Genomic DNA, 56494 nt, shown 5'->3' with positions numbered 1-56494 from the left:
GCCGCGGCGTACACCACCGACCTGATCGAGTCGGCCGCCGGCTACATCGCGGCGCGGGCACCCGGCCCCGACGTCACGCCCGCCCAGCTGCGCCAACGGTCGTGGTGGTCCGGGCCGGAGCTGTTCGTGCTGGTCGACGACTACGACCTGGTCGCCAGCGGGCCGTCCAACCCGCTGCGCGCCCTGGAGGAGCATCTGCCGCACGCCCGGGACGTCGGCCTGCACCTGGTGCTCGTCCGCCGCTCGGGCGGTGCCGCACGGGCCCAGTACGAGCCGCTGGCGCAGCGCCTGCGTGAGCTCTCCACCGCGGGGCTGGTGATGGCGGGCAGCCCGGACGAGGGTGCGCTGGTCGGCCCGGTCAAGCCCGGCCCGCTGCCCCCGGGACGCGGCCGGCTGGTCACCCGGCGCGAGGGCGTACGCCTGGTCCAGCTGGCCTATCTGCCTGCGCCGTGACCGGTGTCCCGAGAACGCCCCGCGCGGCCACGAGGAACCGGTAATCTCCGATCGTCATGTTTGCGTCGCGATGCCTGAGGATGTGACGACCGTGCGGCACAGCTGTCCGCCAGCGGTTCGGCGGATCGCCGGACGCACGTTGCTCGGTGTGGCGGCCGTCGTCGTGTCGGTCGCGGGTCCGGTCACGCCTGCCGACGCCGCCCCTCGGCAGCCCGCCGCCCGGCCGGTCCTCCAGCAGACGGACGCCGTCGTCCCGGTGGCGCTCGCGGCCCCCGACAGCAGGAACCGCCCCGACCAGGTCCGCGACGAGCAGTGGCAGCTCGACATGTTGCAGGCGAAGACCGCGTGGCGCAGCTCGACCGGGCGGGGAGTCACCGTCGCGGTGATCGACTCCGGTGTGGACGCCGCCCATCCCGACCTGGCCGGCCAGGTGCTGCCCGGCCTCGACCTGGTCGCTCCCGGGGGCTCGGCCGGGAATCCCGATCCGGTCGGCCACGGCACCACCGTGGCCGGGCTGATCGCCGGCCGCAACGACGACAGCCGGGGGGCCGTCGGCCTGGCGCCGGACGCCCGGATCCTCCCGGTCCGGGTTCTCGACGCCGAGAACCGCTACGACGACGCGCTGATCGTCGCCAAGGGCGTGCGCTGGGCGGTCGACAACGGCGCCCGCGTGATCAACCTGTCCCTCGGCGGCAGCGGCGACAGCCCCGCCCTGGCGGCGGCGCTCGACTACGCCTTCGTCCGGGACGTCGTCGTGGTCGCCTGCACCGGAAACCTGGGCACCTCGTCCACGGAGAAGGTCTGGTACCCGGCCCGCGAGCCGGGCGTCGTCGCCGTCGCCGGGTCGGAACGCGACAGCGACAACCTCTGGTCGGGTTCGATAACCGGCCGGGCCACCGTGCTCACCGCCCCCGCCACCGGCCTGGTCGGGGCCCGGCCGGGGGGCTACTGGCGGGTGCAGGGCACCAGCTTCGCGGCGCCGCTGGTCGCGGCCACCGCCGCGCTGGTGCGGGCCCGCTACCCGCAGATGTCCGCCGGCGACGTGGTCAACCGGCTGCTCAACACCGCCCGCGACATCGGCTCGGACGGCCGGGACGACCGTTTCGGGTACGGCATGGTCGACCCGGTCGCCGCGCTGAACGCCGAGGTGAGCCCGGTCGGCCGCAACCCGCTGGACGACCAGTCCTCGCCGGGCGTGGTCGGGTTCGGCCCGGCGCCGGGATCGACGCAGCCCGACGTCGCGGGGGTCGGCGGTGACCCGCTCGGCTTCACCGCCCCGCGCCAGCAGTCCCGGTGGGCGGCGCAGCCGGCGGGCGCGCACGAGGAGAGCACGCCGGAGCAGTTGTGGACCGGGGCGGCGTTCTTCGTCGCCCTGCTGGCCGGGGCGGCGCTGATGGTGCGCCGGTTCCGCCGGTGGACCCAGCTGGCCTCGTCCCGGCACGCCGCCGGGACGTGGCGTCGCCCGCCGGCGCACTGAACGGCCGGCCCGGCCGCCGTGCGACCTCCGGGAGGAACGGCGTCGCCCTGGACGACGGTGGTCGGCCTGTCGAGGGAAACCAGCCCGGCTGGACGGCCGGTACCGGGTCTGACCGGGCCGTGGCCCGGGTAGGACAGGTGTCATGAGCCCGCCCGGCCCGCGTGCCCTCGCCGCCCCACCGCGATCCTCGTGGCATGGCCGCCGCCTGCACCCGGACGACGCCCGGGGCCTCCGGCTGACCCTCGCCGCGGTGGCCGCGTTCCTGGTGGCGGTGCCGTTCACGCTGCTGGCGGTCCTGGTCCTGGGAGACTGGCCCCCGCTGCGCCGGCTGGACACGACGGTCACCGACGCGCTGGCCGGCTACGCCGCCGACCATCCGGCATGGGTACGCCTGATGGCCCTCTGGACCGACGTGTTCGCCCCGATGCCGCTGCGCGTCGGGGCCCTGGTCCTGGTCCTCTGGCTGGTCCGCCGGGGGGCCCGGCAACTGGCGGTCTGGGTGGCCGTCACCATGGCGGTCGGTGGCCTGCTCAGCCCGCTGCTCAAGCTGCTCTTCGGTCGACCCCGGCCGGACCTGCCCGACCCGGTGGCCGAGGCACCCGGCCTGGCGTTCCCGTCCGGGCACGCGCTCAACGCCGCCCTCGCCGCCGGGGTGCTGCTGGTGGTCTTCCTCCCGTACGTGCGACCGGTCGCGCGCCGGGTGGTGTGGCCGGCCGCCCTGCTGCTCGCCCTGGTGACCGGGTTCAGCCGGGTGGCCCTCGGCGTGCACTGGACCAGCGACGTGCTGGCCGGCTGGCTGCTCGGCGCGGCCGTGGTGGCCGCGACGGCCGCCGCCCTCACCGTCTGGCGGGCCGCCCCGCCCGGCCGGCCGGCGGCCGAGCAGGCCCACGGGCCGGCGGCGGGGGTGGGGAGCTGACCAGGGGTCAGGTGCACTTGCCGGTGCCGACGGCGCGGGTGCGCTCGGCGCCGGCCAGGGCGACCGGACGGGCTTCGGCCGCGGTGACCGCGAAACCGGTGTTCGGGTCGTCGGCCGCCGCCGCGAAGATCACCCCGAGCACCAGCCCGTTCGAGGAGACCAGCGGGCCGCCGGAGTTGCCGCTCTGCACGAGCGCCCGGATCGTGTAGACCTCCCGGGTCACGTTGCCGGCGGAGTAGATGTCCGGCCCGGTGATCCGGTCGACGTCCCGGATCCGCGCCGACTGGGCGTTGTACGGACCGTCGAGCGGGAAGCCCAGCACGATCGCGTCCGCGCCGCTGCCCGCGTTGCCGGCGGCGAAACGCATCGACGGGCCGGGCAGCCTGGGCACGTGCAGCACGGCCAGGTCCCGGTCGGGGTCGTAGACGACCACCTTGCTGTCGTACCGTTCGCCGTTCAGCTCGACGACGGTCGAGCGGGTTCCGGCGACGACGTGGGCGTTGGTCATGACCCGGTCGTCGGCGTATACGAAGCCGGAGCCCTCGATCCGGCGCGAACAGCTCGGGGCGGAGCCGAGGACCTTGACCACCGAACGCTGGCTGTTGACCACCACCTGGGAGCCGGCGAGCGCCGGGTCGGGCGGGGACACCTGCCGGGCCCGGGTGGGTGCCAGGTCGCCGAAGACGTCGGGGAAGCCGTTGGTGTCGACGGTGTCCCGCAGGGCCGTGGAGAGCTGCTGCGCCTGGTGGGGCAGGACCCGGTCGACCACGGTGAGCAGCGCGCTGTTGCGCACCGAGGAGGCCAGCCAGGGCAGCGACGACGAGCCGAGCGGCACCGCGACGAGCCAGGCGACCAGGAGCACGGCGACGAGCGAGACGAACGCCCCGCCGACGTCGTCGACCCGCTTGCCGACGTCGCTGGTGATGGTCTTGCGCAGGTGGGAGCCGATCCAGCCGGCGAGCGCCTGGCCGACCACCGCCAGGCCGAAGATCGCCACCAGGGAGATCAGCACGCGGGTGCCGCTGTCGACGAACTGCTGGGCCAGCAGCGGCCCCAGTTGGAGGCCCACCAGCGCGCCCAGGAAGAAGCCGGAGAACGACAGCACCCCGATGACGAAGCCCTGACGGTATCCGCTGATCGCGAACACGAGCATGAGCAGCAGCAGTACGAGATCCACGGCGGACACCCGTCAAGCGTACGGGCACCGCGCCCGCGAGATGACCATCGGTTGCGGAAGGTGACCGTCCGGTCAGCGCACCGGGGTCTCGTCGACCGCGTCGGTGCCGGCCGAGGGCGCCGGGGTGGCGCCGGGCGGCGGCAGCTCCACGACCCGGTCGTGCGGCCACGGCCGGGCCCAGCCGCCCATCTCCAGCAGGGCGGACAGCACCCCGGCGGTGAATCCCCAGACCAGCATCCCGCGCGCCGAGAAGGCCGGACCGATCCAGCCGCTCGGGTGGCGTACCCGCATCCGGTTCGCCGGGTCGATCAGCTCGGTGACGGGCAGCCGGGCCACGTGCGCCACCTCGGCCGGCTCCCGGGGATGCACCGGGTGCGGGTCGTGCCACCAGGCGAGCACGGGGGTGACCACGAAGTCGCTGACCGGGATCCAGAGCTTCGGCAGCTCGGCCAGGACGGTGACGCTGGTCGGGTCGAGGCCGACCTCCTCGTTCGCCTCACGCAACGCGGTCGCCCGGACGTCGGCGTCCTCCGGGTCGGCCGCGCCGCCGGGAAAGGCCGGCTGGCCGGCGTGGTTGCGCAGGGTGGCCGCCCGCTGGAGGATCAGCACGTCCGGGCCGGTGTCGGGCTGCTCGCCGAGCAGCACCAGCACCGCGCTCTCCCGCCCTCCGCTCTCCGGGGTGACCAGCCGGGTGAAGTCCTCGCTGCGTGCGCTGCCGAGCCGGGTCACCAGCGGGTCGAGCCAGCCCGGCGGCCGGCGACTCATGCCGGCACCCCCGCGCCCCGCCGCGCCCGTCGACGGCTCACGCCGGCACCGTCAGGCCGAGGTGCTGGCGGACGAGCTCCGTCAGGCGGGCGTCGTCCAGGGCGCCGGAGGAGTCGACGTGCCGGACGCCGCCCTGTCCGTCGACGAAGACGGTCAGGGGGATGGCCTTGCGGTTCAGCTCCCGTTTCAGGCGCTCGCCCTGATCGACCAGCACCGGGAAGCGGATGCCGAAGTCCTCGCCGATGGCCTGGGCCGCCTCCCGGCCGTCCTGGTTGTTGACCCCGATCACCTGGAGCTGGCCGGCGGCCCGCTCGCTGAGCCGCTGGAAGGCGGGCAGCTCCTTGCGGCAGGGCGGGCACCAGGAGGCCCAGATGTTGATCACCGCCGGGCCGCGCAGGTCCCGCAGGGCGACCGGGGCGCCGCCGGTGAAGCAGTTCAGGGTCAGCTCGGGCAGCGCCTGCCCTCCGCCACCGGACGGGGCGGCCGGCGCGGCGGACGCGGGAGGGGTGCCGAGCGCGGAGCAGTCCTGGAAGGGCGACGGCCGGTTGGCGGCGGCCTGCTGCCGGCCGGACGGGCCCGGATCCTTCTCCTCGGTGCCGGCGGTGCACCCGGCGGCGGCCAGCAGCACGGGCACCAGCAGGGCGGCGAGTCGGCGGCTCATCGTGGTTCGCGACTGCGGGGCTCGCAACACCGGCTCATTCCTCGCGCTCACGGCGCCTCCGCCACGACTGCCTGGACCGGCACCAGCTCCGGATCGACCCCGGCCGCCATCGCCAGGTCCCGGGCCCGGGGGCCCTTGAGCAGCTTCGCCGCCGCTGCCGGCTCGGTCGGGCCGGTGCCGTACGAGGGGCAGAGCTTCGCCAGCGTGCACGCCCCGCAGGCCGGCTTGCGGGCGTGGCAGACCCGCCGGCCGTGGAAGATGATCCGGTGCGACAGCATGGTCCAGTCGCGCCGGGGGAAGCGCGCCCCGATCGCGTGCTCGATCTTGACCGGGTCGGTCTCGGCGGTCAGCCGCCAGCGCTGGACCAGCCGCTGGAAGTGGGTGTCGACGGTGATCCCGGGCACGTCGAAGGCGTTGCCGAGGATGACGTTGGCGGTCTTGCGGCCGATGCCGGGCAGCGTCACCAGGTCCGTGAGCCTGCCGGGGACCCGGCTGTCGTACCGCTCCACGAGGGCCTGGCCGAGCTTGATCAGCGAGTCGGTCTTGTTCCGGTAGAAGCCGGTGGGCCGGATCAGCTCCTCCAGCTCCGCCCGATCCGCCCCCGCGTAGTCGGCGGCGGTCGGGTAGCGGGCGAAGAGCTTCGGGGTGACCTCGTTGACCTTCTTGTCCGTGCACTGCGCGGAGAGGATCGTCGCGACGGCCAGCTCCAGGGGATTGGAGTGGTCCAGTTCACAATGCGCGTCGGGGTGGGTGTCGGCCAGTGTCCGGCCGATCCGCCGGGCGCGACGGGTGCGCCCGAGGTCGGTCTCGGTGAAGCCGGAGGAACTCGTGGTCACGCCGGCCAGCCTACGTCGCCCGGCCGACGGTCGGCCGGGTCCACACGGCGTGCGGCCCGGGTCAGCCGCCCTGCGGTGCGCTGATCTCGCCGGAGTCGTCGAAACTGGCGCCGGTCTCCGGGAAGTCGCTCTTGGTCAACTGCTTCAGCAGGCCGAGCCCGCGGTCGTCGCCGTCCATGGTCGGCTTGCCGATGGAGTTCATGTACGTCGAGGCGAACGAGCCGCCGGCCCAGCTGCCGTCCGGCTTCAGCGACACCTTGAGCACCCCGCCCCAGCCGAGCCGGCCGGCGTTGCTCAGCGAGTTGCCTCCACCGGCGAAGTTGCCCAGGCTGTACGCGATCAGCCGGCCCTTGTAGAACTCCATGCCGCGCAGCACGTGCGGACCGTGCCCGACGATCAGGTCCGCCCCGGCGTCGATCATCGCCTTGGAGAACTTGATCGGATCGCCCCGGTTCTCGCCGAGGAACATCTCGGTCCCTGGCCGGACCCGCGTCTTCTCGGAGCCCTCGCCGCCCATGTGCACCTGCACCACGACCACGTCGGCCATGCCGGCCGCCTTGGTGATCACCTTCTTCGCCGCGGCGATGTTGGTGAGGCTGTTGGACCAGACGTACGACGAGAAGCCGGCCACGGCGACCTTGACCCCCTTGACGTCGACCACGGTGATCTGGTCGGGCGCCCCGGTGTGCGCGAGGTCGTACTTCTCCAGCGCCTTCTGGGTGTTCTCGTAGCCCTTCGGGCCGAAGTCGTAGCCGTGGTTGTTGGCCTGGTTGAGCAGGTCGAAGCCGGCGTCGCGCAGGTGTGCGGCGTACTCGGGCGGGGCCCGGAACTGGAAGCAGCGGGTCGAGTTCGGGCCGCACTTGCCGGTGCCGGTGTCGACCGTCAGCGGCTCCTCCAGGTTGCCCATCACCAGGTCGGCGGCGAGCGCCTTCTTGACCGAGTCGAAGAAGCCCTTCCCGCCGTTGGGGGGCAGCCGGTTCGGCGCGTTGCCGATGATGATGTCGCCGGTCGCCGACAGCGAGATCGTCTGTTCGGCGGGCTGTGTGGGCTCGCCGGAGCGGACCGGGGCGCCGGTGTCGCCGCCACCCGCGCCGGGCTGCCAGACCGCGTCGGCCCGGGAACCGGGACCCCCGCAGCCGGCGGTGAGCAGGACAGCGAGCAGCGCGCCGAGGGCGAGCGCGGCCCGGCGGCGCGGAGGGGAGGCGGCAGCGTACATCGAGCGCGACCCTATCGGGTACGCAACGCCGAAACGAGAGCCGATCGGGTGGAGTATCAGCCCGCCGGTCGATCCGACCACGGGACCACGGTGCCCGCGCCGCCGGCCGCCACCGCGGCATGCACGGCCCGGGCCAGCGGGGCGCCCCAGGTGGAGCGCGGTCCGCCGTACGCCGATTCCGGGCCGTCGACCGGGCAGAGGACGGTGACCGCGTCGGTCGGGGTGCCGGTGCCCGGCACACCCAGCTCCGCGATCGCCTGTGCCTTCGCCTCGGTGGCCGTGGCCACCGCGTTGACCAGGGCGGCGTCGCCGAGCCGGGCGGGGACGTACACGACGATGTTGACAGTGCCGACCCGCTGGGCCAGCGCCGCCGGGGCGGGCTCCGCCGCCCGGACCGGCGTGCCCAGGCCGACTGTCGCCCAGACCCGCACGCCGGTGTCCGTACGGGCGACCACCTCGGCGACGTCCACCCCGGTCAGCAGGCCGACCCCGGGCCCGTCGAGGTCGAGCCGGTCGGCGAGTTCGGCCAGGTGGTCGGCGGGGTCGTCCCGGTCGTACGACATGTGCACGGTCGCGTTGACGACCCAGTGCCGGACACCGAGCCCGCCGCCCAGCGGCGCGGAGCTGACCGTACGCAGCGGGCGGTCGGCTCGCCAGACCAGCAGCGGGACGTCCCGACCGTCCTCGTGACGGGCGGTCAACACGGGTTCGCTCAGCACGTGGTGACCCTACGACCCGACGCCGACCGGTCCGTCGGCGCCCGGACGGCGTTCGATACTACTGCTTGATCAGGTCGGGCGGGTTACGCCCAACGATCAAGATTCCAGGGGTGCACCTCTGATTGCTGCTCACGTGCGCCTAGACTGGCGACGCGCGAGGGATCAGCGGACGGCGGACCCGGCCGACGGACGGCACGCGCAGGCGGAGGTGCGCGATGGATGAGGTACTGGCTCGCAGCGGGATCTTCCAGGGCGTCGACCCGGAGGCGGCCGAGGCACTCGCCAAGGAGATGGAGACGCTCGAGGTCCGCAAGGGCGAAATCGTCTTCAACGAGGGCGAACCCGGCGACAGTCTCTACATCCTGCTGTCCGGCAAGATCAAGGTGGGCCGGCGGGCCGCCGACGGCCGGCAGAACCTGATCGCGGTCATGGGCCCGTCGGACATGGTCGGTGAGCTGTCGCTCTTCGACCCCGGCCCGCGCACGGCGACCGCCACCGCGGTCACCGACACCCGACTGGTGCGGCTGCGCAAGCAGGCCCTGCGTCCCTGGTTGAACAACCGGCCGGAGATCGCCGAGCAACTGCTCCGGGTGCTCGCCCGCCGGCTGCGGCGGACGAACGACTCGCTGGCCGACCTGATCTTCACCGACGTGCCCGGCCGCGTCGCCAAGAACCTGCTCCAGATGGCCGGCCGCTTCGGCACCCGCGACGGCGGCGTGCTGCGCGTGACCCACGACCTCACCCAGGAGGAGATCGCCCAGCTCGTCGGCGCCTCCCGGGAGACCGTCAACAAGGCGCTGGCCGACTTCGCCTCGCGCGGCTGGCTGCGTCTGGACGGCAAGAGCATCATCATCCTCGACCCGGAGCGTCTGGCCCGCCGCGCCCGCGTCTGACGTCTTCCCGGCGGGTCCGCCCCGGGCTCCGTCTGCCCGGGGCAGAATCGCTGGACACCGGCGCGGCCCCGCGGGCACGGTGGGGCGATGCTGGACAAGGTCGCCGTTCTTTCCGACATCCACGGGGCGCTGCCGGCGCTGGAGGCCGTACTGGCCGAGCCGGACGTCGCCGCCGCCGACCTGATCGTGCTCACCGGCGACATCGCGGCCGGTCCGCAGCCGGTCGAGGTGCTGGACCTGCTCGCCGGCCTCGGCGACCGGGTCTGCTGGGTGCGGGGCAACGCCGACCGCGAGCTGGTGGAGGCCCGGGCCGGCCGCCCTTCCCCGATCGACGTCTCCAACTGGGCCGCCGCGCAACTCCGCGACGACCAGGTGGCCCGGTTGGCGGCGCTGCCGCTGACGGTCACGCTGGAGGTCGCTGGCCTCGGCCCGGTGCTGTTCTGCCACGCCACCCCTCGTGACGACGAGGAGGTCGTGCTCGTCGACTCCCGGATGCAACGCTGGGCGGAGGTGCTCGCCGACGTACCGGCCGAGGTCGGAACGGTGGTCTGCGGGCACACCCACATGCCGTTCACCCGGCTGGCCGACCGCCGGCTGATCGTCAACCCGGGCAGCATCGGCATGCCCTACGGCGGCCCCGGCGCCTTCTGGGCGCTGCTCGGGCCCGGGGTGCACCTGCGGCGCACCTCCTTCGACGTGGACACCGCCTGCGCCCGGGTTGCCGCCGAGTCGGGCTTTCCCGACGCCGCCGGGTGGGCCGACGAGTACCTCCGCTCCCGGCACAGCGACGCCGATGCCCTGGCGGTGTTCGCCCCGCGCGACGGCCGCTGAGCCGAGCCGCAGCAACGACTGGGGCCGGGGGCCTGGGCTGGGGCTGAGGGCCTGGGCTGGGCTGGCCACGCTGCAACGGGCCCGGCCTCCGATGTCCTCGTCGCACGCTGTCGAGCTGCCCCATCAATGCGCCCAGCGGCGCCTCCGGCTCGAGGCGCATACGTTTCCGGCCACCGACTACGCGGCGGCCCGGCCGGTCGCCTATCCGGGCGAGCCGGCCCCGCCCACACAAAGGTCAAGCCGGCTTCGCCCATATGAGAGCCGAGCGAGCCCCACCCGCACGAAAGCCAAGCCGGCCCCGCCCGCGCAAAGGTCGAGCCGGCCCCGCCCACACGAGAGCCGAGCGAGCCCTCACCCGCACAAGGTCGAGCCGGCCCCGCCCGACGAGAGTCAGGGCCACGGTTCCGCCCCGCAGCCACGGGTCCCGGCAGCCCAGCAAACCCTGCCCCGTGTATGGGGCAGCTCGACAGCGTGTCAGGGACTGGCCCGTCAAGGCTGACCTAGGCACACCCGAGCAGGCCGGTCCCGTCGAGGGCTAGGCCGCCACGTCCGCAAGACCGGGCCCGTCAAAGGCTGACCTCGACACACCCGAGCAGGCCGGTCCTGCCGAAGACCCGATCCGACACATCCGAATGACCGATCAAGTCGAGGTCGGCCGTCTGGACCGGAGCGGGGCTGGTCACGCTCACCGTCGGTGACCACCTGAAAAAGTCAGTCTTGACTGTTTGTTTCTGCGGCGGCACGCTGTCCCCGTGCCCGCATCGACCCGCGTCCCCCAGCAGGAGCGCAGCCGCGCCACCCAGGCCCGGCTGCTGGAGGCGACCGTCGAGTGCCTGGTCGAGCACGGCTGGTCCGGCACCACCACCACCGTCGTCGCGGCCCGGGCCGGCGTCTCGCGCGGTGCCCAGCTGCACCACTACCCCACCAAGGCCGCGCTGGTCACGGCCGCCGTCGCCCACCTCGCCGAACGGCGGGCGGAGGAGCTGCGCACCGAGGCCGAGGCGCTGCCGCCCGGCCCGCAACGGCTCGACCGGGTGATCGACCTGCTCGGCGCGGCCTTCACCGGCCCGCTCTTCGTCGCCGCCCTCGAGCTCTGGGTCGCCGCGCGCACCGACCGGGAGCTGCGCGAGGCCCTGGTGCCGCTGGAGGCCCGGGTCGGCCGCGAGATGCACCGGCTCACCGTCGCGCTGCTCGACGTGGACGAACGCCGCCCTGGCGTACGCGAGGCCGTGCAGGCCACCCTCGATCTGCTCCGCGGGCTCGGCGTGGCCAACCTGCTCAACGACGACTCGGCCCGCCGCACCGCGCTGCTGCGCACCTGGAAGCGACAACTCGCCACCCTGCTCACTCCCTGACCGCCCGCCCTGACCAGCCCGCCCAGCCCCCGGAGGCACCATGGTCGACCTCAAGGCCCTGCTCGCGGACCTGGCCGACGAGTCCGAGGAGCTCGACGCCCTGGTGGCCGGCCCGCCGCCGGCCGACTGGGGGCGGGTCACGCCGTCGCCGGGCTGGAGTGTCGGGCACCAGATCGCCCACCTCGCCTGGACCGACCACGTGGCGCTGCTCGCCGCCACCGACGCCGACGCGTTCCTCGCCCTCGTGGTCACCGCCCCCGACCCCGCCCGACTCGTCGACGCCGGCGCGGAGGACTTCCTCGCCCCGTCGGCCGAGCTGCTCCCCCGCTGGCGGGCCGGCCGGGCGGCGCTCGCCGACGCGCTGTCGCACGTGCCGGAGGGCGGGAAGCTGCCGTGGTTCGGCACCCGGATGTCGGCCGCCTCGATGGCCACCGCCCGGATCATGGAGACCTGGGCGCACGGCACCGACGTGGCCGACGCGCTCGGCGTGACCCGCCCCGGCACCGCCCGGCTCCGGCACGTCGCGCACCTCGGCTTCCGTACTTTCGGCCACAGCTTCACCGCCCACGGCCGGCCGGCGCCGACGGTGCCGGTGCGGGTCGAGCTGGCCGCGCCGGACGGCGACACCTGGACGTACGGCCCGGCCGACGCCGCAGACCGGGTCACCGGCCCGGCACTCGACTTCTGCCTGCTGGTCACCCAGCGGCGGCACCGCGCCGACCTGGCGCTGGCGGCGACCGGCCCGGTCGCCGACGCGTGGCTGGACGTCGCGCAGGTCTTCGCCGGCCCACCCGGCCCCGGCCGCCCACCGCTGGCCGCCGGCAAGGTGCCGGCGTGAGCGGCGTGCTGCGGGTGGGCAACGCCTCCGGCTTCTACGGCGACCGGTCCAGCGCCTGGCGGGAGATGCTCGACGGCGGCCAACTGGACGTGCTGACCGGCGACTACCTGGCCGAGCTGACCATGCTGATCCTCGGCCGGGACCGGCTACGCGACCCCACCCTCGGCTACGCGAAGACCTTCCTGCGCCAGTTGGAGGGCTGCCTCGGCACCGCGCTGGACCGTGGCGTGCGGATCGTGACCAACGCGGGCGGCCTGAACCCGGCGGGGCTGGCCGCCGCGATCGGGTCCCTCGCCGACCGGCTCGGCCTGACCGTACGGGTCGGGTACGTCGAGGGCGACGCCCTCGCCCGCCCGGACGCGCTGACGGCGAACGCCTACCTGGGGGCGTACGGCATCGCCGCCTGCCTGGACGGCGGGGCGGACGTGGTGGTCACCGGCCGGGTGACCGACGCGTCCCTGGTGGTCGGGCCGGCGATCGCCCGGTTCGGCTGGGGCCGCGACGACCTCGACGCGCTCGCCGGGGCAACCGTCGCCGGTCACCTCCTCGAATGCGGGGCGCAGGTGACCGGGGGCAACTTCAGCTTCTTCACCGAGCTGCCCGACGGCGGGCGCCACCCCGGCTTCCCGGTCGCCGAACTGCACCCCGACGGCTCCTGCGTGATCACCAAACACCCGGGCACGGGCGGCGCGGTCACCGTGGAGACGGTCACCGCCCAGCTGCTCTACGAGGTCGGCGACCCGGCCTACCTCGGCCCGGACGTGGTGACCCGGCTGGACACGGTCGAGCTGGACGCCGACGGGCCGGACCGGGTGCGGGTGAGCGGCGTCCGGGGCACGCCCCCGCCGGGCACCCTGAAGGTCGGCGTCAACAACCTCGGCGGCTTCCGCAACTCGATGACCTTCGTCCTGTGCGGGCTCGACATCCCCGCCAAGGCGGCCCTGCTCCGGAGTCAGGTCGAGGCGGCAGTCGGCCCGGAGGGGCTGGAGTTCGTCCTGGCCCGCACCGACCACCCGGACGCGGCCGACACCGAGGCGGCGAGCGCGCTGCTGCACGTACACCTGCGGGACGGTGACCGGGCGCGGGCCGGGCGGGCCTTCTCGGCCGCCGCGGTGGAACTGGCCCTGGCCTCCTATCCCGGTTGCACGCTGACCACGCCGCCCGGCGACGCGACGCCCTACGGGGTGTTCACCGCCGACGCCGTGCCGCAGGACGCGGTGCCGCACGTCGCGGTGCTCCCCTCCGGCGAGCGGGTGCCGATCGCGCCACCGGCCCCTACCGCCGACCCGGCCGGCGGACCGGCGCCTACCGCCGAGACGGCTGGCGGACCGGCGCCCGCCGACCCGCCGCCGGCCGTGCCCGACCGCCGTACCCGGCGCGCGCCGCTCGGCGAGCTGGTCGGGGCCCGATCCGGCGACAAGGGCGGCGACGCCAATCTGGGCGTCTGGGCCCGCACCGACGCGACCTGGTCGTGGCTGCGCGGCTGGCTCACCACCGCCCGGCTGCGCGAGCTGCTGCCGGAGACCGCGCCGCTGACCGTCGAGCGGTACGAGCTGCCGAACCTGCGGGCGGTCAACTTCGTCGTCCGGGGCCTGCTCGGGCAGGGCGTGGCCGCCTCCACCCGGTTCGACCCACAGGCCAAGGCGCTCGGCGAGCTGCTCCGCTCCCGGCTCGTCGACCTGCCGGCGGAGCTGACGGCCGGCCCGGCACTCCCGCCCGGTCCGAACAGACCGATCGGCCCGGAGGCACCGGCCGGCGGATCCACGTCCCGGGAGGGCCGATGACCATCGTGGACACGCCGGAACGGCGGCAGCTGCGGGAGCTGACCCGTGCCTTCGTCACCCGGGAGGTGCTGCCGCACCTGGACGACTGGGAGCGGGCCGGCGAGATCCCCCGCGAGCTGCACGCCACGGCCGCCAAGCTCGGCCTGCTCGGCATCGGCTTCCCGGAGGCCGTCGGCGGCAGCGGCGGGGACCTGCTCGACTCGATCATCGTCACCGAGGAGGTGATCCGCTCCGGCGGCTCGTCCGGGCTGATCGCCGCGCTCTTCACCCACGGCATCGCGCTGCCGCACATCGTCGCCTCCGGCGACGCGAACCTGATCGACCGGTACGTCCGGCCGACGCTGGCCGGCACCATGATCGGCGCGCTGGCGATCACCGAACCCGACGGCGGTTCGGACGTGGCGAGCATCCGCACCCACGCGCAGCGGGACGGCGACCACTACGTGGTCAACGGGTCGAAGACCTACATCACCAGCGGCGTCCGGGCCGACTTCGTGACCACCGCGGTCTGCACCCTGCCGCCCGGCACCGGCGCCCTGACCCTGCTGGTGGTGGACAAGGGAACGCCCGGCTTCACCGTCGGCCGCCGGCTGGAGAAGCTCGGCTGGCACTGCTCGGACACCGCCGAGCTGTCGTTCGCCGACGTACGGGTGCCGGTGTCCCACCGGGTCGGCGAGGAGAACACGGCCTTCCTGGCGATCATGCAGAACTTCGCCGCGGAACGGCTCTCCCTCGCCACCCAGGCGTACGCCATCGCGCAGCGTTCCGTGGAGCTGGCGGTGCGCTGGTGCCGCGACCGGTCCACGTTCGGCCGTCCCCTGGCGAGCCGGCAGCTCGTCCGGCACCGGCTGGCCGAGATGCACACCCGCGCCGAGGCGGCCCGGGCGTACGTGCACCAGGTGGCGGCGCGGGTGGCGGCGGGCGAGCCGGTGGTGACCGAGGTGGCGATGGCGAAGAACGTCGCGGTGGCCGCCTGCGCCGAGGTCGTCGACCAGTCGCTCCAGTTGCACGGCGGCTACGGCTACCTGCGCGACGCCGAGGTGGAGCGGCACTACCGGGACGCCCGGATCCTCGGCATCGGCGGCGGCACCACCGAGATCATGAACGAGATCATCGCGAAGGGCATGGGCCTGTGAGTGCGAGGAGTGAGCCGGGTCTGCGAGCCCCGCAGTCACGAACGAAGGAGGCCCTGTGAGTACTCTGCGCAGCGCGGTCGATCCGGCCTCGCCGGGGCACCTGGCCAACCGGGAGGCCCTGCTGGAGCGCCTCGCCGAGCTGGACGTCGCCCTCGACCAGGCCCGCTCCGGCGGCGGCGAGAAGTACGTGACCCGGCACCACGGGCGGGGCAAGCTGCTCCCCCGGGAGCGGATCGAGCTGCTCCTCGACCCGGACAGCCCGTTCCTGGAGCTGTCACCGGTGGCGGCGTACGGCACCGACTTTCCCGTGGGCGCCAGCGTGGTGACCGGCATCGGCGTGGTCGAGGGCGTCGAGTGCCTCGTCGTCGCGAACGACCCGACGGTACGCGGCGGCGCGGTGAACCCGTGGTCGCTCGCCAAGACGCGCCGGGCCGGTGAGATCGCCCTGGCCAACCGGCTGCCGATGGTGAACCTGGTCGAGTCGGCCGGCGCGGACCTGCCCACCCAGGCGGAGATCTTCATCCCGGGTGGACGGGTGTTCCGCGACCTGACCCGGCTCTCGGCCGCCAGGATCCCCACGGTCAGCGTGGTCTTCGGCAACGCCACCGCCGGGGGCGCGTACGTGCCGGGCATGTCCGACCACGTGATCATGATCCGGGACCGGTCGCAGGTCTACCTGGCCGGGCCACCGCTGGTGAAGATGGCCACCGGCGAGATCACCGACGACGAGTCTCTCGGCGGGGCCGCCATGCACGCCACGACGTCGGGGCTCGCGGACCATCTGGCCTCCGACGAGCGGGACGGCATCCGGCTGGCCCGGCAGTGCGTACGCCGGCTGAACTGGCGCAAGCACGGCCCGCCGCCGCGCAACCCGTCCCCGCAGCCGCCGAGGTACGACGCGGGGGAACTGCTCGGCATCGCCAGCGCCGACCTGAAGGTGCCGTTCGACCCGCGCGAGGTGCTGGCCCGGGTGCTCGACGGCAGCGAGTTCGACGAGTTCAAGCCCAACTACGGCACCGCCCTGGTGACCGGCTGGGGCGAGCTGCACGGCTACCCGGTCGGGGTGCTGGCCAACGCGCGGGGCGTGCTGTTCAGCGAGGAGGCGCAGAAGGCGGCCCAGTTCATCCAGCTCGCCAACGCCGCCGACACCCCGCTGGTCTTCCTCCAGAACACCACCGGCTACATGGTCGGCACCGAGTACGAGCAGCGCGGCATCATCAAGCACGGCGCCCTGATGATCAACGCGGTGTCGAACTCGACCGTGCCGCACCTGACGGTCAACCTGGGCGCCTCCTACGGCGCCGGCAACTACGGCATGTGCGGCCGGGCGTACGAGCCGAGGTTCCTGTTCACCTGGCCGAACGCCAAATCGGCGGTGATGGGGCCGGCGCAGCTCGCCGGCGTGCTCTCCATCGTGGCCCGGCAGGCCGCCGCCGCCCGGGGCCGCGACTACGACGAGGACTCCGACACCGCGATGCGGATGATGGTCGAGCAGCAGATCGAGTCCCAGTCCGGCGCGCTCTTCCTCTCCGGCCGGCTCTACGACGACGGGGTGATCGACCCCCGGGACACCCGTACCGTGCTCGGGCTCTGCCTGTCGGCGATCCACAACGCACCGGTCAGGGGCGCCGACGGCTTCGGCGTCTTCCGGATGTGATCCGTGCGCAGGAATCCCGCAGCCGCGAACGAAAGGCAGGACCCGTGATCACCCGACTCCTCGTGGCGAACCGGGGCGAGATCGCCCGCCGGGTCTTCGCCACCTGCCGGGCGCTGGGCGTCGAGACGGTGGCCGTGCACTCCGACGCCGACGCCGCCGCCCCGTTCGTAGCCGAGGCCGACCACGCCGTCCGGCTGCCCGGGAACACTCCCGCCGAGACGTACCTGCGGATCGATCTCGTCCTGGACGCGGCCCGCAAGGCCGGCGCGGACACGGTCCACCCCGGCTACGGCTTCCTCGCCGAGAACGCCGCGTTCGCCGCGGCGGTGACCGACGCGGGGCTGACCTGGGTCGGCCCACCCGCGAAGGCGATCGCCGCGATGGGCGACAAGGTGGCGGCGAAGGCGCTGCTCGCCGAGGCGGGCGTGCCGATGCTGCCCACCTGGACCGACGCCGACGAGATCACCGACTTCCCGGTGCTGGTCAAGGCGTCCGCTGGCGGGGGCGGGCGCGGAATGCGGATCGTCCGGGACGCCGCCGCGCTGGCCGAGGCCGTCGCCTCCGCCCGCCGCGAGGCGGCTGCGGCGTTCGGCGACGGCACGGTCTTCGTCGAGCGGTACGTCGAGCGCGGCCGGCACGTCGAGGTGCAGATCTTCGGCGACGCGCACGGGACGGTGGTCGCCCTGGGCGAACGGGAGTGCTCGATCCAGCGCCGGCATCAGAAGATCGTCGAGGAGGCCCCGGCTGTCGTCCCGGCCCGGTTGCGCGAACGGCTGCACGAGGCGGCCGTCGCCGCCGGCCGGGCGGTCGACTACGTCGGCGCGGGCACGGTGGAGTTCCTGCTCGCCCCGACCGGCGAGTTCTTCTTCCTGGAGATGAACACCCGGCTCCAGGTCGAGCATCCGGTCACCGAGGCGGTCACCGGCCTGGACCTGGTCCGGCTGCAACTGCTGGTCGCCGAGGGCGAGCCGCTGCCGCTGGCGGCGGCCCCGCCGGCCCGGGGCCACGCCGTCGAGGTACGCCTCTGCGCCGAGGACCCGGCCGGGGGCTGGCGGCCGGCGGCGGGGACGCTGCACCGGTTCACGGTGCCGGGGGTGGCGACGGAGTTCGGCCCGCTCGCCGGGCCGGGCCTGCGGCTCGACTCGGGCGTGGTCGACGGCTCGGCGGTCGGCGTGCACTACGACTCGATGCTGGCCAAGCTGATCGCCTGGGGCGAGACCCGCGCGGAGGCGACCCGGGCGCTGGCCGGCGCGCTCGCCCGCGCCGAACTGCACGGCGTGGCCACCAACCGGGACCTGCTGGTCCGGGTGCTGCGCAGCCCGGAGTTCGGCGCCGTGGATATCGACACCGGCTTCCTCGACCGGCACGAGGAGGTCTTCGCCCCGCTGCTGCCCGCTGACCAACTCCCCCTGGTGGCCCTGGCCGCCGCGCTGGCCACCGCCGCCACCCGGCGGACCGACGCGCCGGTGCTCGCCGGGCTCCCGTCGGGCTGGCGCAACGTGCCCGCCTTCCCGCAGGTCACCCGCTATGCGGGGCCGGACGGCGACATCGAGGTCCGCTACCGGCTGGACCGCGTCGGCGCGCTCGCCCACTGGTCCACCGCCCCGCCAACCCGCCACGACGGCGCCGCCCCCGCCGAGCCAGCAGACAACGCGCCGACGGTCTCGCTGGTGCAGGCCGCCCCCGACCGGGTGGTGCTCGACGTCGACGGGGTGCGGCGGGCGTACCGCGTACACCGGGCGGGGTCGGAGGTCTTCGTGGACGGCCCGGACGGGGCGACGAGCCTGGTCGAGCTGCCGCGCTTCCCGGAGCCCACCGCGGAACTGGCGGCCGGGTCGCTGGTCGCGCCGCTGCCCGGCGCGGTGACCCGGGTGCACGTCGAGGTCGGCCAGCGGGTGGCGGCCGGCGACCTGCTGCTGACGCTGGAAGCGATGAAGCTGGAACATCCCGTGCTCGCCCCGGCCGACGGGGTGGTGGCCGAGCTGCCGGTGCCGGCCGGCGGGCAGGTCGACACGGGCGCCGTGCTGGCCGTGGTCGACCCCGAGTGATCCTGGAGGCCCCCCGATGAACTTCGACCTGACCCCCGAGCAGGACCAGCTCCGCGACGCCGTACGCGCCCTGGGCCGCCGCTACGGCCACGACTACTTCGTCACGAAGGCGAAGGCCGGCGAGCACACCACGGAACTGTGGGACGAGGCCGGCCGGCTGGGCTACCTCGGGGTCAACGTCCCCACCGAGTACGGCGGTGGCGGGGGCGGGATCACCGAGCTGGCCATCGTCTGCGAGGAGCTGGCGGCGGCCGGCTGTCCACTGCTGCTGCTGGTGGTCTCCCCGGCCATCGCGGCCACGGTGATCGCCCGGCACGGCACCGGGGAGCAGCGCAAGCGCTTCCTGCCCGGCTTCGCCGACGGCTCGTTGAAGGTGGTCTTCGCGATCACCGAGCCGGAGGCCGGCTCGAACTTCCACCGGCTCGGCACGGTGGCCCGCCGCGACGGCGACGACTGGCTGCTCTCCGGCCGCAAGTGCTACATCTCGGGCGTCGACGAGGCGCAGTACGTGCTGGTGGTGGCCCGCACCGAGGACGCCTCCACCGGCAGGCTCAAGCCGGCGCTGTTCGTGGTGCCGACCGACGCGCCGGGGCTGACCCGCTCCAAACTGGACATGGAGATCGTGTCCCCGGAGAACCAGTTCCTGCTCTACCTCGACGACGTGCGGCTGCCCGCCGACGCGCTGGTCGGCGAGTCGCTGGACGCGGGCCTGCCGGCGCTCTTCGCCGGGCTCAACCCGGAGCGGATCACGGTCGCCGCCATGGGCGCCGGCACCGGCCGGTACGCCATCGAGCGGGCCTCGGAGTACACCGCCACCCGCAAGGTCTGGGGCGGCCGGACCATCGGCTCCCACCAGGGCGTGGCCCACCCGCTCGCGCACGCTGCCGTGCAGGTCGAACTGGCCCGCCTCATGATCCACAAGGCGGCCAGCCTCTACGACGCGGGCCGCGACCTGGAGGCCGGCGTGTCCAGCAACATGGCGAAGTACGCCGCCGGGGAGGCCGCCGCGCTGGCCGTCGACACCGCCGTACAGGTGCTCGGCGGGGCCGGCATGACCACCGAGTACGGGGTGGCCACGCTGCTCGGCGCGGTGCGCGCCGGCCGGATCGCCCCGGTCAGCCGCGAGATGATCCTCAACTTCGTCGCCCAGCACGTCCTCGGCCAGGAAAAGTCGTACTGACGCCGGCCGGGGTGCGGCGGGCGCCCGATCGCCCGCCGCACCCCGGGTCCTCAGCGGACGGTCAGCGTGCCGACCGCCGGCAGCGGAGCGACCACCGGCGGGAGCCGCTTCGGCTCACCCCGGCCCGGAGCACCCTGGGCGGCCAGCGCGCCCTTCGACGCCTCCACCCGCCGGCTCGCCGCCGCTCCCGGCAGTTCGGCGAACGGCTGGACGTCGCCGACGCAGACCTTGCCGTTGGCCGGCAGCGCCCCCCGCAGCAGGTACGCGTCGATCGCGCCGGTTGCGCAGGCCGACGTCCCGTACGCCGTGTGCCCCCAGCTGTCGCTGCTGAGCAGGCGGCTGTTCGGCAGCAGCCGGGCCGAGCTCACCGCGCCCCGGTAGTTGGTCGCCGGGTCCCAGTAGTTGCCGACCACCAGCACCGGCGCGCTGGTCCGTCGGTTGAACGGCCCGGTGTAGGCGTCGGAGTCCCGCACCGTCCACGTCTTGCGGGCGCAGGGCGAGGTGAGCCAGGTCCAGAGTCGACCGAAGTACGGGTCGCGCTTGTCGGCCTTCGCGGCCAGCGCCGGGAAGGAGCCGGCGTCCTTCGGGTGGTACGCGTCGGTGCAGTCCACGCCGAGGAACGTCTCCAGCCCGTTGTCGTACGGGAAGTCGTACCGTTCGGCCTGCTCGCGGGCCTTGGCGGCCTGCCGGGTAACGTCGGCCGACGCCGGACCACGTGCGGCCGGGGACGACGCCGGGTCGGTGAGCACCAGCAGCGCGGCGGTGAGCTCGACGATCTGGGCGTAGCCCGTCGGGCCGTAGAGCGCGCTGAGGTTGCCGGCGATGAAGTCGGCGTACGTGATGGTGACCGGGCCGAGTTCGGGGTCCTCGATCACCACGGGCTTCGCCCGCAGCCGCTTCGCGACCAGGTCGAACGACGCGACGGGGTCACCGTCGGCCAGCGGGCACGCCTGGACGCCGGCCCTGTCGCACCGCACCAGGATCTCCCGCAACGCCTTGTACGCGCCCTGCGCGCTGCGCATCCGCTCTTCCTGGGGCAGGCTGCGCGCCCTGCCCCGACCGACCCACTCGTCGGGGCTCAGCACGCCGTCGATCGCCAGGGCGCGGACCCGGTCCGGGAACATGTTGGCGTAGTACTGGCCGAGCACGCTGCCGTAGCTGAAGCCGAGGAAGGTGAGCTTCCGGTCGCCCACGGCACGGCGCAGCACGTCCATGTCCCGGGCGACCTCGGCGGTCGACATCGCGCCGGAGAGCGGCCTGCCCGTGGTGGAGCAGCCCCTGCCGACGGCCTTCGAGGAGGCGACGTACGCCTTCTCCTCGGCCTTCGTCCACGGGAACGCCACGTTAAACCCGGCGTACGCCCGGGTCTGTTCCTTGACCGACGGGAAGCACCTGACCTGCTCGCTCGCCGCGACGCCACGCGGGTCCACGCCGACGATGTCGAAGCGGTCGAGCACCTCGTCACCGAGGAAGTACGGCGCGGCGAGCGCGACGCCGGTGCCGGAGCCGCCGGGGCCACCCGGGTTGATGAAGAGGCTGCCGATCCTGCGCTGCTGGTCGCGGGCTTTGACCCGCAGCACGGCGACCTCGGTCGTCGGGCCGTTCGGCTTGTCGTAGTCCCTGGGCAGCCGGACGGTGGCGCACTCGGCGTAGTCGTGGCAGGCGTACCAGTCCAGGTCGGGCGTGGGCACCCGGTCGACCCGGCGGGCCTCCTGGGGGCTGGTGCGGTCGGAGGTGACCGGACGGTCCCCGCCGGTGGGGGCCGGTGCGGCGGCGGCTGGGGTGACCGCGGCGCCGACGAGGAGGATGCCGGCGATTCCCGCGGCGGCTAGGGACCGGTTTCGTCGTGGCATGTGGACGCCTTCCGGTGGGCGACAGGACGGTCGAGTCTTGGCTCGACCTTCGTCACTCTAGGCATCGCGGCACATGGATACCGGCCCGCGAGTGGCTGTATATCCGACAATCCGGCGGGCAGATGTAACGAACATTTCACGGTCGACGCTGTTAACTCCTCCGTGCGCAATCCCTCACCCAGAACAAGATCTTTGCGGGAATCGTCGCACCGGCGGCGCCTCCCCGGTTGACAGCAGCCCTCGCAGGGACATCCTGTACGGGTGAGGATTCCGAGACCCGACGCGCGGGCGAAGGCGGTCGTCGCGGCGCTGGCTGCGGCCTCCCTGCTGGTGACGCTGATCGTGTGGCGGCGCCAGGATCTCGTCGGCGTGACCCTGGCACTACTCTGCGTCCTGTCGACGATGATCGCGGCGGTGTCGGTGGCGGCGGTCCGCCAGGAGGAGGACACGGAACCGGCCGTCACGCCGGGCGTACCGGGGCAGCCGGCCGGGGGCCTGTACGGCATCGACGCCGACACGTTGGAGTCGCTCGACCACCGGGAGGCGGTCCGCGCCATGCGGGAGCGGCACCGGGGACGCGGCGGCTCAGCGGCCCGTGAGGGTGGGTGAGGCGAGCGCGTCGAGCCCGCGCCCGGCCAGGCAGCGGTACGTCCGGTCGGTGTCCGCCCCGGCCGGGGGCAGCACCTCCAGGTTCCAGCCGTCCGAGAAGCGAATCCCACTGGTGAGCCGGAAGGTGGTCTCGTTGCAGACCCGCCGCACCGCCACGTCCGAGCTGACCTCGTCGTGGTCGGCGCCGACCAGGGTGTCGGGGAGCTTGCCCTCGGCGTAGCTCTCCCAGGTGTGCTGGCCCTCGCAGGGCACCCGGGCCGCGCGGGCCAGCGTGCCGCGCACCTCCATCGGCCCGAAGCACTCCAGCTCGTCGGCGCAGCCCGCACCGGCGGGCAGCCCGGTCGTCAGGGCACAGGCGGGCAGCACCGCACTCGTCGCCACCACGCTCGTCGCCCTCACATCGGCCGTCGGCGACGGGCCCGGGGTGGACACCGCGCCCCCCAGCCAGGCACCGGCGCCGGCCGAGGCGGCCAGCGCGACCATCCCGGCACCGCCGAGGAACCAACGCCGCCGACGCCGCTGGCCGACCGTGGGCACCGTGGGGTGGAGATCCTCCACCGGCGGTCGCGGGGCGGGCTGGGAAACGCGGTCGACCGCGTACGGGCCGACGGGGCCGGAGCCACCGCTGACCGGGGCGCCCGGCACGCCCGCGCCGCCCGCCGGGGAGCCGGCCGGGTCGAGCGACAGGCCGGCCAGCAGGCTGCGCAGCTCGACGGCCGAGGGACGCTCACCGGGGTCGTTGGACATCCCGACCCGGAGCACGTCGATCATCTCGGCCGGCACACCGGGCAGGCCGGGAACCGGCTGGTGGAACATCTCCAGCACCGTGACCAGGCTGGGGTTGCGCTCGGACTGCCAGCGCGGCGGACGGCCGTGCATCACCGCGTAGAGGGTGGCGCAGAGGGCGTAGACGTCGACGGCGGGCGACGGCGGGCTGTGGTTGAACATCTCCGGCGGCGCGTAGGCGGGGGTCAGCACCTCCAGGGCGACCGAGGCGTCACGCATCTCGGCCACCACGGCCAGCCCGAAGTCGGCCAGCACCGCAGGGTTGAAGTGCGAGTGGAGGATGTTCGCCGGCTTGACGTCGCGGTGCAGCACGCCGGCGGCGTGCGAGTGGGCTATCGCGTCGGCGATCTTGACCCCGAGGTCGCGCGCCTCGGCCGGCCCGAGCGGCGAGGTCCGCATCCGCTCGGCGTACGAGCCGTCGCAGAGTTCCATGATGAGGTAGGGGTGCTGGTCGATCGTGACCCCGACGTCGAAGAGGTCGACCACGTGCGGGTGGGACGACATCCGCCCGGCGGCCCGCGCCTCGCGCAGGAAGCGGGCCTGGTCGTGCTCACTGTCGAGCGTGCGATTCTCCACCTTGACCGCGACCTCGCGCCCCACCGATATCTGGGTCGCCTTGTAGATCGTCGCGTAGCCTCCCCTGGCAAACACGTGCAGATCGGTCAGACCGGGCACAATGGGCAACGGCAGGGCGCCGGGCGGGGTCTCGGTCACAGTTCTGAAAATACCCAATCGGACTGACGGCTCAGTGAACCGCATCAGCGGCCGGGACGGCACCTGCGGCGGAACCACCTGCACCGCCCACCGTTGCCGGACCCGCGCGACGGTCGTCCCACCAGAGCCCGACGGCGGTCGCCACCGCACCGAGGCCCTCCCAGACAGCCACCCCGAAGAACCGCCCGGGCGCGATGTCGGCCAGCACCGCGATGCTGAACACCGTGAACGTGACCAGCCGGAACACCACGGTGAAGCGGAAGAACGGGCGCCACTCGGTGGCGGTGGCGAGCAGGTAGTAGACCCCCATGTTGAACGAGGCCATCGAGGAGGCCGTCAGGAAGGTGCCGGTGTGGTCACCGGCCGCGCGGGTCTCCGGCACCTCGAAGCCGAGCAGGCGCAGCAGCACCTCCGGCCAGACCAGCCCGACCGCGCCCATGAGCAGGGCCAACACGCCGAAGACCGCGATCGTCCACCCGGCGGCCGAACGCGGCAACCTCATCACGGCCTCCCCAGACCCGACGCGGTCGCACGACCGACCGCCTCCTCGGACCTGACACGCTATCGGCCACCCCCGACACACCGCATCCCCAGAACCGTCAGACCTTCCCCGTGCCCGGATCCGCAGCGGGACTAGGGGGCGTCGAGCCGGGCGCGCAGGGCGTCGGCGGCGGCACGCTCGCTGCGCTGCTCGGTCGCGTACGCCAGCCGGACCGCCTCCTCGGCAGTGGCCAGCGCCTCCTCCGGCCGGCCGCAGGCCGCGAGCGCCTCGGCGAGCACGCTCGCGGCGACCACCTGGCTGCGTACGTCCTCCGCCGGGGCGGTGACGGCCCGCTGAGCCCAGTCCAGCGCCTGCTCGCACTGGCCGTGGGCGAGCAGCGCGGAAGCGTACCGGGCCATGGTCTGCCGGCGGGAGAAGAGCAGCGAGGGCACGTTGGCGGCGGCGGTGGCCACCGGGGCGAGCAGCCCGACGGCGGTCGCGGAGTCGCCGGCGGCCAGGCGGGCGGTGGCCAGGAGCACCCGGGGTGCCACCTGGGCGGGCGCCTGCGGGTTGTGCGGTTCGACGGCGGTCAGCACCGACCGGGCGTCCCGCTCGGCCGTGTCGTAGTCGCCCAGGTCCAGCGCCACGAACCCGCGCAGCGTGCCGGCCATCCCGGTGAGCAGCGGGTGCGACGTCCGTTCCGCGTACGACAGCGCGTCGGTGAGCAGGTCGGCGGCGTGCCCCGGCTCGCCCAGCCCGCGCGCCACGACGCCCCGGACGACCAGCGCGAACCCGCGCCCCCAGTCGTCGGAGGCGGCGGCGAACTCCCGGTACGCCCGGCGGGCCCCCCGGTCCGCCTCCGCCAGCTCGCCCAGCTCGGCGGTGGCGAACGCCTCGACCGCGCGCAGCGTGCCCACCGCCCACGCCTCGCCGACCCGCTCGCCGAACGGCAGGAACACCTGCGCCATCCGGCACGCCTCCCGCAGCCGGCCGGCCAGCAGCCTGGCGAAGGCGGTGGTGCCGCGCAGCCAGGCCCGCCCGTACGGGTCCTTCAGCTCGGCGAAGAGCCGGGCGGCCCGGCCGAGCACGGCATCGGTGCCGGCGAAGTCGCCCCGGGTCGTGGTCACCCAGGCCAGGTTCTGCAACGACCACGCCTGTCCCCGACGGTCCTGCGCCTGGAGGCTCACCTGGTACGACGCGGCGAGCCGGCTGCTGGCCTGCCCCAACCGCCCGGCGATGAAGTCGGCCATCCCGAGGCGGCGCATCGCCGAGGCGCGCAACGTCGGCAGCCCCCCGGCCGTGGCCACCTGCAACGCCTCCTGCCAGCAGGCCACCGCGCGGGCCTGGTCCCCCATGGTCTGGTGGGCCTGCCCGGCGAGCAGCAACGCGCTGGTCCGGACGGCGGACTCGTCGCCGGCGTTGGCGGCGATCTTCTCGGCGGAGGCGAGGGCGTCGGCGGGGCGACCGACCTGGAGCAGCGCCCGGGCGTGCACCACCCGGTCGGCCGCCGGCACCCCGTCGCGGGCCAGTTCGGCGGCGCGTTCGGCATACTCGACGGCCAGTGCGGGCTCGCCCGCGTGCAGCGACCGCCGGGCGGCCCCGCCGAGCGCGGCGACGCCCAACGGTACGACCGTCCGCGCCGGGGCGTCCGGCCGCAACCCGACCGCGTCGGCCAGCGCGGCGGCCCGTTCCACGTGCTGGGCCACGAAGACGTCCCGGGCCGCCTCGGCGAAGCCGCCCGGCGTGCCCGCCCCCGCCGACGGACCGGCTGCCGCCCAGCGGGCCAGCGCCGCGTGCCGCTCGGCCAGCTCGGCCTTGCTCACCCCGGCGTACGCGGCCTCCCGCATCAGCGGGGTCGCGAAGGCGTACCCGGTGCGGGTGCGGTGCAGCATCCGGCGTTGCAGCAGTTCCTCGACGGCCCGCTCCAGCTCGACGGCGACCACCGCCGCCGGTCGGCCGTCCCGGCCGGCCCGCTGCTCGCGCAGCGCCTCCAGCGCCCCGTCCGGCACCGTGTCGCCGACGACCGCCGCGTCGCGCAGCACCGAGCGGGCCTCGGCCGGCAGTGCGTCGATGCGCGCGGCGAGCACCGCGGCCAGGTCGCGGGAGAGCAGGCGGCTGCCGAGCGAGCCGGGCACCAGTCGCCAGCCCCCCGGGCTGGGGGCGTTCCGCTCGGCGACGGCGGTCAGCGCGCCCCGCTCCATCAGCAGGGTGACCAGCTCGGCCAGGTAGAACGGGTTGCCCTGGGCGGTGGCGAGCAGCCGGTCGGCGTCGGCCTGCGGCACCCGGCCGCCGTTGAGGTAGGTGGTGAGCAGCCGGGCCGCGTCGGCGCCGCGCAGCGGCGGCAGCGCGTGCACCTCGGCGTCCGCGACCCGGGTCAGCGCCCCGGCGGTACGCACCAGCTCGGGCCGGCCGAGCAGCAGCACCAGCACCGGGCCGGCGAGCCGGGACAGGGTGACGCCGAGCGCCTGGATGGTCTCGGGGGTGGCGTCGTGCAGGTCGTCGACGACGACCACCAGGGGCGCCTCCCCGGCGAGCCCCGTGAGCAGGTCCGCGACCGCGTTCGGCACCGCGTCGGCGTCGGCCGGCTGGGCGGTGCCCCACTCGCCCTGGTCGGCCGGGCCGCCGCCGGGCAGCTCGGCGTACCCGAGCAGGGCCAGCAGCTGGTCGGTGGCGACCGCCGCCGGTTCGCCGGAGCGGCTGAGTCGCTGGCCGAGCCGGCGCAGGCGCTCCTCGACGGCCGGGCGGGTGAGCGCGGTGGCGGCGTCGTTGGGCAGGCCGACCGCCGCCCGGACCAGGTCGGCCAGGGGCGCGAGCCGGCGCCGCTCACCGAACGCGGCGCAGCGCACCGACAGCACCCGGGCACCGGTGTGCGCGGCGTACCGGCCGGCACCGACGTCGTAGCCGGCGGCGAGGCGTTCCACCTCGGCGGCGAACCGGGACTTGCCGATGCCGGCCTCGGCGGTCATCAGCAGCACCCGGGGCTCGGCGCGGTCGATCACCTCGGCGAGCCGGCCGGCGACCCGACCGATCTCCGTCTCGCGGCCCACGAAGGGGGCCTCGTCGCCGAGGCCGGACCGGGTGCCCGGGGCGTCCAGGAGACCGAGCAGCTCGTACGCCTCGACAGGCTCGCGCTTGCCCTTGAGCCGCAGCGGGCGCAACGCGCGCCAGGAGGCCACGTGTCGGGTGGCGGCCGAGGTCCGCGCCCCCGCGTAGACCGCGCCGACGGCGGCGGCATCGGCCAGCCGGGCGGCGGTGTTCACGGTGTCGCCGATGACCGTGTACTCGATCGCGGCCTGGATGCCGGCGATCACGTCGCCGGTGTTGAGCCCGACCCGCAGGCCGAGCGGCGCGCCGCCGCCGCGCTCGTCGTCGAGCACCCGGCGGACCGCCCGCTGCATCGACAGCGCCGCGCGGACCGCCCGTTCGGCGTCGTCCTCGTGCGCCACCGGCGCGCCGAAGACCGCCATGATCCCGTCGCCGGTGAGCTTGTCGACGTGCCCGCCGAACGTCTTCACCGCGCCGGCCAGGGAGGCGAGCACCCGGTCGGTGACCGCGCCGACCCGTTCCGGGTCGAGGTCCTCCGACCAGGAGGTGAAGTCGGACAGGTCGCCGAAGAGCACCGTCACCACGCGGCGTTCGGCCGCGGGCAGCGTCGCGGCGGCCGGCAGCGCGGCGCCGCAGTTGTGGCAGAACCGCGCGCCGGGCACGGCGACGGTTCCACACACCGGGCAGGTCACGCTTGCTCCAACCCCGCGGCACCTCCGCCGGATTCCCGCCCCAGGTGCTCCAGCTGAGCCCGGACGGACCACTCGGCGGCCCACCACAGCGACCGGTCGACGTCCGCGTAGACGGTCGCGACCACCTCCGCGGGGGTGCTGGCGCCCCCGGCGACCGCCGCCCGGACCTGGTCGAGCCGGGCCCGGCGGTGGGCGAGGTAGAAGTCGGCAGCGGCGGCGCAGTCGGCCAGCGCCGGGCCGTGCCCCGGCAGCGCTGGGATCCCGCGGTACGTGGAGAGCAGCTCCAGGCTGGCCAGATAGTCCCCGAGGTGCCCGTCCGGGTGGGCGACCACGGTGGTCCCCCGGCCCAGGATGGTGTCGCCGGTGAGGACGACCCGCTCGTCGCCGTGCTCGACCAGGAAGCAGACCGAGTCGCCGGTGTGCCCGGGGGTCGGCACGAGCCGGACGCTCAGCCCGTGGCCGCCGAGTTCCTCCCCCGGCCCGGCCAGCGGCTCCCCGGCGATCGTGTGCGCCGGGTCGGCGGCGCGTACGGGCACCCCGTCGAGCAGTTCGTGCAGGCGGCGCGAGCCGTCGGTGTGGTCGGGGTGGCCGTGGGTGATCAGCACCAGGCCGATCGGCCCCCGCGCGGCGATCGCCGCCAGGTGCTCCTCGTCGGCCGGCCCGGGGTCGACGACGACGGCGTGCTCCTGACCGGGGGCGCGCAGCACCCACGTGTTGGTGCCGTCGAGCGTCATGGGCCCCGGATTGGGAGCGAGCAGCAGCGCAACCCAACCCGGCAGCTCGCCGGCAAGCGCCGCCGCCGGCGCGGTGAAGTGCCCCGTCATGGCTGCGATCGTACGGCCCCGCCCGCCACTCCCCGCGATCTTGCAGTTCCGGCCCTTGATACGTCCCACTTCACGGCTTTTGCCGGGGCGCAAAGTGCAAGATCGCGGGGGAAAGGGGGCGGTCAGGAGACCTCGACGATGACCTCTACCTCTACCGGGGCGTCCAGGGGCAGCTCGGCCACGCCCACGGCGCTGCGTGCGTGGCGGCCGGCCTCGCCGAAGACCGCGCCGAACAGGTCGGAGGCGCCGTTGATCACGCCGGGCACGGCGGTGAAGCCGGGGGCTGCGGCGACGAAGCCGGTCAGCTTCACGATCTTGACGACGTTCTCCAGGCCGACCAGCGCGTCGATCGCGGCCAGCGCGTTGAGGGCACACCGCTGGGCGAGGTCCTTGGCCTGCTCGGCGGAGACACCGGCACCGACCTTGCCGGTGGCGAGCAGCTTCCCCCCGACCATCGGCAGCTGCCCGGAGACGTAGACGTGCTGCCCGGACTGGACGGCCGGCACGTAGCTGGCCACCGGCGGGACCACCTCGGGCAGCGTGTGCCCGAGTTCGGCGAGCTTCGCGTGGGGTCCGTTGCTCATGCCGCCACCTCGCTGCGCTCCGCGGCGCCATGAGACACCGACACGCCGAGCAGAATGACTCGCTCGCTCCGCTCACTCATGCCTTCGGCCGCTTCAGGTAGGCGACGAGCTGCTCCGGGTTGGGACCAGGAACCACGGAGACGAGTTCCCACCCGTCCTCACCCCAGTTGTCGAGGATCTGCTTGGTCGCGTGGACCAGCAGCGGGACCGTGGCGTATTCCCACTTCTGCATTGGTGGAGGGCTCCCTCGGACGGAGTTCGACTTCTCGAGGCACAGCCTACGGTCCGGCGGACGGGCGGGGCGCGGGACGCTGCTCCGGAGGTGCCGGCAGCTCCCCGCAGGGCCCGCCGTGCTCGTACGGCTGGGGGCAGCGGGAGCGGTCCGGCAGCAGCAGGTCGCAGAAGACCCGGTGCCGGTTGTTCTGGTCGTCCGTGCTGGACACGGTGGTCTCGCCGGCGTCCAGCTCGATCAGGAAGCCCAGCGAGGTGGCGACCGTGCCGGCCAACGCGGTGGCCGCCCGGAGATCGGTGACCCGGATCGGCAGGTGGATGACGTACCCGGGCTCCTCCTCGTCCCGGCCCGCCGGGCGCAGCACCTCGACGGGTTCGGCGAGCCGCCGGTACGACCGTTCGTTCATGGGCAGGCCACCGCCGTCCTCGGCCTCACGCGCGGAGCCGGATCCGGGCCGCCGCGCCCGGTCGCCCGCCGGGAAGTGGGCTCGATGGATGTTGTCCACGTCGCGCATTCCTTGCCTCCGGACGTCGTACCTGGTCACGTCATCGAATGAGGGCCGGACCCGCCGCCCGACCCGTTCCCCGCACCGCTGAGAACCTAGGTGGGTGGCGACAGTCCCGCCAGCAGGACGCGCACGTTCGGTCACATGGAGTCACATATGCGACACAGTGCCGGTAAGGAACCTGACGGCGTTCGCCGCCCCGGAGCGGCATACCGGCCGCTACCCCTCCCCTCGCCGACGAGAAGGTGGCCGGCCAGGACCTGCGGTTCACCGTGGTGCAGCAGACAGGTTGGCGGGTCTGCGAGGTCGCCTGATCCCACGACCTGGATAGGCTCGACGGGTGCGAGCAGCAGAGTCGCCGGCCGACCCGGCCGCTACGGAGTGGCCGGCCCGCCTCCACGTCGTGACCGGCAAGGGCGGCACCGGCAAGACCAGCGTCGCGGCGGCCCTGGCGCTGGCGCTGGCCACCGGCGGCCGGCGCACGCTGCTGGTCGAGGTCGAGGGACGGCAGGGCATCGCCCAGCTCTTCGGCGCCGATCCGCTGCCGTACGAGGAGCGGCACCTGACCGACGCGCCGGGCGGCGGGGAGGTGCGGGCCCTCGCGGTGGATGCCGAGGAGGCCCTGCTGGAGTACCTCGACATGTTCTACAAGCTCGGTGCGGCCGGCCGGGCGCTGCGCAAGCTCGGGGCGATCGACTTCGCCACCACCATCGCCCCGGGGCTGCGGGACGTCCTGCTCACCGGCAAGGTGAAGGAGGCGACCACCCGCACCAACGGCCAGCGGCGCGCGTACGACGCGGTGGTGCTGGACGCGCCGCCCACCGGGCGGATCGGCCGGTTCCTGAACGTCACCGCCGAGACGGCCCGGCTGGCCAAGGTCGGCCCGATCAAGACCCAGAGCGAGGGGGTCGCCGCGCTACTGCGCTCCCCGATCACCGCCGTGCACGTCGTCACCCTGCTCGAGGAGATGCCGGTCCAGGAGACCGTCGACGCGATCGCCGAGCTGACCCAGCTCGGTTTCCCCGTGGGGCGCGTGATCGTCAACGGCGCCCGGCCGCCGGTGCCCGCGGGCCGGGTGGTGACCGCCGCCGAGTTGGAGCGGGGGCTGCGCGCCGCCGGGCTGCCGACCGACCGGGACACCGTCGCCGGGCTGGCCACCGAGGCGCGCGACCAGGCCATCCGCCGCGAGCTGGAGGATTCGCTCCGGACCGACCTGGTGGAGCTGGGGCTGCCGATGACCGAGCTGCCGTTGCTGCCCGACGGGGTGGACCGGGCCGGCCTGGACCGGCTCGCCGCGACTCTCCTCCGGGCGGATTGACTCACACCTGCCGCCGGCCCGGGCGCGCCGACCGACCCGGCCCGATACGCTCGATTGGTGCCTTCCGAAGACGCGGCGCCGCAGCTGGACGTCGACCAGATCCTCGCCGATCCGGGCGTCCGGATCGTGGTGTGCTGCGGGGCCGGCGGGGTGGGAAAGACGACAACGGCCGCCGCGCTCGCGCTGCGGGCCGCCGAGCAGCACGGCCGGCGCACGGTGGTGCTCACCATCGACCCGGCCCGCCGGCTGGCCCAGTCGCTCGGGCTGACCGAGCTGGACAACACCCCCCGCCAGGTCAAGGGGATCGACGTCGAGGTCAGCGGCGGCGAGCTGCACGCCATGATGCTCGACATGAAGCGCACCTTCGACGACGTGGTGCTCCAGCACACCGATCCGGCGAAGGCGGCGGAAATCTTCGCCAACCCCTTCTACCAGGCCATGAGTTCGACCTTCGCCGGCACGCAGGAATACATGGCGATGGAGAAGCTGGGCCAGTTGCACGCCCGGGGCGAGTGGGACCTGATCGTGGTGGACACTCCGCCGTCCCGCTCGGCGCTGGACTTCCTGGACGCCCCGGCCCGCCTGTCCCGCTTCCTCGACGGGCGGATGCTGCGGCTGCTGCTGGCCCCGGCGCGTACCGGCGGGCGGAGCATGTTCAGCCTGGTCACGGCCTCGTTCGGGATGTTCTCCAAGATCGTGCAGAAGGTGCTCGGGGCCCAGTTGCTGACGGATCTGTCCGGTTTCGTCGCCGCGCTCGATTCGATGTTCGGCGGCTTCCGGCAGCGGGCCGAGCAGACGTACCGCATCCTGCAGGCCCGGGAGACGGCGTTCCTGCTGGTCGCGGCGCCCGAGTCGGACGCGGTCCGGGAGGCCGCCTACTTCGCGGGCCGGCTGCGCGAGGAGAAGATGCCGCTGGCGGGCCTGGTACTCAACCGGGTGCACCGGCCGGCGGTGCCGGGCCTCGACGTGGCGGAGAGCCTGGCCGCCGCGGAGCGGCTGGCCGGCCTCGGTGGGCACGAGGGCACCGTCGACGTGCTGCGGGCCCACGCCACCCTGGCTCAGCAGGCGGTACGCGAGCGGCAGGTGGCGGCCCGGTTCACCGAGGCGTTCCCGGAGGTGCCCGCGGTGTCGGTGGCCGCGCAGCCCGCCGACGTACACGACGTCGACGGGCTGCGGACGATCGGCGCGGCGATCAGCCGGCCGTGACGGTGCTCAGCCGGCCGTGGTGACGAGGATCTTGTCCTTGCCTGCCTTGTCCTTGGCGTTCTTCTTCATCGCCGCCTCGAACATCTTGCGCCAGCTCGCCACCTGGGGGTGACGGCGCAACAGCGCGCGACGTTCGCGTTCGGTCATGCCACCCCACACGCCGAATTCGATCCGGTTGTCCAGCGCGTCGGCCAGGCATTCGTACCGGACCGGGCAGCTCCGGCAGATGCGCTTCGCCACGTTCTGTTCGGCGCCCTGTACGAACAATGCGTCCGGGTCCCCGTTCTGACATGCCGCCAGCGACGGCCAGTCAGTGATCATGCCCATCTGTACACGTCCCCCCTTGCAGTACCTACCGACCCCGTCGCGGACCAGCCGGCATTCCCCCCGATCGCCCTGCCTGCCTTCCCCAAGGCGGCACGGACGACATGTGGCGCTGTCGCCGCCCCCATCATGCTCTGTAGTCGCCTGATTACGCAACGTTGTCGGCGAAATCCATCATTCCGGACACTCCCGGCTTCCCGGGCTTCGCAGCCGCCGGTTACCCCGCCGAAGTCCGTGAAAACGCTGCGGGCCCCTCCCGAAGGAGGAAGACTCGACGCCGGATTCACGCAACCACGCACCGGGGGTCATGCGTTTAGCACAACGAGGTCGGCGCGCGCAGGAAATGGGGAAAGAACGCCCCAGCGCCCCTCGTTCCCTACTCGCGTACCCTGTCGAGGTGACCTGGATGCGGAAACGTGACCACAATGTGCTGACCAACGCCGCATCGCTACTCATATGTGGCCTGCTGGCCGGCGTGGTGGTCGCGGCGGCGGCCTTCCCCGCAGTGGCGATGTCCGGGCTGGCCGCGAAGGCCGGCGCAGAGACCTTCGGCGCACTGCCCAAGGAGCTGACCGTGGCGCGCGCGCCACAGATCAGCCACCTGTACGCCTCCGACGGCAAGACGCCACTGGCGACGATGTACGACGAGAACCGTCGCGACGTCAAGCTCAAGGACATCGCGCCGATCATGCAGAAGGCGATCGTCGCCGCCGAGGACCACGACTTCTACAAGCACAACGGCGTGGACCTCAACGGCATCGCCCGGGCCTTCGTCAACAACCAGTCCAACGCGTCCAGCCAGCAGGGCGCCTCGACGCTGACCATGCAGTACGTCCGGCTCGCCATCGCCTACTCGGCGAGCCACCCGGCGGACGTGGTCGCGGCCACCGAGGACACCAGCGCCCGCAAGCTGCGCGAGATGCGCTACGCCATCCAGATCGACAAGGAGCTCTCCAAGGACGAGATCCTGGAGCGCTACCTGAACATCGCCGCGTTCGGCAACGGCGCGTACGGCATCTACGCCGCCAGCCAGGTCTACTTCAACAAGCCGCCGAGCAAGCTCAAGATCGAGGAAGCGGCCATGCTCGCCGGCATGGTGAAGGCGCCCAGCACCAACGACCCGACCACCAGGAGCGGCTACAAGGCGGCGGTCGACCGGCGCGACTACGTCATCGAGAACATGGTCGAGACCGGCGCCATCACCCGCCAGGAGGCGGACGCGGCGAAGGCCGTCGAGCTCAAGGTCACCGGCAAGCGGGCGCCCAACGGCTGCGTCTCGGCCAACGAGAAGGGCTGGGGCTTCTTCTGCGACTACTTCTACCGCTGGTGGATGCAGCAGGAGACGTTCGGCTCGACCTCGTACGACCGGGAGCGGCGGCTCAAGAGCGGCGGCTACACCGTCATCACCACGCTCGACCCGCAGGCCCAGCGGGGCGCCGACAAGGCCGTCCGCAAGGCCAAGAAGGAGTCCGCCAAGGAAGCCGCCATGGTGGCGGTGGTCGAGCCGGGCAGCGGCAAGGTCCGGGCGCTGGCGGTGAACCGCAACTTCAAGCTCGACGACCCGAACAAGCCGGTCAACAAGCCGCACAGCGACCCCAAGCAGCGTAAGAAGGGCAAGCTCGGCAACTACCCGAACACCGTGAACCCGCTGCTCACCGGCGGCGACGGCCTCACGGGCTACCAGGCCGGCTCCACCTTCAAGATCTTCACCATCGTGGCCGCGCTGGAGAAGGGCATCCCGCTCGGCTACACGATCAACGCGCCGCAGCAGTTCCGGTCTGAGTACAAGATCCAGCCCGGGCCTGCCGCCTGCCCGGGCACCAACCTGTACTGCCCGACCAACTCCGGCAAGAAGGCCGGCGGCGTGCAGAACATGTGGAGCGCCTTCGCCTCCTCCATCAACACCTACTTCGTCCCGCTCCAGCAGCAGGTCGGCGCGGAGAACGTGGTCGACGTGGCCAAGCGGCTCGGCATCCAGTTCCGCACCACCGAGGACCTCCGGCTGAGCGGCACGAAGGAGGCCGCGCACGACTGGGGCGCCTTCACCCTCGGCGTCTCCCAGACCACCCCGCTGGAGCTGGCCAACGCCTACGCCACGCTGGCGGCGGACGGAAAGTACTGCGAGCCCATCCCGGTGCAGGAGATCAGGGACCCGGAGGGCAAGAAGCTCGACATCGCCAACCCGCGCTGCGAGCAGCGGGTCAGCCCCGAGGTGGCCCGCGCCGCCGTCGACGCCGCCCGCTGCCCGGTCGGCGACAACTCCTCCACCACCAGGTGCGGCGGCAGCCGTACGGCCGCGAACGTCCGGGGCATCGTCGACGCCCCGGTGGCCGGCAAGTCCGGCACCACCGACTCGGAGAAGACCGCCTCCCTCGTCGCCATGACCAAGCAGTACGCGGTGGCCGGCATCATGGCCGACCCGGACTGGCCGCAGACCAACGCCAAGATGAAGCACGCCCCCCGCGACGGCATCAACCCGCCGGTCTACGAGACGCTGCGCGACGCGATGAAGGGCAAGGATCGGAAGAACTTCACGCCGCCGGGCAAGAAGATCTCCGAGGGCGACCAGCGCCGGATCCCCGACGTGAAGTGCCTGGACCCGCAGCAGGCGAAGTCCCGGGTCGAGGCGGAGGGCTTCGACGCGGTCATCTCCGACGTCAAGGTCCCGTCGAGCTGCCCGGCGGGCAAGGCCGCCGGCACCAGCCCCGACGGCCGGACCATCAAGGGTGGCGTGGTAACCATCCAGATCAGCGCCGGTGGCGGCGCGCCGGATGGCCCGGGCGGCCCGCCGAACACCCCCGGCCGACCGCCCGGACGCCCTGGCGGCTGAGCCGGCCTGAAGAAATCCGGACGGGCGGGCACCCCTGGTGGGGTGCCCGCCCGTTTCGCGTACGCGGTTCGGTGGGGCCCGGTCAGAGGCCGAGCTGCCGGCGTACCTCGGCGGCGACCCGGCCGCCCTCGGCCCGGCCGGCCACCGCCGCCTGGGCCGCCTTCATGGCCGGGCCCATCTGCGCCTTACCGGTGAAGCCGCCCGCGGCGAGCGCCCCCGAGACCAGTTCGGTCAGCTCGGCGTCGGGAAGCTGCTTCGGCAGGTAGCGCTCCAGCACCTCGCCCTCGGCGACCTCCTTCGCGGCCTGCTCGGTGCGGCCGGCGTCACCGAACGCGGTGGCGGCCTCGCGGCGCTTCTTCGCCTCCTTGGTCAGCACCGCGAGCACCTCGTCGTCGGTGAGCTCGCGCTTGGCCTTGCCGGCGACCTCGGCGGTGCCGACGGCGGCGAGCGCCATCCGCAGCGTGGAGGTGGTCAGCTCGTCGCGCGCCTTCAGAGCGGCGCGCATGTCGGCGGTCAGACGGTCCTTCAGCGTGCTCATGGACGGTGAAACTACCCTGAACGCCATGCGAAAGCGCACACTATTCCGGCTTGCGGCCGGGACCGCCGCCCTCGGCGCGGCGACCCTGGCGTACGCGTCACTCGTCGAGCGCAACATGTTCACCCTTCGGCGGTACGACGTGCCGGTGTTGCCGGCCGACGCCGAGCCGCTGCGGATCCTGCACCTGTCGGACCTGCACATGACGCCCGACCAGGGGCGCAAGCAGCGCTGGGTGGCGTCGCTGGCCGCGCTCGACCCCGACCTGGTCGTGGTCACCGGAGACAACATGGCGCACCCCGGCGCCGTGCCCGGCGTGCTGCGCGCCCTCCAGCCGCTGCTCGACCTCCCCGGGGCCTTCGTCTTCGGCTCCAACGACTACACCGGGCCGGTCTGGAAGAACCCGTTCACCTACTTCCTGCCCGACCGGGAGTACACGGAGGGCGTCGAGCTGCCGCACGAGGAGCTGCGCGATGTCTTCGTCGGCGCGGGCTGGGCGGATCTGAACAACGCCCGCACCACCGTCAAGGCCGGCGGCCGGGTCGTCGAGCTGCTCGGGGTGGACGACCCGCACGTCGAACGCGACGACTACGACTCCGTGGCCGGGCCGGTGTCGCCCTCCGCCGACCTGTCGATCGCGCTCACCCACTCCCCCGAGCCGGCCATCCTCGACCGGATGGCCGCCGACGGCTTCGGGCTGCTGCTCGCCGGGCACACCCACGGCGGTCAGGTCTGCGTACCGGGGGTCGGTGCGCTGGTCACCAACTGCGGCCTGCCCCGCTCCATGGCCCGCGGCCTGCACCGCTGGCCCGGATCCGACTCCTGGCTGCACGTCTCCGCCGGGCTCGGCACCCACCCGACCGCGCCGGTCCGGTTCGCCTGCCCCCCGGAGGCGAGCGTGCTCACCCTCATCCCCCGCTGACCCGTACGCCCGCGATCCGCCGGGCCGCCACCCACGGCCCGGCGGCCGGGCGGGCGATCCGGGCGGGGTGACGTGGGGCACGTGCGGCACCGGATCCGCTCCGACGCCCTGGCACGGGTGTGTCCGCCCTTTCGAGCTGAATCGTCTACGACATCAGCCACCGCACCCCGGCAAGGCGGCTTCCGCGAGGGTCTGGAGGGCCGTAACGGTGGTGGGGGTACCGAGTTGGACCCCCGACCGGGGTGGGCTACTATTTGTCGGCACGCCTCGGGGTGTGGCGCAGCTTGGTAGCGCGCTTCGTTCGGGACGAAGAGGTCGTCGGTTCGAATCCGGCCACCCCGACAGAGGTCAGAGGGCACATCCGATCGATGGATGTGCCCTCTAGTGCTTCTGTACAGCAATGGAGTACAGCAGCAGTCAGCGCAGGCTCTCGCCCAGGCGCTTGAGCGCGTCGCGGGTGGCGTCCGAGGACGCCTGCGAATAGATCTCCATCGTCACCGACACCTCGGCGTGCCGGAGCACCTGCATGATGACGCGCGGATGCACGTCCAGGTCGACGAGCAGGGTCGCGCAGGTACGCCGGGCGTCGTGCACGGTGATCTTCCGAACTCCCGCCCGGACACAGCGGGCGTCCCAGGACCGGTTGAAGTTGCGCGGCTCGATGGGGGTCCCGTAGCGGGTGGTGAACAACAGTGGCGAGCCCTGCCAGGCGATACCCGCCTCGTCGCGATCGGCCTTCCTCGCGCTCTGGCGGAGGTCGAGTGCCGCCGCGCAGATGTCCGGCAGCGGGAGCGTGGCGTCCGAGGTCTGCGTCTTGGTCTCCCGGTGCAGCAGTTGGCCGCCGACCCGCTGCAACTGCCAGCCGATCGACAACTCCCCCGCCGCCAGGTCCACGGCGTCCCCGGTGAGGCCGAGCACCTCACCCTTGCGCAGGCCGAGCACCAGGATCAGCACGTACGCGGCATGCAACGGGTCGCGGTCGGCCCGCGCGGACTCCAGGAACCGACGCGCCTCGTCACTGGTCCACGCCCGGCCCCGGCGGCGACGGACCGGTGGGAGCTTGACCAGGGCGGCGGCGTTGCGGGTGACCAGTTCCTCGGTCGCGGCGTGGTTGAGCGCCGAGCGCAGCACACCCCGGATGTCCTTGACCGTGCGGGAGGACGGCGTGTCACCGCAGCACCGACCGAGTGCGCAGCATCGTCGCTTCCCCTCTGGGCGGCGGGCATCCTTGCCCTGGGCGCAGCACTGACAGGTGCGGGCCACCTCGTTGATCCAGGTCTGCACGTCGCGCACCTGGAGCCGGTCGAGCCGCTTCCAACCGAGGCCGGGGATCACGTACAGCCGAAGGATGGTCTCGTACGTGGCGCAGGTCAGCGGCGCGAGGTTGGGGCGCACGATCTCCCGGTGCCAGTAGGTGAGGTAGTCGCCGAGGGTCGGCACGCGGGTGGAGACCGGTCCGGCCTTGGCCTGTTGGTGCAGTTTGATCCACTTGTCGTGGACGGCGTCGCGGGTGGGGCCGTAGACGTACTTGCGGGTGCGTTTGCCGTCGGGTTTGGTGACCCAGACGTATGCGGCGAAGCCGTTGCGGTACGGGAAGATCGAGCCTTCGCCGTTGGCGCGTGCGCGTCCGGGCATCAGGCGGCCTCCTGCCGTTCGACCTGGTCACGGACGTACTCGTCGACCCACTCGGGGAGGATGCGGCGGTACTTGCCGTCCTTGATGGAGCGCAGTTCGCCGGTGGCGATCTTCATCTTGACCTTGGACAAGCCGAAGCCGAGCAGGACGGCGACCTCGGCGGGCGAGTACCAGCGCGGGGTGAGGTGCTGGGTCATGCCGCCACCCCCGACCACGCCTCGTGGGCGAGTTCGTCGCGGCCGATGCGTTGGCGTTCCCGGCGTTGGGCGGCGGAGGTGTTGGCGAGCAGGGCGTCCCCGTCGCTCAGCCAGCCGGAGCCGACGAAGGCCAGCGTGCCGACGGTGATCGAGCTGACGGTGTCGCCGTGCTCCGCGCGGCGGTAGGTGGCGCGGGCGTCGCGGAGTTGGCCGAAGGTGACCGAGTAGCGGCGGGCCTTGGTGAGGAAGTGACCGCCGTAGCCGAGCATGTGCGCCCAGCGGCGCAGCCCGGCGTAGGCGTTCGGTTTGCTGTCAAGGTCGCCTTGACGCTCGCCGGCCGGGACGGCGGTACGGGTGGTGTGGTGGTGGGTGGGGCGGCCGAGTCGCCAGCAGGCGTCGATGAGCCGGGCCAGGTGGTCGCCTTCCGGGTCGGCGTAGGCGTCGACGGTGTCCAGGGTGAGTCGGGTGGAGCAGTGGCCGGTGACCTCGGTGGACTTGGTGGCGTACTTGGCGAGGTAGGCGGCCACCCTGGCGTCGGTCACGTCGCCGTCGCTGGCGCCGATGCGGCGTACGTCGACCTGCTCACCCCAGGCGACCTGCCAGCCGGGCGGTCGGTCGGGGTGCGGCGGGGTGGTGACGGTGATCTGCCGGGCGGCGGCGTGGACGGCGGCGTCGAGGTCCTCGACGGTGATGCCGGCCGGCGGCGGCACCAGGGCGTGCCGGTCGTCGGGGTCGACACCGTCGAGGCGCAGCAGGACGTGGAAGTGCACCGCGCCCCGACGCTGCATCTCGGCGACCTTGCCGTGGGACACCCGCACCGGCGGCACCCGCCGCACCCGGCCGGAGTCGGTGGTGACCTGGACGTGGGGGATGCCGCGTCGGCGGCACAGGGCGGTGAGGTGGCGTTCGATGGCCTGTTTGGTGCGCCGCCACAGTTCCCCAGAGAAGGTGTTCCACACGGCGTGGTGGTCGTGGTCGTAGCAGTCCAGGCACAGCGGCCGCCCGAGCTGCGGATCGTCGGGGTTGTGGCGGGTGAAGCACGCCGCGGGCTGCCCGTGCGGGCAGTTGCCGGCGGTACGGCGGGCGTGGCAGGGTGCCGGCCGGCAGTCGCAGCGCCGCCGGTCAGCGCAGGTATGGCGGGCGATGTGCCGGTGGTGGACCGGGCCGAAGGACGGGGCGGTGAAGGTGGCGAAGACGACCGGATGCGCGGTGACGGTGGTGGGGACGGTCTTGCCGCCGGTCAGGCCGCAGCGGACCACCTGGAAGGCGTCACCGGCGTAGACCCAGGCGCAGTCGGGGCACTGGGCGGCACGCCGGTTGCCGCACGCCTTATACAGCGTCCGGTCGGGCAGCTCGTCGGTGTGCCGCTGTTCCACGACGCGGCCGGTGGCAGTCTCGACGGCGGTGAGGGTGCCGGTCAGGCGGATCGGGCGGGCGCAGCCTCCGGCGGCGCGGGTGTGCTCCAGCCAGCCGAAGAAGTCCGGGGCGGCGGCGCGGTGCAGGGCCTGGGCGTCACGGCCGGCGGCGAGGGTGGGCAGGGTGAACACGGGTTCTCCTCAAGGCGGGTGGCAGGGACGGGCGACGAACTGCCACCGGACGCCGGACGGTGTCCGTCGGTGGTGTTCGTGGTGTCTCCTGGCACCGCCGGAGAGGGCGGCTCACGCCGGAGGGCGGGCACAGGCCATCGGCCTCGGACCGCCGCTGAGCTGGGTTCTTCCGGTTGCTGGACCGCGGGTGATGCCGGGACGGGTGGGGTGCCTGGTCGTCGGCTTCCGGTGGGTTGCCGCAGGCAAATCCCACCCGTCGAGGTGCGCGAATCCGAGGGCCATCGTGGACGGCGGGACAGGCCATGCTGGGCCGTTCAGCGGATTCCGGGCCAGCGCGGCGGCCGGTGCGATCGAGGGCCGGCGGGACGTGACCCGCATCAGCGGCAGGAAGGCCGCTCGGCAACTCCGAAGTCGAGTTCAGCGATCCGGCGGGAAGGCCGCGCTGGCGTGCTCGACGAGGGTCAGAGTAGCACCGGGTACCCACACGTCAACCCATCGTGATCCGATGATGACTCGGGCATCAAACGCAATGGTGGTAGGAAGGTTTCGCGGCAAAGAATGACTTCGTGAACGCTGAGAAGCCCCGTGTCTTACTGGTTGACGACCTCCGGTCTTTCGTTGATGGTCGGGTGGCGCAAATAGTCCGCACCAGCGCGGCCGGCATCGAGGCCCTGGAGGGTCACCGCAGAGACCGGTTGGAAGAGCTGTGGCTTGATCACGACCTCGGCGGGGATGACACGATCTGGCCCGTAGTGGAGGTGCTGGAGCTGGCTGCGTTCGAGGGGCAGCCGTTCGACATCGGCGTGGTGTATGTCCACTCGGCAAATCCTGCTGGTGCCGCCAAGATCGCGCAGGTCTTACGCCGGTGGGGATACCACGTCCGCTCAGTGGCCGGGGCACCGCAGGTGGGCTACCTGCCCCAATCGGAGTAGCCGCGGGCAACCCACGCCCGCTACCTCGGTGAGATCCGCAGCAACTGACGCCGGCTGCCGGCCGGTGTGGGAGGACTTTCTGTACGTCTATCAAGGCGGCCCTGAACGGGCCGCACGCGCCGCCGCCTGGGCGCGCGTCCGTCGCTGCGCTGGCGCTCCGACTCCGGCCACGCAACACGCCCGGCGGCTGGCGCGGAGAGCGGGAGCCCGGAGGGGCCGCCGCAGCACGACAGCAGGGTTGACCGGGTGGTGGTGGGCCGGCAGCCGGCCGGGCCGCGCGGCCACGAGCCTGCGCGGCGCAGGGGAGCGCACGCCGGCCGCGTCGGCGAGCTGGCGGGGTTGCGGGGTTGCGGTTACTGCGCCTCCGGCGGGGGCGCTCCGGCTCCAGGATGGCCGGGACTGCGTCGGCGGCTTGCGGTCTGTGGGTGGTTGCGGTGGGGAGCCATCCCGCCTGCCATCGACCCGGGCGAGCCGAGCAGACCACCGCCCGACCCGCCAGCGTCCGTACGAGCCGTCAAGGTCCGCTTGACGTGGCGGGCCGGGCGGTGGCCCGCTCCCCAGGAGGGCGGGTCGACGGCAGGCGGGATGGCAAGGGTGCGACGCGGCGTCAGGGCTTTGTCTCCATGCTTTCCACCGAGATCGTTTGACTTGAGGCCGACGCTGGCTGTCTGGTCCCCGCTAAGGCGGCTTCCAATTTTTGCAGGTGCTCTTCTCGTATCTCTAGATATTCCCTCTCAATCTCGCTGCTTTCGGCCTCTAGCTCCGCTTGCGTTTGTAGCAGCTTGAGTCTTCGGGCCGCGATGCCATCAATCTCGTTGGACAGCTTGGCATATACGTCGCGACCCTCAGCGAGACGGGCCGCATCCAACTGATCGAACTTCCACCGAAGGGACCTCAGGCTTACCTCTGACCAGTCCAAATGGTGATGAGATTTGTGAAGAGTTTTCCTCAACCGTCGGTTTCTCATGCGTAGCTTGAGGATCTTGAAGTTCGATTTTGGTCTGTTCGAAAAGTAAATGATGTAGGCGGCGATCCTAGCGTTGGACCGGATTAGCAATTCCAGTGCGGGATTGAGTACCAGGGAGGTGACGCCGACGGAGATGGCGATCGGTATGACCGTTGTCCAGTAGGCCGACACTTTGCCGCCGGCTAGCGCTACGAAGCAATTAGGGATAGCGAATGCGTAAATCGTGAGGGGGGTAGCCCAGAATGCCCCTTGGATACTCTTGATCAGTCGTTGTTCGCCTGGCTTCCACTTAGATGCGATCGCTCGCGCCTCAACAACGATCGCGAGGGCCAAGACGGGCATAGTCTGGGCGCTCGTGGCCCAAAAGTCCGGTTCGACCAAGGCTCCTCCAGGGGTGCATGCCGGGCAAGGGTGCATCAGCAACAACCCAAGTTGCTGGACGGACAATTCCCACTACCAGGTAGTTGTCGGCACCAAACCGCCAGGACGCTTGTCTAGTCCAGTGTGAAGGTCGGTGGCGTCGGGTTTACGACAGTTGATGTGTGATGGGTTTGCCCGCTGCAAGGAGGCCGGGACCGCTCTCTTCCGGGAGAGCGTTAGGGGCGGGTGCGATGCACATCTTCCGCCGGGTGCAACTTTCCGCTAGCGTGACGCTACTTTCGGTGCATCGCGGGGAGGGCTTATGGCTGCGACCGACTTCTTTGCATCCAAGAAATCAGCTGCCGCCTTCAAGCACGGAATCTTGAGCCGGTATCCGGTCGTGTTTGCATCGAAGACAGGCCGAAGCGTTGAGGGTAACCGTGTTGTCTTCCTCGATGGCTACGCAGGGCGCGGAGAGTACGACGACGGCCAGCCGGGTTCGCCGCTGCTGCTGTCGCGGTGTGCCGAGTTCGTCAGGGGCTACCGCAATGTCCTGGGGTTTTTCATCGAGCAGAACCCGGACAACTTCGCCAACCTGGAGCGCGTACTCGACGAGAAGGGTGGCGACGCTGAGAGGACTGTCCGGCACGGCTCGGTTGACGAGCACCTTCCTGAAGTCCTAAGGCAGGCACAGGGCGCGTCGCTGTTCGCTTTTCTCGACCCGTTCGGCCCGGCGTTGGACTTTGACCTTCTCAAGGCCGCCCTGCTCGGTCGGCCGTCGTGGCCGCCTACTGAGGTCCTGCTGCACTTCAGCGTGTTGAGCGTCGCTCGGATGGGTCGTGCCGTACATGCAGCTCGTTCGAAGCGCGGGGAGCTTTCGCCAGCAGACCAGAAGACAGCCGACCGGCTAGACCGCTTCCTTGGCGGCGACTGGTGGCAAGAGCACTTTGCCGGCGTCCGAGACGATAGTGATGAGCATCGGGCTACCGAGATCGCGTTAGAGGTGTGCGACATGTACGAGAAGCTTCTGACGACCGGAACGAGATACCGAGCGGTCAAGATGCCGGTACGGCCCAGGCCCGATCTGCTGCCGAAGTACGTGCTGGCGCTGTTCACGGCCAGCAACGAGGGAGCCTGGCACTTCGCGGACTCGCTGGGCAAGGCAGGCGTGGAGTGGTCCGTGGCGTGGCAGACGGACCTGCTCCGCAAGGGGGAGAGATACGGGCAGGGCTCGCTGTTCGGCGACGATGAGTTGCCAACCCCCGAGAGCCACAGCAGCCGTCACGGCCCCGAGTGGACCAGAATCATTGCGGGGAACCTCGAACGGCTGCTAGACGAGCTGGGCCCTTTCTGCCCTGCCGACTACGTGCCGGAGGTCTACGGCACGACGCTAGGCCAGGCAAGCACGCCTCACGTCCGGGCCGCCGTGAAGCTATTGAGCAGAACGTCTGTGGCCAACACCGGAAAGGGCGACTTCTGGAAGGAGCAGCTGCGGCGCCCATAGGGGCTGTAACCCCTTCTCGGTCGGTGACTTCTACCCGATCGAGGTAAGTGCCCGTGCTGCCGGCATCTCGTCCCACGTTCGGCCGTCCAACTCCCGACCGCCGGCCTTCGGCGTTCTGCCGCCCCACTGCTTGAAGAAAAAGGCCGTACCGTCGGCGATGCACTGGTCGCGCAGGGATCGCACCCAAGCGGGATCGACCGGCCGGCAGCCGGGACCAGACTCACCACCGGCGATCAGCCAGTCAATGCCCTCAAGGTTCAGGTCGTCCAGCGGGCCGAGTAGCGGCTCGGCCGAGACAAACCGAACGGCAGCGGGCACCTGGCGGAGATGATCGATGCGCTCCGTCTGTTCATCGTCCTCGACAGAAACACCCATCCAGACGTTGGCTGGCCAGGTCAGTCGGGGAGCGAGCTTCGCAAGCCTCGCGGCTCGCTTCGTGAGTACCTGGTAGGTGTGCTGCGGGGTCGCCGCCATGACCTCAAAGACCTGCTCAACGAAGTTAAGGGGAACCTTCGCGTGAAACAGGTCGCTCATCGAGTTGACGAACACGACCCGGGGCTCGCGCCACCGAAGAGGCAACGCCAGCTCAGCGGGGTGTACTGCGACTCCGAAGCCCGGTCCCGACGTACGCGGGTCGCCGTCCGTCTGATACTTCGCGGACCCCATGGCCTTCAGCCGCTTCGCCAAGGTCAACGCGTAGCAGTGATCGCAGCCGCGCGAGATGCGGTCGCAGCCAGTAGTCGGGTTCCACGTGGCTTCGGTCCACTCGATAGAGCTCTTGTCTGCCATCACCACTCCCCGGCCGGTTGGAACGATTCTGTCGAACGTGCGTACGGATTGAAAGGCGTGGAGGCGATCTTTCTTGCCGGGTGAGCAACGAAGGCAGCAGTTGTCCCTGCTTCAATCGACCAACGCGCAAGGCCCAGGGGGAGACGCGGCCAGGCCGTCACCAGGCCGTCGGAGGCCGATCGTGAGCGACCAACGACGACCACTGGTGACGACATCTGCCCAGGTGACAAGGCGTGGCCGGCGCGACGACCAGGCCGGCCGGAGCCTCCTTACCTGTAGTTGGTGAACTGGTGATGTTAGTAGCCCTGTGCGTCGAGCGGTCCCGGCTTCGCCGTGCCGCGAGCCCAGGTGGCACCACAGGCGATGCAGACATCATCTCCGGTGTCCGCACCCAAGTGGTACTCCCGCTCGTGTTCTTCGTGAGCACACGGGGGACTTCCTGCCTGTTGCCAGGCTTTCCGTCGGCGAGCTGCCGCATCCATCTGCATCGGATCCTCCAAACGCGCAGGCGCAAGTCTATGCAGCAGGGTGCCGCAGAGGCATCGGCGGAAACGACTGTCGACAGCAACGCTGACAGCAACGGGACCAGACGGCAGCACGCTGACGAGTGCTGGCACGGACGAAGCTCCGAGCGTGCAGCCGTTGCCGGACGTGTGCGGACGCGGCGCACAGAGCTTGTAAACGAGACGTCGGGCAGCAGCGAGGCAGCGAGAAGGCAGCAAGAGCCTTGATCCAGGTCGGTACCGAACGTCGAACGAGGGCGGTGCGCACCTGCTCGACGGCATAAGCCGCTAGGAGCCGGCAGCAGTCGACAACTTCGGTCCGCATCCCCCCGACGGGGGTTGGTGTTGGATGCTCGTCGTCTAGACGGCGGCCCCAGCAGTGCGCCCAGGAGGCGTTGCCCACGACGCGTGGTGAGGGTTCGGCGCGGATACTGGCGGGGTGGTGGAGAAACAGGCGACGGAGTTGACCCGGTGGACCATCCACGGCGAGCGGGTAGTCGACGACACCCGTCGAGCGCGGGTGAGTATCGCCGAGGTGGAGTTGCCCGACGGGGTGCGTTTCGAGCAGTACGTGATCCGGGCTCCCCGATCAGCCATGGTCGCCGTACTGGACGATCGGGAGCGCCTGCTGTTGATGCGGCGGCACCGGTTCGTGTTCGACCGGTGGGTGTGGGAGCTGCCCGGCGGCTACGTCGATGACGAGGAGCACCCGGCGCAGTGTGCGGTGCGGGAGGTCGAGGAGGAGACCGGCTGGCGGCCCCAGGGGGTCGAGCCGTTGTTGTCCTTCCAACCGTGGGTCGGCACTGCCGACGCCGAGAATCTGCTGTTCCTGGCCCGGCAGGCCGAGCACATCGGAGCACCCGTAGACGTGAACGAGGCGGAGCAGGTCGCCTGGATTCCGCTCGACGAGGCGTACGGGCTGGTGTCCCGGGGTGAGATCGTCGGCGCCGGCACGGTGATCGCCGTGCTAGAGCTGGTCGCGCGTAGGGCTCGGGGGGAGCTGTAGGGGTCAGCGCCTTGGGCCGAGGGTAGCGTCGATGCGGCCGGTGAAGTGTCGGACGGCGGGTAGTCGCCGGTGCGGGGCGAGTTGGGTTTGCAGGTCGCGGAGGTAGCGGACGGCTCTGGCGGACCGTAGCTGGGTGGTCAGGGTCAGGGCTTCCGTGCCGATGGCGCAGGCCCGGTCGGGTTCGCCCTGTCGGGCGTGGACGCTGGCGAGCAGCGCCAGGTTGAAGGCTCTACCGCGTACGTAGCGGTTGTCCATGTGCAGGGATCGGACGGCGAAGCGTTCGGCGTGGGTGTTGCGGCCGAGTGCGTGGAAGCAGTGGCCGAACTTGGCCGACAGGTACGCCTCGTCGAAGTAGCTGAGCCATTGCGGGTCGGCGCTGCGGTCGGCCCGATCAAGGGCTTGTTCCGCCTGGTGCAGGGCGGCGGCGCAGGCCCGTTCGTCGTTGGCCTTGGCCAGGGCGTGGGCTTCCATGACGTGGGCTTCTGCGGTCAGGACGGGGACCCCGGCGCGGCGGGCGGTCTGGCCGGCGGCGCGGGCGAGGTCAATGCCAGCGGCGGTGTGGCCGAGGTAGGTGGCCTGGTGGCTCATCGCGGCAAGGATCTCCGCGCCGAGGCCGTCGTCTCCGGCCGCGTGGGCGAAGTCCAAGGCGAGGGTGAGGTAGCGCTGGGCGATGCCGTGTTCGGCCGTGTCGTACGCCTGCCATCCGGCGAGTTGGGCCAGTTCAGCGGCAGCGCTGAGCAGCCGTTGACCGGTGGGGTGGTCGTACCGGCCGTCGGTGAGCAGCGGGGTCACCTCCTGGTGGAGGTAGCGGGCGACGGTGTCGCGGGCGTGCCCGCCGCCATATTGGTTGTCCAACTGGCGGTAGGTCGCGGTCATCGCGCGGATGGTGTCAATCTCCGGTTGACCGACGGTGCTGCGTCCGGGTTGGGCGATCGGGGCCGGGTCGGGTGCGGTGAACCAGCGCAGCGCTGGCAGGGTGTAACCGGCGGAACTGAAGGCCATCTGCCGGAGTACGTCTCGACGGTTCACGTCACCTCGCCAGAGCTCTGCGGCACTGCGTACGTCGTCTTGCCAGTTCCGGTTGGCCGGGGGCTCGCTGGGCCGACCGGGGGTGAGCCGGCCGGGGTCGGCCGGCGGCGCGGCCTGGCGGGGTGCCAGGCCCATCGTGATCCGCGCCTGGTCGGGCATCCGGCTTCCGTCGGCGATCCGCTCCAGCACGTCGATCGAGGTGACCTTGCGTCCGGCCATGATCCGGCTGACGTAGCCCTGTTCCAGCCCGACGGCGGCCCCGATCCGGCTCTGACTCGCTCCGGTGAGACGGGTGATCCAGCGGAACAGCCCGCCGATGTCGCGGGTGGCCAGGGCGGTCAGCACCTCGCCGTGCGACCACGCATCCTCCGGAATCCGCAGCGGATCGAGCAGCACGGCAGCTCCCAGCGTCTCGTTCCGACTACTCAAGGTGTTCAGGCCAACAGCCTAGGGCGACCATTCGTGCTGGTCGAGCCGTCCCATGTCACCGTGGCATGACCGCTGGCCATGGAGCGTTCCGGCGTCGGACGGGATGGTCGGCGCATGTCCTTCAATGTCGATAGCCCGCCCGCGGAGCCACCCGCCGACTGTCAGCACCGCCTGTTGTGGCGGCTGGCCCGCGCTCTCTGGGAGGCTCACCGGCCAGACAGCGCCGGTTTCTGCGTGGTCGCTGGCTGCTGGCACACGAACCAACGCGACCCCTGCCGGCTGGCCCAGCTCGCCCAGGAGGGGATGCGAACCGCCTGCGGCGAAGCCACCGCCGCCTCGCCGCCCTGGATCGCCGTCACCCGCGAGCGCCTGGCGGCGGGGGACATCGACCCCGTGGACGCCGTCGCCGAAGCCCTCTGGCATCACCGCCACGCCCCCAGGTCGGGGCGGTGACCGATGGGAGCCATCTACACCTCGGCAGCCTTTCGGACGTACGCCAAGGCGCAGGTGGCCTATGCGGACATCCTGCTGATCAAGCACGCCGAGTCGGCCCTGAGCCTGTGCCGGTGCGGCCGACTCCACCCATGCGACGACCGCCAGCACTGGCTACGGATGCGAGCCCACTTCGGGCGGTTCCTCGTCGACGAGCGGTACAGCAGCGAAGTACAGCAACCCCACTCACCGAACCCGACCCGAAGCGACCCGGGCAGGCCGGATGACCGCGAATGACACCCGCTCCGGCCGGCCTGCCGACAGTTCGGGACGAAGAGGTCGTCGGTTCGAATCCGGCCACCCCGACCAGAGGTAAGAGCAGGTCAAGGCCCCTCCAACGAGGGGCCTTGATTCGTTTCCGCCCACTACCCTTTCGGAGACGGCGGCGGTGTGCTGCCTCCGATCAGGGGCGGCGATCCGCGAGGACACAGAACTCGTTTCCCTCCGGGTCGGCGAGTACGACCCAGCGCTCGTCGCCCTGGCCGACCTCGGCGTGCCGAGCCCCCAGGGCGAGCAGGCGACGGACCTCTTCGTCCTGTTCCCTGTCGGTGGGATTGACGTCGATGTGGAGCCTGTTCTTGACGGTCTTGCCCTCGGGCACGCGCGCGAACGTCAACGCCGGCGGCACCGGCCCCGGGTGATGTCTGCTGCCAGGCGCCACAGGCGGGCCGATGGTGACGATTCCGTCGTCCTCGTCCTGCACCTCGTAGCCGAGGACCGCGCACCAGAAGCGGGCGAGGCGGTCGGGCTCGGCACAGTCGATCGCCAGCTCGGTGAACTTGCTGGTCATGTCGGGACCCTCCCAGTCGAGTAGCGGGGCCGGCGCAAAAGGGGCACACCGGATCAGTCGCCGGAGAAGCCCCAGAAGTAGATCTCCCCGGGGCGGCCGGCCGCGTCGTGCAGGATCGCGCACCGGCCGAACGCCCGGCGCTCGGCCAGGCCGTTGATCGCGCCGACGTGCGCGCGGGTCAGGGTCTCCGCGCCGGCGCAGCGCAGCGCCTCTGCCGTGGTCACGGGCTGCACCGTGCCGTAGTCCGGCTTCTCGCCGTCGGACAGGACGTGGAACATGTCCAGGATGGAGTGGGTGCCCGACTCCTGGACCCACTCGTCGGCATACAGCTCGTCCATCGTGGCCGGGCGGTGTGGATGGTCGCTGGCCGACGTGCCGAACTCACCCCGCGCCCACCAGTAGGCGCCCTCGGCGAAGACCTTGTCCCGCAGGTCGTCCAGCGCGGCGTCGAGGTCGGGCTGGTAGGCGACGAAGTATCTCCAGCCGGACGCGCCCATGGCCGCCCCTTCCCGTTGGTCGTCAGGTCGGGGCGGACCGTAGCAGCGAGCACCGACAGGACCGGGTCGCCCGGTCAGTCCTGTCGTTCGGTGCGCGCGATCTCGGCGAACGCGGCGGTCAGATAGCCGTCGAGGGGCCGGCCGGTGGCGGCGAGCAGGTCGGCGACGAGCAGCGGGGCGTGCCGCGCCACCGCGGGCGGGTCGGGCGGCGACTCGTCGCCGTCGGGGTCGTAGACGCCGAGGGCGCCCGCCAGCAGGACGAGCACCACGTGCGGGTCGACGTCGGGTCGCCATGGCGCGGCGCCACGGATGCAGGCTTCGAGCACCTGACGCACGTCGTCGCCGTCCAGGCCGTCGGGGTGGCTCTCCTCCAGCAGCAGCCGGACCACCGCGCCGAGCACCAGGCCGGACCGCTCGGCCGCGGCGAGCCGGGCGACCGCGACGTCGTACGCCTCGGGTGTGCGTTCGCGGGCGGCGTCGACCGCGTCGGTGGCGGCATTGGCGATCTCGCGGGCCGGTGCGGGCAGGTGTCGCCAGGTCGTGGTCATCCCGACCAGGATCGCAGAGGGGTACGACGCCCCACCGACGCGCTTCCGACGTGATCCCGCACACAGGACAGGTGTGAAACTGGGAGCGAAAAACCCTCGCGCTGTGTCACACCGAGAGCACAGAATCGTGGAATGCTCAGTCGCGCCCTGCCCCGCCGTTCTGAAGCCCGGCGGATGCTCATCGGCACGCTGTTGTCGGCGATCGGGCGCGGCCTCACCCTGCCCTTCCTGTTCATCTACCTGACCGATGTCCGGGGCCTCACCGACGCCCGCGCCGGCCTGGTGATCGGCTGGTACGGCGTGATCACCCTGACGCTGTCGCCGATCGGCGGCGCGCTCATCGACCGGTTCGGCGCGCGCCGGGTCCTGCTGTCGGGCCTGCTGATCGAGGCGGTCGGCACCGGGTCGCTGGCGCTGGTCGACTCGACCGCCTCGGCGTTCGGGGTGATGACGCTGGTCGCGATGGGCAGCTCCGTCATCTGGCCCGGGCAGAACACCATCCTCGCCTCGCTCACCGACGCCGACGAGCGGCAGCGGGTCTTCGGGCTCAACTTCGCCCTGCTCAACCTCGGCATCGGCGTCGGCGGCCTGACCTCCGGCGCGATCGTCGACACCGCCCGCGCGGTCACCTTCCAGACGATCTACGTGCTCGACGCGATCAGCTACCTGATGCCCGCGCTGATCCTGCTGACCCTGCCGCACGTGGGCCACCGGCTCGCCGCCGGCCCGGCCGGGGACCGGACGTCGGCCGGCGGCTACCTCGCCGTGTTGCGGGACCGCCCGTTCCGGCGGCTCGTCATCTTCGGACTGGTCCTGACCACCTGCGGTTACGCGCAGATCGAGGTCGGCTTCACCGCGTACGCCATCCGGGTGGCCGAGGTGACGCCGCGCGTGGTCGCCTGGGCGTTGGCCGGCAACACGGTGATGATCGTGTTGTCGCAGCTGCTGGTCCTGCGGCGGATGGAGGGTCGCAGCCGCACGGGAGGGCTGGCGGTCGTCGGCGGGGTCTTCGCGCTCGCCTGGCTGGTCCTGGGTGCCGGCGGCGTGGTCGGCCCGGGCAACGCGCTGGTCGCCGCCCTCTGCGTGGTGGCCTGCTCGGCGATCTTCGGCTTCGGCGAGACGCTGCTGTCGCCGGTGATGCCGGCGCTGACGAACGCACTCGCCACGGACGAGCTGCGCGGCCGGTACAACGCCATGAGCTCGATGATCTTCGGCATCAGCGGTGTGATCGGCCCGGTCACGGCGGGCCCGCTGATCGGGGCGGCCGACGGCCGGATCTGGGTCGCGACGGTCGTCAGCGGCTGCCTGGTGGCCTCGCTCATCGCGCTCTCCCTGCGCCGGCTGCTCACGACAGCCCAGGACGGCCGTGAGCCGGTCACCCCGCCGGCCGCCGAACCGGCCCCCGCCAAAGCCTGACCGGACGGGCGACAGGCCCCGAAACGGATGACGATCGGGTGTCCGGGCGGACGTTTCCGACATGCCCGGCCACTGTTGACGGCCACTGGTACACCGGAATGGTGCCACGCCGTAGGAGGCAGGTTGTCTGAGGAGCAGAAGGGGCGGGCCCTGGAGGCAGCCCTGGCGGACGCGGCGGCGATCCGGGCGACGATCGAACGGAAGGCCAACCACAACCAGGCCCTCGTCGGGGTGCACCTGACCGCGGTGGCGGCGGTCGCCGGTTTCGTCCTCTCGGAGAAGGCAGACATCCGGATGTTCCTGCTCCTGCCGGTGCTCAGCGCCGCCCTGGGGCTGAGCGTCGTCTCCCAGTACCGGGACATCCGCATCGCCGGGCAGTACATCGAGCAGGTGCTGCGGCCCACCATCGCCCGCTACACCAGCGAGCCCGGCCTCTTCGGTTGGGAGGCCTTCTACTGGCAGCGCAAGCACGACGGCCACGTGGCCCAGGCGCTCGCCATGGGCATGATCTTCCCGGGCGTGTCCGTCCTCGCCCTGGCGGTGACGTTCCCCGGCATCCAGGGGGCCGGCGACAAGCTGGCCTGGGCCGTCGGGGCGGTCATGCTCCTGATCCTGATCGGGGCCTGGTCCAACCGGCTCCGTGAGATGGTCCGCGCCCGCTGGGCACAGTTCCGCGCCCCGGCCCGACGGAGAACGAACGAGCCGGCCCGACGGACGACGGACGAGCCGGCCCGCTCGGACGGCGGCGCGTCCCGGACGCCGACGGTGATCTGACCACCGGTCCGGCAGCACGGGCGGCGGCCTCGGGTGGCGGATGGTCGGCCTCGGAAAGTGGGTCAACCGGCGACGGCCTGACGCACCAGCGGCTCCAGCGCGTGCCGCTCCCACCCGTCGGTCATTCCCGGCCGGTCGCCGAGATAGGCGGTGATCCGGTCGGCGTCCCAGCCGTGCGACTCGTGCAGTCCCCTGGCGATCATGACGAGGTAGGCCGGGGCCGGCGCTCGCCACCGCACCTCGGTCGCCGCCCACGGGGCGGTGAAGGTCAGCAGCGGAAGCCCGTCGAGCCGGCCGGGGCAGATCAGCGTCTCGTACCGGCCGGGACCGAGGGTGGCCCTCCCGGTGGCGACGGCCTCGGCGATCAGGCCGAGATCGGTACCGGGTTCCCGATACATCTCCTGGGCGGCCACGTCGGCGAACTGCCCGACGTCGAGCAGGTAGGCCCGGGCCGCCGCCTCGCCGGGAAGCGCCGGGTCGTAGAACGCCATTCCGCCGGTCCACGCCCGGGACTCCCCGGCGAAGTAGACGCCGCCGGGCAGCGACACCGGCACCGTACGCCTCGGGGGTCGCGGGTCCCGGCAGCCCGGATAGGTCCGCAGCCCGCCGGGCGGGCAGCCCCCGGCCAGGTAGAAGCCGAGCCTGGCGGCGTGCATGTTCGACCCGTACGCGACATACCAGACCTCGCCCGGCACGGCCGGCCCGTCCCGGTCGGCGGTCAGAAACCGCAGGTCATGCCGGCGGCGTGGCTGACCTGCACCACGTGCGTGGCACAGCCGCTCGCCGTGACCTGGTGCAGCAGGAAGCCGGTCGGCTCGGCGACCCAGCCGATCTGCTCGTCCGCGCTGGTGGTGAGCGAACTCTGCCGCCAGGTGCTCGGTGCGGTGGTGAGCACCGTGCCGGCGAAGCTCACCGTGACCGGGCGGTGTACGTGCCCGGCGATCACCCGGACGACGTGCGGGTGCCGGGCGACCACCTCGGCCAGCTCGTCGCCGTCGGTCAAGCGGAGGTCGTCGGCGGCCGGAATGCCGACCGGCGCCGGCGGGTGGTGCAGGCAGACCACCGCCGGGACCTCGGGCCGGCCGGCCAGCACCCCGTCCAGCCAGCCGAGCTGGTCCTCGCCGAGACAGCCGGCGCTGCCGCCCGGCATCAGGGAATCCAGCACCACGACAGTCGCCTCCGCGTGGTCGACGTGGTAGTAAGCCGAGAAGCCGCCGCCGAGCCACAGCGTGCCCCCGAACGCGTCCAGCAGCGACTCCCGGTCGTCGTGGTTGCCGGCGACCAGATGCACCGGCAGCGGGAACCGACCGATGATCTCGCGCAGCGTCGCGTACTCGTCGGGGCGGCCACGATCGACCAGGTCGCCGGTGATGACCACGCATTCGGGCCGGGGGTTCAGCGCCAGCACCCGGCCGAGGGCCCGGTGCAGGCCGGCGGCCGGCTCGGCGGCGAGCGCGCCGGTGGTCAGGTGCGGATCACTGAGCTGGGCGATGAGCATCGGTGCCTCCACTCGACCGGGACCCCCACGCTATCGCCGCGAGCCCCGGCGCGCGGCCCGCCGAACCCACAGGCCCTGTCCACAGCCTGTGGATGGAACATGTGTACGAAGGCATGGATGATCTTGCGCACAGGCGGTCCGATGCCCCGCTGAGTACTCTTGATCGCGGGCCCGCCCGCCGGTCGCAGCCCTCCCTACCTGGAACGACGTGCCGAGTGGATCACGAGCGAGTCATCCGTGACGTGACGGTCCGCCTCCCCATGGCGTCGACTGCCGTCGAGGCGTGCCAGTGGACCGTCGCCGCCCTCGCCCGGCACGCGCCGGCCACCATCTCCGTGCTGCTCCAGGTCCACGACCGCCTCCGCTGCGTCGCCGCCACCGGCTCCTGGCAGGTCTTCTCCACCGTGCCGCCGAAGACCGGGATCGTGGGCCGGGTGTACGCCTCCGGCGAGACCGCCGTCGTGCCCGAGGTCGCCGACGACCCCGACTACATTCCGGTACGCCCCGACGTCACCGCCGAGGTGTGCGTACCGGTGCTCGACCCGGCGGGTCGGCCCATCGGCGTACTGGACCTCCAGTGGCGCGGCCCGACCGACCTGGCCCCGTGGCGCGACACCGCCGAGCGCCTGGCGGCCCGGCTCGGTGCCCGGATCGTGGCGCTCGGCGGGCCGCCGGCGGAGAGCCGCAGCGAGAAGCTCCTCCGGCACGCCGCCGCGCTGACCGCCGCGTCGACGGAATGGGACCTGTTCGCCGCCGCGATCGCCGCAGCCCGGGACGTGTCCACCGTCTCCGCGGCGGTGTTGGTGCTCACCGGTCCGGACGGGCCCCGGCTGGGCACTCCGCCAGCCACCCCGGGCGAGTTGGAGGCCCGGATCCGGGCGGAGCTGACCGAGGCGGGCCCGGCCGCGCTGGACCGGCTGGTCAGCCGCGCCCACCGCCACGGTGTGGGCTACACGCTCGGCGAGGCGGGGCACCCACCGATCCCCGACCACCGGCCGCTGGCCCGCGCCGGAGTACGCACCCTCGTCGCGGTGCCGGTCGGCCCACCCGACGACGGCGGGGTGCTGCTGGTCGCCGACGAACGGCTACTGCGCCCCGACCCGACCACCGTCAACCTGTTGGAGCTGCTCGCCGGTCAGGCATGGAGCTGCCTGGACCGACTGCGTACCCTCGCCCGGCTGCGCGAGCAGGCCAACTCGGACCCGCTGACCGGGCTACGGCACACGGGCCCGTTCGGCCGGCGGATCGCAGCGGCCACCCCCGGGCGTACGGCCCTGCTGGCCGTCGACGTGGACGGCTTCAAGAGCGTCAACGACACGTACGGCCACCAGGCCGGCGACCGTGTGCTCGTCCGGCTGGCGCGGGCCATGGAGGCGGCGCTGCGCCAGGGCGACGAGCTCTACCGGATCGGCGGCGACGAGTTCGTGGCCGTCATCGAGGTGAGCCGCCCCGAGGAGGCGGTCCGGATCGCCGAGCGCCTGGCCGAGGCGGCGAGGCGGATCGGCCGCACGATCAGCATCGGGGTGGCCCTCCCCCGCCCCGGCGAGTCACCCGAAGCCACCCTCCGCCGCGCCGACCAGGCCCTCTACGCGGTGAAACAACACGGCCGCGACGGCGTCCGCCTGGCCCCCGCCTGAACCCCTGTCCCGCCCCGGCCCATCCCGGCTTCCCCCGCGGCACGCCCCACCCCCGCCCCATGCCCCGCCGTCGCCCGCGCCCCGCCAGTGCTGCGCCTGCGCCCGCGCCCGCCAGTGCCTGCGCCCGCGCTGCGCCGTACCCTGCCCGGCCGCGCTCCACCCGCGCCATGGTGCCGTGCCCCCGCGCCGCGCTGCCATGGCCCGCCCGTGCCGTGCCCGTGCCCGTGCCGCGCCCCGCCCCGTCCGCGCCCCGCCGCGCCCGTGCCGTGCCCGTGCCCGTGCCGCGCCGCGATCTTGCACTTCCTGCCCAGGCAAACCGGACAAAGTGTGCACAGAGGGGGCTGGAAGTGCAAGATCGCGAGTGCGGGGCGCGCGGGGTGCGGGGTGCGCGGGGCGCCGCGCGGGATGCGGGGTGCGGGGTGCGCAGCCAGTGGCGGCGAGGGCCTGGAGTGGCACGGCGTGGGCCGGGACGCCGGGCCGGGCCGGGCGGGGCGGGGCGGGGCGGGGCGGGCCGGGGCGGTGGGCGCGGGCGCGGGGCGGGG

52 protein-coding genes and 1 tRNA gene (1 of these 53 cut by a window edge) are annotated in these 56494 nt (G+C 72.6%); 26 read left to right on the top strand and 27 right to left on the bottom strand.

Annotated features, from left to right (window positions below; all coding sequences use genetic code 11):
* From eccCa to AB0D32_RS24585, 3 genes are all read left to right on the top strand, one after another.
* On the top strand, positions 1–453 hold the 3' end of the coding sequence (gene eccCa / locus AB0D32_RS24595; RefSeq protein ID WP_357094659.1) for a type VII secretion protein EccCa. 3513 nt of this gene lie to the left of the window's left edge; 453 of the gene's 3966 nt are visible here — the last part of the coding sequence; the start codon falls outside the window, past its left edge; its stop codon occupies positions 451–453.
* Positions 454–523: 70 nt separating this feature from the next.
* Positions 524–1930, top strand: coding sequence for a type VII secretion-associated serine protease mycosin (gene mycP / locus AB0D32_RS24590; protein WP_357094656.1), 1407 nt, complete (start codon positions 524–526; stop codon positions 1928–1930).
* A gap of 142 nt (positions 1931–2072) precedes the next feature.
* The gene (locus AB0D32_RS24585) at positions 2073–2846 is read left to right on the top strand and encodes a phosphatase PAP2 family protein (RefSeq protein WP_357094653.1); all 774 of its coding nucleotides are present in this window, start codon (positions 2073–2075) and stop codon (positions 2844–2846) included.
* Positions 2847–2853: 7 nt separating this feature from the next.
* Here AB0D32_RS24585 and AB0D32_RS24580 read toward each other — a convergent pair whose 3' ends face one another.
* The 6 genes from AB0D32_RS24580 to AB0D32_RS24555 form a co-directional block, all read right to left on the bottom strand.
* Complete coding sequence (locus tag AB0D32_RS24580; RefSeq protein ID WP_357094650.1) at positions 2854–4032, bottom strand: MarP family serine protease; 1179 nt, start codon at positions 4030–4032, stop codon at positions 2854–2856.
* 63 nt (positions 4033–4095) lie between these two features.
* Positions 4096–4788 (bottom strand): CoA pyrophosphatase, encoded by a 693-nt coding sequence (locus AB0D32_RS24575; RefSeq protein ID WP_357094647.1) that lies wholly within the window; start codon positions 4786–4788, stop codon positions 4096–4098.
* Between the two features lie 37 nt (positions 4789–4825).
* Positions 4826–5449 (bottom strand): TlpA disulfide reductase family protein, encoded by a 624-nt coding sequence (locus tag AB0D32_RS24570; RefSeq protein ID WP_357094792.1) that lies wholly within the window; start codon positions 5447–5449, stop codon positions 4826–4828.
* 47 nt (positions 5450–5496) lie between these two features.
* The gene (gene nth, locus AB0D32_RS24565) at positions 5497–6285 is read right to left on the bottom strand and encodes an endonuclease III (protein ID WP_357094644.1); all 789 of its coding nucleotides are present in this window, start codon (positions 6283–6285) and stop codon (positions 5497–5499) included.
* Positions 6286–6346: 61 nt separating this feature from the next.
* Positions 6347–7501 (bottom strand): CapA family protein, encoded by a 1155-nt coding sequence (locus AB0D32_RS24560; protein ID WP_357094641.1) that lies wholly within the window; start codon positions 7499–7501, stop codon positions 6347–6349.
* Positions 7502–7557: 56 nt separating this feature from the next.
* Positions 7558–8220, bottom strand: coding sequence for an adenosylcobinamide amidohydrolase (locus AB0D32_RS24555; RefSeq protein ID WP_357094638.1), 663 nt, complete (start codon positions 8218–8220; stop codon positions 7558–7560).
* Between the two features lie 215 nt (positions 8221–8435).
* Here AB0D32_RS24555 and AB0D32_RS24550 point away from each other — a divergent pair, with 215 nt between their 5' ends.
* The 9 genes from AB0D32_RS24550 to AB0D32_RS24510 all read left to right on the top strand — a co-directional run bounded on the left by AB0D32_RS24550 (position 8436) and on the right by AB0D32_RS24510 (position 19942).
* On the top strand, positions 8436–9113 hold the full coding sequence (locus tag AB0D32_RS24550) for a Crp/Fnr family transcriptional regulator (protein ID WP_089003062.1): 678 nt from the start codon (positions 8436–8438) through the stop codon (positions 9111–9113).
* 87 nt (positions 9114–9200) lie between these two features.
* A complete protein-coding gene (locus tag AB0D32_RS24545; protein WP_357094635.1) occupies positions 9201–9944 on the top strand; it encodes a metallophosphoesterase family protein in 744 nt (247 codons plus the stop codon).
* Between the two features lie 752 nt (positions 9945–10696).
* Positions 10697–11299 (top strand): TetR/AcrR family transcriptional regulator, encoded by a 603-nt coding sequence (locus AB0D32_RS24540; RefSeq protein WP_357094632.1) that lies wholly within the window; start codon positions 10697–10699, stop codon positions 11297–11299.
* Positions 11300–11339: 40 nt separating this feature from the next.
* Positions 11340–12137, top strand: a complete 798-nt coding sequence (locus AB0D32_RS24535; protein ID WP_357094629.1) for a TIGR03084 family metal-binding protein — start codon at positions 11340–11342, stop codon at positions 12135–12137.
* Positions 12134–13921 carry an acyclic terpene utilization AtuA family protein gene (locus AB0D32_RS24530; protein ID WP_357094625.1) on the top strand — a complete coding sequence of 596 codons (1788 nt, stop codon included), beginning with the start codon at positions 12134–12136 and terminating at the stop codon, positions 13919–13921. The genes AB0D32_RS24535 and AB0D32_RS24530 overlap by 4 nt, the downstream gene beginning before the upstream one ends.
* Entirely contained in the window at positions 13918–15057 is a 1140-nt protein-coding gene (locus AB0D32_RS24525) for an acyl-CoA dehydrogenase family protein (RefSeq protein ID WP_357094622.1), read from the top strand. Before AB0D32_RS24530 ends, AB0D32_RS24525 begins: the two co-directional genes overlap by 4 nt.
* Before the next feature lie 55 nt (positions 15058–15112).
* A complete protein-coding gene (locus tag AB0D32_RS24520) occupies positions 15113–16714 on the top strand; it encodes a carboxyl transferase domain-containing protein (protein ID WP_357094619.1) in 1602 nt (533 codons plus the stop codon).
* Between the two features lie 44 nt (positions 16715–16758).
* Complete coding sequence (locus AB0D32_RS24515; protein ID WP_357094616.1) at positions 16759–18762, top strand: biotin carboxylase N-terminal domain-containing protein; 2004 nt, start codon at positions 16759–16761, stop codon at positions 18760–18762.
* Positions 18763–18778: 16 nt separating this feature from the next.
* Positions 18779–19942: an acyl-CoA dehydrogenase gene (locus AB0D32_RS24510; protein WP_357094613.1), complete on the top strand. Its 1164-nt coding sequence runs from the start codon at positions 18779–18781 to the stop codon at positions 19940–19942.
* 50 nt (positions 19943–19992) lie between these two features.
* Here AB0D32_RS24510 and AB0D32_RS24505 read toward each other — a convergent pair whose 3' ends face one another.
* Positions 19993–21795 (bottom strand): alpha/beta hydrolase, encoded by a 1803-nt coding sequence (locus AB0D32_RS24505; protein ID WP_357094610.1) that lies wholly within the window; start codon positions 21793–21795, stop codon positions 19993–19995.
* 261 nt (positions 21796–22056) lie between these two features.
* Here AB0D32_RS24505 and AB0D32_RS24500 point away from each other — a divergent pair, with 261 nt between their 5' ends.
* A complete protein-coding gene (locus tag AB0D32_RS24500; RefSeq protein WP_357094607.1) occupies positions 22057–22404 on the top strand; it encodes a hypothetical protein in 348 nt (115 codons plus the stop codon).
* Here AB0D32_RS24500 and AB0D32_RS24495 read toward each other — a convergent pair.
* From AB0D32_RS24495 to AB0D32_RS24465, 7 genes are all read right to left on the bottom strand, one after another.
* A complete protein-coding gene (locus tag AB0D32_RS24495) occupies positions 22381–23904 on the bottom strand; it encodes a serine/threonine-protein kinase (RefSeq protein WP_357094603.1) in 1524 nt (507 codons plus the stop codon). The genes AB0D32_RS24500 and AB0D32_RS24495 overlap by 24 nt on opposite strands.
* 31 nt (positions 23905–23935) lie before the next feature.
* The gene (locus AB0D32_RS24490; RefSeq protein WP_357094600.1) at positions 23936–24406 is read right to left on the bottom strand and encodes a hypothetical protein; all 471 of its coding nucleotides are present in this window, start codon (positions 24404–24406) and stop codon (positions 23936–23938) included.
* 131 nt (positions 24407–24537) lie between these two features.
* A complete protein-coding gene (locus AB0D32_RS24485) occupies positions 24538–28122 on the bottom strand; it encodes an adenylate/guanylate cyclase domain-containing protein (RefSeq protein WP_357094597.1) in 3585 nt (1194 codons plus the stop codon).
* The gene (locus AB0D32_RS24480) at positions 28119–28946 is read right to left on the bottom strand and encodes an MBL fold metallo-hydrolase (protein WP_357094594.1); all 828 of its coding nucleotides are present in this window, start codon (positions 28944–28946) and stop codon (positions 28119–28121) included. Before AB0D32_RS24480 ends, AB0D32_RS24485 begins: the two co-directional genes overlap by 4 nt.
* 122 nt (positions 28947–29068) lie before the next feature.
* Positions 29069–29530: a RidA family protein gene (locus AB0D32_RS24475; RefSeq protein ID WP_357094590.1), complete on the bottom strand. Its 462-nt coding sequence runs from the start codon at positions 29528–29530 to the stop codon at positions 29069–29071.
* Positions 29531–29606: 76 nt separating this feature from the next.
* Entirely contained in the window at positions 29607–29762 is a 156-nt protein-coding gene (locus AB0D32_RS24470; protein WP_013736319.1) for a DUF4177 domain-containing protein, read from the bottom strand.
* 46 nt (positions 29763–29808) lie between these two features.
* Entirely contained in the window at positions 29809–30276 is a 468-nt protein-coding gene (locus tag AB0D32_RS24465) for a hypothetical protein (RefSeq protein WP_357094586.1), read from the bottom strand.
* 331 nt (positions 30277–30607) lie between these two features.
* Here AB0D32_RS24465 and AB0D32_RS24460 point away from each other — a divergent pair, with 331 nt between their 5' ends.
* Both AB0D32_RS24460 and AB0D32_RS24455 read left to right on the top strand, forming a co-directional pair.
* Positions 30608–31585 carry an ArsA-related P-loop ATPase gene (locus AB0D32_RS24460; protein WP_357094583.1) on the top strand — a complete coding sequence of 326 codons (978 nt, stop codon included), beginning with the start codon at positions 30608–30610 and terminating at the stop codon, positions 31583–31585.
* 54 nt (positions 31586–31639) lie between these two features.
* Complete coding sequence (locus AB0D32_RS24455; protein ID WP_357094580.1) at positions 31640–32791, top strand: ArsA-related P-loop ATPase; 1152 nt, start codon at positions 31640–31642, stop codon at positions 32789–32791.
* Between the two features lie 6 nt (positions 32792–32797).
* Here the strand turns inward: AB0D32_RS24455 and AB0D32_RS24450 are convergent, their stop codons facing one another.
* Positions 32798–33118, bottom strand: a complete 321-nt coding sequence (locus tag AB0D32_RS24450; protein WP_089003040.1) for a WhiB family transcriptional regulator — start codon at positions 33116–33118, stop codon at positions 32798–32800.
* Between the two features lie 403 nt (positions 33119–33521).
* Between AB0D32_RS24450 and AB0D32_RS24445 the strand changes: the two genes are divergently transcribed.
* Complete coding sequence (locus AB0D32_RS24445; RefSeq protein WP_357094576.1) at positions 33522–35945, top strand: transglycosylase domain-containing protein; 2424 nt, start codon at positions 33522–33524, stop codon at positions 35943–35945.
* Positions 35946–36027: 82 nt separating this feature from the next.
* On the opposite strand, the gene AB0D32_RS24440 is transcribed toward AB0D32_RS24445, so the two are convergent.
* Positions 36028–36483: a GatB/YqeY domain-containing protein gene (locus tag AB0D32_RS24440; RefSeq protein WP_357094572.1), complete on the bottom strand. Its 456-nt coding sequence runs from the start codon at positions 36481–36483 to the stop codon at positions 36028–36030.
* Between the two features lie 25 nt (positions 36484–36508).
* On the opposite strand from AB0D32_RS24440, the gene AB0D32_RS24435 reads away from it, so the two are divergent.
* Positions 36509–37402: a metallophosphoesterase gene (locus AB0D32_RS24435; RefSeq protein WP_357094569.1), complete on the top strand. Its 894-nt coding sequence runs from the start codon at positions 36509–36511 to the stop codon at positions 37400–37402.
* A gap of 268 nt (positions 37403–37670) precedes the next feature.
* Positions 37671–37744 (top strand) — tRNA-Pro (locus AB0D32_RS24430).
* 75 nt (positions 37745–37819) lie between these two features.
* Here AB0D32_RS24430 and AB0D32_RS24425 read toward each other — a convergent pair.
* The 3 genes from AB0D32_RS24425 to AB0D32_RS24415 are packed head-to-tail and all read right to left on the bottom strand — an operon-like array spanning position 37820 to position 40772.
* Entirely contained in the window at positions 37820–39037 is a 1218-nt protein-coding gene (locus AB0D32_RS24425) for a tyrosine-type recombinase/integrase (protein WP_357094565.1), read from the bottom strand.
* On the bottom strand, positions 39037–39234 hold the full coding sequence (locus AB0D32_RS24420) for an excisionase family DNA-binding protein (protein WP_357094562.1): 198 nt from the start codon (positions 39232–39234) through the stop codon (positions 39037–39039). The genes AB0D32_RS24425 and AB0D32_RS24420 overlap by 1 nt, the downstream gene beginning before the upstream one ends.
* Positions 39231–40772: a replication initiator gene (locus AB0D32_RS24415; RefSeq protein ID WP_357094788.1), complete on the bottom strand. Its 1542-nt coding sequence runs from the start codon at positions 40770–40772 to the stop codon at positions 39231–39233. Before AB0D32_RS24415 ends, AB0D32_RS24420 begins: the two co-directional genes overlap by 4 nt.
* 575 nt (positions 40773–41347) lie before the next feature.
* Between AB0D32_RS24415 and AB0D32_RS24410 the strand changes: the two genes are divergently transcribed.
* Positions 41348–41713, top strand: coding sequence for a cyclic-phosphate processing receiver domain-containing protein (locus AB0D32_RS24410; RefSeq protein ID WP_357094559.1), 366 nt, complete (start codon positions 41348–41350; stop codon positions 41711–41713).
* A 607-nt stretch (positions 41714–42320) separates the two neighbouring features.
* Here the strand turns inward: AB0D32_RS24410 and AB0D32_RS24405 are convergent.
* Complete coding sequence (locus AB0D32_RS24405) at positions 42321–43013, bottom strand: hypothetical protein (RefSeq protein ID WP_357094556.1); 693 nt, start codon at positions 43011–43013, stop codon at positions 42321–42323.
* Between the two features lie 349 nt (positions 43014–43362).
* Here AB0D32_RS24405 and tcmP point away from each other — a divergent pair, with 349 nt between their 5' ends.
* Entirely contained in the window at positions 43363–44544 is a 1182-nt protein-coding gene (tcmP, locus tag AB0D32_RS24400; protein ID WP_357094553.1) for a three-Cys-motif partner protein TcmP, read from the top strand.
* A 30-nt stretch (positions 44545–44574) separates the two neighbouring features.
* Here the strand turns inward: tcmP and AB0D32_RS24395 are convergent, their stop codons facing one another.
* The gene (locus AB0D32_RS24395) at positions 44575–45333 is read right to left on the bottom strand and encodes a phage Gp37/Gp68 family protein (RefSeq protein ID WP_357094550.1); all 759 of its coding nucleotides are present in this window, start codon (positions 45331–45333) and stop codon (positions 44575–44577) included.
* Between the two features lie 942 nt (positions 45334–46275).
* On the opposite strand from AB0D32_RS24395, the gene AB0D32_RS24390 reads away from it, so the two are divergent.
* Positions 46276–46842, top strand: a complete 567-nt coding sequence (locus AB0D32_RS24390; RefSeq protein WP_357094547.1) for an NUDIX hydrolase — start codon at positions 46276–46278, stop codon at positions 46840–46842.
* A 3-nt stretch (positions 46843–46845) separates the two neighbouring features.
* Here AB0D32_RS24390 and AB0D32_RS24385 read toward each other — a convergent pair whose 3' ends face one another.
* Positions 46846–48267 (bottom strand): helix-turn-helix domain-containing protein, encoded by a 1422-nt coding sequence (locus AB0D32_RS24385; RefSeq protein WP_357094785.1) that lies wholly within the window; start codon positions 48265–48267, stop codon positions 46846–46848.
* Positions 48268–48414: 147 nt separating this feature from the next.
* Here AB0D32_RS24385 and AB0D32_RS24380 point away from each other — a divergent pair, with 147 nt between their 5' ends.
* A complete protein-coding gene (locus AB0D32_RS24380; RefSeq protein WP_357094544.1) occupies positions 48415–48753 on the top strand; it encodes a hypothetical protein in 339 nt (112 codons plus the stop codon).
* Between the two features lie 3 nt (positions 48754–48756).
* Positions 48757–49029, top strand: coding sequence for a hypothetical protein (locus tag AB0D32_RS24375; protein WP_357094541.1), 273 nt, complete (start codon positions 48757–48759; stop codon positions 49027–49029).
* A 166-nt stretch (positions 49030–49195) separates the two neighbouring features.
* Here the strand turns inward: AB0D32_RS24375 and AB0D32_RS24370 are convergent, their stop codons facing one another.
* From AB0D32_RS24370 to AB0D32_RS24360, 3 genes are all read right to left on the bottom strand, one after another.
* On the bottom strand, positions 49196–49582 hold the full coding sequence (locus AB0D32_RS24370) for a VOC family protein (RefSeq protein ID WP_357094539.1): 387 nt from the start codon (positions 49580–49582) through the stop codon (positions 49196–49198).
* A gap of 53 nt (positions 49583–49635) precedes the next feature.
* Complete coding sequence (locus tag AB0D32_RS24365) at positions 49636–50079, bottom strand: hypothetical protein (RefSeq protein WP_357094536.1); 444 nt, start codon at positions 50077–50079, stop codon at positions 49636–49638.
* Positions 50080–50153: 74 nt separating this feature from the next.
* Positions 50154–50627, bottom strand: a complete 474-nt coding sequence (locus tag AB0D32_RS24360; RefSeq protein WP_357094533.1) for a hypothetical protein — start codon at positions 50625–50627, stop codon at positions 50154–50156.
* A gap of 132 nt (positions 50628–50759) precedes the next feature.
* On the opposite strand from AB0D32_RS24360, the gene AB0D32_RS24355 reads away from it, so the two are divergent.
* A complete protein-coding gene (locus AB0D32_RS24355) occupies positions 50760–52043 on the top strand; it encodes an MFS transporter (protein ID WP_357094530.1) in 1284 nt (427 codons plus the stop codon).
* Between the two features lie 123 nt (positions 52044–52166).
* Positions 52167–52817 carry a hypothetical protein gene (locus tag AB0D32_RS24350; RefSeq protein WP_357094527.1) on the top strand — a complete coding sequence of 217 codons (651 nt, stop codon included), beginning with the start codon at positions 52167–52169 and terminating at the stop codon, positions 52815–52817.
* 62 nt (positions 52818–52879) lie between these two features.
* On the opposite strand, the gene AB0D32_RS24345 is transcribed toward AB0D32_RS24350, so the two are convergent.
* Positions 52880–53512 carry a histone deacetylase gene (locus AB0D32_RS24345; RefSeq protein ID WP_357094525.1) on the bottom strand — a complete coding sequence of 211 codons (633 nt, stop codon included), beginning with the start codon at positions 53510–53512 and terminating at the stop codon, positions 52880–52882.
* Positions 53513–53535: 23 nt separating this feature from the next.
* Positions 53536–54315 carry a phosphodiesterase gene (locus AB0D32_RS24340; protein ID WP_357094522.1) on the bottom strand — a complete coding sequence of 260 codons (780 nt, stop codon included), beginning with the start codon at positions 54313–54315 and terminating at the stop codon, positions 53536–53538.
* A gap of 215 nt (positions 54316–54530) precedes the next feature.
* Here AB0D32_RS24340 and AB0D32_RS24335 point away from each other — a divergent pair, with 215 nt between their 5' ends.
* Complete coding sequence (locus tag AB0D32_RS24335) at positions 54531–55952, top strand: diguanylate cyclase (protein WP_357094519.1); 1422 nt, start codon at positions 54531–54533, stop codon at positions 55950–55952.
* Positions 55953–56494 lie beyond the last annotated feature (542 nt).

The organism is Micromonospora sp. NPDC048170 (assembly GCF_040652795.1).
Classification (GTDB): Bacteria; Actinomycetota; Actinomycetes; order Mycobacteriales; family Micromonosporaceae; genus Micromonospora.
This window is presented reverse-complemented; position numbering and strand designations above follow the sequence as displayed.

Bases quoted from the DNA above. Each gene is read 5' to 3' on its own strand.
- AB0D32_RS24450 (WP_089003040.1), bottom strand. From the start codon at position 33,118: ATGGGCATGATCACTGACTGGCCGTCGCTGGCGGCATGTCAGAACGGG.
- AB0D32_RS24445 (WP_357094576.1), top strand. From the start codon at position 33,522: ATGCGGAAACGTGACCACAATGTGCTGACCAACGCCGCATCGCTACTC.
- AB0D32_RS24535 (WP_357094629.1), top strand. From the start codon at position 11,340: ATGGTCGACCTCAAGGCCCTGCTCGCGGACCTGGCCGACGAGTCCGAG.
- AB0D32_RS24340 (WP_357094522.1), bottom strand. From the start codon at position 54,315: ATGCTCATCGCCCAGCTCAGTGATCCGCACCTGACCACCGGCGCGCTC.
- AB0D32_RS24360 (WP_357094533.1), bottom strand. From the start codon at position 50,627: ATGACCACGACCTGGCGACACCTGCCCGCACCGGCCCGCGAGATCGCC.
- AB0D32_RS24355 (WP_357094530.1), top strand. From the start codon at position 50,760: ATGCTCAGTCGCGCCCTGCCCCGCCGTTCTGAAGCCCGGCGGATGCTC.
- AB0D32_RS24510 (WP_357094613.1), top strand. From the start codon at position 18,779: ATGAACTTCGACCTGACCCCCGAGCAGGACCAGCTCCGCGACGCCGTA.
- AB0D32_RS24420 (WP_357094562.1), bottom strand. From the start codon at position 39,234: ATGACCCAGCACCTCACCCCGCGCTGGTACTCGCCCGCCGAGGTCGCC.
- AB0D32_RS24585 (WP_357094653.1), top strand. From the start codon at position 2,073: ATGAGCCCGCCCGGCCCGCGTGCCCTCGCCGCCCCACCGCGATCCTCG.
- AB0D32_RS24440 (WP_357094572.1), bottom strand. From the start codon at position 36,483: ATGAGCACGCTGAAGGACCGTCTGACCGCCGACATGCGCGCCGCTCTG.
- AB0D32_RS24425 (WP_357094565.1), bottom strand. From the start codon at position 39,037: ATGCCCGGACGCGCACGCGCCAACGGCGAAGGCTCGATCTTCCCGTAC.
- AB0D32_RS24525 (WP_357094622.1), top strand. From the start codon at position 13,918: ATGACCATCGTGGACACGCCGGAACGGCGGCAGCTGCGGGAGCTGACC.
- AB0D32_RS24375 (WP_357094541.1), top strand. From the start codon at position 48,757: ATGGGAGCCATCTACACCTCGGCAGCCTTTCGGACGTACGCCAAGGCG.
- AB0D32_RS24395 (WP_357094550.1), bottom strand. From the start codon at position 45,333: ATGGCAGACAAGAGCTCTATCGAGTGGACCGAAGCCACGTGGAACCCG.
- AB0D32_RS24365 (WP_357094536.1), bottom strand. From the start codon at position 50,079: ATGGGCGCGTCCGGCTGGAGATACTTCGTCGCCTACCAGCCCGACCTC.
- AB0D32_RS24380 (WP_357094544.1), top strand. From the start codon at position 48,415: ATGTCCTTCAATGTCGATAGCCCGCCCGCGGAGCCACCCGCCGACTGT.
- AB0D32_RS24490 (WP_357094600.1), bottom strand. From the start codon at position 24,406: ATGAGGTTGCCGCGTTCGGCCGCCGGGTGGACGATCGCGGTCTTCGGC.
- AB0D32_RS24505 (WP_357094610.1), bottom strand. From the start codon at position 21,795: ATGCCACGACGAAACCGGTCCCTAGCCGCCGCGGGAATCGCCGGCATC.
- AB0D32_RS24570 (WP_357094792.1), bottom strand. From the start codon at position 5,449: ATGAGCCGCCGACTCGCCGCCCTGCTGGTGCCCGTGCTGCTGGCCGCC.
- AB0D32_RS24465 (WP_357094586.1), bottom strand. From the start codon at position 30,276: ATGCGCGACGTGGACAACATCCATCGAGCCCACTTCCCGGCGGGCGAC.
- AB0D32_RS24560 (WP_357094641.1), bottom strand. From the start codon at position 7,501: ATGTACGCTGCCGCCTCCCCTCCGCGCCGCCGGGCCGCGCTCGCCCTC.
- AB0D32_RS24370 (WP_357094539.1), bottom strand. From the start codon at position 49,582: ATGACCAGCAAGTTCACCGAGCTGGCGATCGACTGTGCCGAGCCCGAC.
- tcmP (WP_357094553.1), top strand. From the start codon at position 43,363: ATGGCTGCGACCGACTTCTTTGCATCCAAGAAATCAGCTGCCGCCTTC.
- AB0D32_RS24545 (WP_357094635.1), top strand. From the start codon at position 9,201: ATGCTGGACAAGGTCGCCGTTCTTTCCGACATCCACGGGGCGCTGCCG.
- AB0D32_RS24475 (WP_357094590.1), bottom strand. From the start codon at position 29,530: ATGAGCAACGGACCCCACGCGAAGCTCGCCGAACTCGGGCACACGCTG.
- mycP (WP_357094656.1), top strand. From the start codon at position 524: ATGCCTGAGGATGTGACGACCGTGCGGCACAGCTGTCCGCCAGCGGTT.
- AB0D32_RS24575 (WP_357094647.1), bottom strand. From the start codon at position 4,788: ATGAGTCGCCGGCCGCCGGGCTGGCTCGACCCGCTGGTGACCCGGCTC.
- AB0D32_RS24470 (WP_013736319.1), bottom strand. From the start codon at position 29,762: ATGCAGAAGTGGGAATACGCCACGGTCCCGCTGCTGGTCCACGCGACC.
- AB0D32_RS24435 (WP_357094569.1), top strand. From the start codon at position 36,509: ATGCGAAAGCGCACACTATTCCGGCTTGCGGCCGGGACCGCCGCCCTC.
- AB0D32_RS24550 (WP_089003062.1), top strand. From the start codon at position 8,436: ATGGATGAGGTACTGGCTCGCAGCGGGATCTTCCAGGGCGTCGACCCG.
- AB0D32_RS24480 (WP_357094594.1), bottom strand. From the start codon at position 28,946: ATGACGGGGCACTTCACCGCGCCGGCGGCGGCGCTTGCCGGCGAGCTG.